Here is a 50,259-nt window from a genome sequence, read left to right on the forward strand (position 1 = left end):
ACCGCACACTCGATCCGTGCATGACCGCTCGCGAATGCCTCAGCAAATCGGCTGGCGACAAGGTCAACGCGATTCGTTTGTACCGAATGGAAACCGGTTGTGACCTCGAACAAGCACGCATCGCGATCGAATCCAATATGGTAATGGGATGGTAGTGGACCCCGCCGAGTCCTCACCGATTCCATCACTTCCAGATTGAGATTCCATGATGAATGCAGCGTCGCCTCCTAACCCATGGCTGTGGTTTGCGTGGTTGATGCTTGTTCCGTTGCTGGTCGGCTGCGATGGCTGTCGTCAAACCGAAGAAACCGATCTGAAGGAAGAAGTCGCGGAGCAAAAGCTGCCGCCGTTCACCATCAGCTCCGCCAAAGCGTTCCCGGCCACACGTGCGGATGCGGGAACCAAAGGTGCCACGGACGGAACCATCAAACCAGGACACTGGTTCGCCGCGGGAGTTGCACTGAAAAGCAATCGCGAAGACGAACGCGGTGCGATCATCACCGACACGAAAATCGTTCGTCCGGCCAATGTGATGAACGACGAAGTCGAACGTTCCGAATTGGAGGCCAAGATTGCGAACGCATCGGCGAGAACGGTTGGCAAATCCTTCCGAGTTCGACGGCCAGCGGTTCTGCCAAAGGGCCAACGCCGCGAGTTAGAAACCCGAGCGTTGGCGTCGGAGGCGGGCGGCAGATTGATCGAAGGCCTCGAGTTTGATGGCGATTTTGTCTCTTCGCGAACCGGCGCCGCCGTGCCGCTCCGGCCGAGCAAGTTCGCGGCGCTCCAACCACAATCGTTTTTCTTTGTCGTTCTCACCGAACGATCCGAGCGCTTCACGCGATTGCAAACCGCGGACTGGGTCGAACCACTGAGGGCCAACAACGAGTTTTATCGACCAAGAGAAAACTACCGCATCGTCATCCCGCCGACAAAAGGCGTCCTGCCACTGTCCGAAACCATGCTGGATTGGACCTCCACCGCAGTGCTGTTTTGGGACGACCTGACCTCATCAGCACTGACGCCCGGTCAGCGGAACGCGATCGTTGATTGGTTGCATTTTGGAGGCACGCTGATCGTCAATGGACCATCGGGAACGGACGCGATTGATGACCCAAGATTGAAAGCTTTGCTGCCAATCGAAGCCGACGGGAACAAGGAACTCAACGGCGACAACGCCATCGCGTTTCTGAAATCACACCGGGTCAAAACCGACGAATCCATTCCTGCGATCGAAGCGAGATTGTCGGGCGACAACAGCACGGTCTCCGTGGCCGGCCAACCCGCCGCCGAATCGACTTCATTGGGCGAAGGCGACTTGGTCTACCAGCGACGAATTGGCCGCGGACGGATCGTGCAAAGCCGCGTGGACCTGCTGAGCGAATGGATGACGGCTTGGAAATCCTACGACAGCTTCTTCAACGGCGCCGTTCTGGCTCGACCGCCACGTGTATGCGAGAAACTCGAAGCGTTTCGTGTGTCCGCGCCGCAGTCTTTCCTAAGAGAAGATGAAATCGACACCGTCTCAGAAGAAGAGATGGCGGCGATCATCAATCAACCAACGGTGCAGCAACGCCTGGTGGGAATGACAATCGAAGATGCCCCTCCCACGATCAACTCCGGCTTCCGCCTTTTCGCTCGAGACATGCGACTGGGCAAGCTTCCAAGCCAGAGCGACGCCCAAGACGAACCGGACAGTGATGAAGCGTCGGTCGGATCCGGGCGTCAAAAACCGTCCAGAACGCTCCAGATTGCTTCTGCCAAAGACTACCGAAACCGTCTGGACCAGGAGGTGCTGCAACATCCAGTCAGCGGTGTTGGCGGCTGGAAAGACGACAGCGCACTGTTGATGTCCTTTCGGAACTCGTTGCAAGATCGCATTGGAGTCACGATTCCCGATTCGTCGCTGGTTGTGAAGAGCTTGCTGATCTACTTGATCGTTCTCATCCCGCTCAACTACGCCGTGTTCCGGTGGATGGGACGTCTGGAATGGGCTTGGCTGGCGATGATTCCGATCGCGTTGGTGGGAGCGTTCATGGTCGCCCGAGCGGCTCAGCTTGACATGGGTTTTGCCCGAAGCCGCAACGAGCTGGCGTTTTTAGAGATCCCACGCGACCATGATCGCGGACACCTGACCCGCACGATCGCGTTGTACAACTCGCTCGCCAGCAACTATTCGATCCAGTTCGAGAATCCCGACGCCGCGATCACGATGCTCGCATCTCGGCGAACCGACTCTCGCAACGAAGCCATGTTCGGCTCCGATGGACTGACACTTCAACTTGGTTTTGACGCAGGTCCGCGTCTCGACGGAATCGCGGTTGGCAGTAACTCCTACGGTTCCGTTCACGTCGAGCAAATGGTCCCGGTCGGCGGCCAACTCTCGTTGTCCCAAGACGGCAGCACGCTCAGCAATAATTCCAATTTGGAACTAACGGACGTATACGTCATCCGACAACCAGCCGGATCAAGCGAAACTTCGATGACCGAAATCGCGGTGCTCGGCAGTGTCGCTCCCGGGGAAAATCCAAAGGTGTCGTATCAGCCCGCGGACCAAGTGCGAGTCCCCGGCGACGTCGATTCGGGCGTGCGGCTTTGCATGCAAAGAATCCTGGCCAGCACTTACATCGAACCCGGCACAACACGGTTGCTGGGGCGACTTGCCAAGGTCCCACTCGATCAAGCGGACGCGGACGAGAGTCCAGCATGGGGCGGCTTGGAAATCCAACCGGTCTGCAGCCAAGTGGAGGCGGACACGATCGTGTTGGCACACTTGGAATACCCGGCCGTGCCCGCGGCTCAACCCGACGAAAACTTGATGGACGACTTCCGCAGTCGAACCAACACGCTGGAAGAAGAGAGGGCGAAGAAAGCAAAAGAGAAGAAAGCAGAAGAATCGAGGAAGAAACGCGAAGAAGAATCCGCGGGCACTGCCGTCACCGAAGAATCCGACACCACGAAGGAAACGCCATGATCACCTTGGAAGGCTTTGGCAAAGACTATGGTGAGTTCACCGCGGTCGAATCGATCGATTTGCAAATCGACGCAGGAGAAACGTTTGGTTTCATCGGCCCAAACGGTGCTGGCAAAAGCACCACGATTCGCTTCCTCGCCACGTTGTTGCGAGCCACCCGCGGACGCGGTGAGGTTGCCGGATGCGACGTGATGAATGACCCGATGGGTGTTCGCCGCGCGATCGGCTACATGCCCGATAACTTTGGCGTCTACGACGGAATGCGGGTTTGGGAGTTCTTGGACTTCTTCGCCGTTGCGTACGGCATCGCTCGATCGCAGCGTGGCCCCATCATCGACAACGTGCTCGAACTGCTGGACCTGGGTCACAAACGAGACGACTTCGTCAACGGCTTGTCGCGCGGGATGAAGCAACGGTTGTGCCTCGCCAAAACTTTGGTGCACGATCCACCGGTGCTGATTCTGGATGAACCCGCCAGCGGATTGGATCCGCGAGCACGTGTGGAAGTCAAAGCGTTGCTGAAAGAGCTACGCAGGATGGGCAAGACCATCCTGATCAGCAGCCACATTCTGACGGAGCTCGCCGATTGCTGCACATCGATCGGCATCATCGAACGCGGCCAACTGTTGATGAGCGGCCCGATTGATCAGGTGTATCGCAAGATCCGGCGCAACCGCACGGTCGAAATCGCATTCACCGAGAACGCCGAAGCCGGCATCTCGATCCTTCGCAGCAGCCCCGCTCTTCGCGACCTGGAAATGCGTCCCGATCGAGTGATCGCGGAACTGGAAACCGATGACGCGGGTTTGTCGACGTTGCTCAATCACTTGATTGCGCAGGGCGTTCAAATGCGATCGTTCTACGACCGCGATCCGACGCTGGAAGACGTCTTCATGAGCGTCACCGAGGGACTGGTCTCGTAGGCCTGGTTTTCACCGGCCGCTTTCAACGTCTAGTGCTGCTCACAACACGAAAACTGCCACCGGCACTCGGCTAGCTCGAGCCGTTGGCACCTGACTCAATTCAGCCGATCACTCTTCCGGAGCTTCTCGACGGAAGACAGCGACGATGTCATCGACCGGCACGACAAACAACTGGTTGTCGTGTTCCAAGTCCACCGGGATCGCATTCTTCGGGTGAAATAGAATTTTGTCGTACTGACGCAGCGGCAACTCTTCATCGTTTTCGACCACGGCACTGATCGTTACGATCCGGCCCGTGATGGTCGGAATCTCGGCTGCGTCAGGCAGAGCGATTCCGCCACGCGTTTCTCGCTTGGGTTCGTCCTTGCGAACCAAAACGCGATCGCCGATCGGTTCGACGTATTCGAATACTTTCGGCGCGGTTTTCTTTTTAGCCATGTCTTGTTTCTTTGGTGCACATTCAGATGAAGCGTCCGGGGGGACTCAAAGAATCCCCAGGACACCCCGCGAAACGTCGCAAAGATGTCCGAGTCGGGTGGGAACAATCGAAAAGGGCCCTAGTGACCGTCCACTTTTGAGAAAATCATTTTGCCAGCGTTGGTTTGCAGCGTGCTGGTCACACGCACGTCGATCTCTTGCCCGATTTTGTGACGACCTCCTTCGACGACGACCATCGTGCCATCGTCGAGATAGCCGATGCCTTGTTCGGGGCCTTCGCCGGGTTTGATGATTCGCAATCGGAACGATTCATCTGGCAAGAAGACTGGCCGCAACGAGTTGCTGATCTCGTTGAGATTGATCACCGGAACACCTTGGACCTTGGCAACCTTGTTCAGGTTGTAATCGCCGGTGACGACTTTGCCTTCCAAGTGCTTGGCCAACAACACCAACTTCAGGTCGACCGTTTGGCCAGCCAATTCAGGCAGCTCACGGTCGAAGATCTGCAAGTCAACGTTCTCGTCCGCACGCAGCCGGTTCAGCACGTCCAAACCACGGCGGCCTCGCGTGCGACGCAATTTGTCACTGCTATCAGCGATCGCTTGCAGTTCGCTCAGGGCAAACCGCGGCATGATCAATTGGTTGTCGAAAACTCCCGTCGCGACCAAGTCCGCGATCCGGCCATCGATGACGACGCTGGTGTCCAGAACCAAGGGCTTGAACCCTTTGACTTCACGAACAAATTCTACGTACGGAATGAGGAAGCGGAAGTCATCTTTGGTTTGCAGCAACACCGACGTGCAGACATAACACAGCACCAAACCGACGACCAATTGGAAGACCCGCAGATTGCTGGTCATCTCGATCAGCGGTGCCGCCGCAATCGTCAGAATGAAAGTCAGCAGGACCCCGATCAGCACCCCGAAATACACCGACGTGATTGTGTCGATCCGTTTCCGCGGCACGTAGATGTCCAGCACCACGATCGCCACAGCCAGCCCCATGATGGCGACAAACGTCAACCACGGAACCGCCTCTGACCCGCCGCTAGGCAGGGAGGTGTTGATGATCGCTGAAACGCCTCCGGCGCACAGCAAAAAGATGAATCGCAGGACAATCAGTGCCATGGTGGGTGCAGCGTTGGTCAAAACGCCGCTTCAGCAAATACGGGGATGAAAAGAGGGAGGCTCCAGTGTAGATGGTACCGCTGGAACGCCCAGGGGGTTCGCCTGTGCAGGAGAACCCTAGGTTAACGGTTGCCACAAATCGATTGAGTGGGTCCACGGGAGACAAATTGTCCGACCGGAACCAGGGAACTCGTGCTCTCCCGACGGATCAGAAGCGTGCTCAGCACTGATTTGCTCACCAATCCGACAACGGCCCATTCTTGGACTGCCGCAGGACGGAAAACTGCTGGTCGCAGAACCGGTCCGTCATTCCCGCCAAGTACTCGCCCACCACCCGGGCTTTCGGCCGGTGCTCAAGTCGACGCCGGAACCGCATGGGCAACCGATCGGGGTTCTCATGCAGAGCCTCAAACAGCGTCCGAACACGATTCGCGGCTGCTTCCCGGACGGGCATCAACCGATCGTGCCGGTAGACGGCCTCGAACAAAAAGCTCTCTAACTCGGCTCGTTCCGACGCCATCGTCTGCGAATGCCCGACTCGAATCCCAGCCTGACAGGCAGCATCGGCCGACAAACCGTCCGCGTCCTGCAGCCGCTCGATCGATATATGAAGCAAGTCGCCGACCTGCAAATCGATCAGCTCGTGAACCAACAATTGACGCAGCGGCCCGATTGGCAACTCGCCCGCTTTTTCACGAACGCGTTCCAACGTCCGGCGGATGATCGCCAGCTCTGACAAAGCGTCGATCGACAGCAATCCCATCTGCAATGCGTCATCGATATCGTGAGCGTCGTAGGCGATCGAATCTGCCGCGTCGACAATTTGGACTTCCAGCAACGGAGCATGACCAACAGCGGCTTCGGCCTTGTGTGCCCGGGTGTCTTGGCCGGCCAAAGTCTCCTGCGACAGGTTCAAACCGGGAAACGCGTGGTATCGCTGTTCGAGTTCTTGAACGATCGTCAGAGCAAATTGGTTGTGCGAGAAACCTCCGACCGATTGCATGCACTCCGAGAGAACGTCCTCTCCGCAGTGACCAAAGGGCGGATGCCCGATGTCGTGCATCAACGCGAGAGCCTCGGTGAGGTCTTCGTTGAGCCGGAGGACTCGGGCCAGCGTCCGGGCGACGGAGGCGACTTCAAACGTGTGAGTCAATCGAGTCCGGTGATACGTGCCCATCTCGCCGGTGAACACTTGCATCTTCCCTGAAAGCCGCCGAAACGCACTGCTGTGCAAGATCCGGTCTCGGTCGCGACCGTAGGGGCCGCGGTAAGCATGAGGCTGCTCGGGGTGCACTCGTCCCGCCGTGTCAGAGCTGTGCATGGCGTAGGACGCCAGCAGCAAGTGTTCGCGATCGGCATAACGGCGAAGATCGATCATCGGACCGGCTAGAGACATGAGTCGTCGTTCCATCAATGCCGACCGACGTCGGCGTTTTTATTTTGTCAGCGAATGATATCAGTGGTCAGTAGAAAGCGGATTCTCCGGCGACACCTCCACCATCAGATGGCAAGCCATGGCAGATTCCGTCTCTACCCTCCTAACATGCAGCACGATTCGCGCCGCGACGATACTTTGCGCCGCATTAACGCGGCGAATCTCAAATCCGTCCCCATCCAAACGGTGAAGAAGCGGACTCGAACTGGCCATCCTCAGCCGCCCGGCAGCCATTTTGCGACACAATGGCTTAAGACGGGTGGGCTGACGCCAGTTCAGCGTAGCTTTCAAGGCGTCATTCTCCCATAGCATCTGAAGCTGCCGACCTACTCACAACGAGCGACCTGGGCACGGCTGTTTTAAACCGCGTCATTTTGCACCGTTTCTTGCCTTCAAACGGCTTTCCACCCGAATTCAGAGGCGAATTGTCCACAAAAATAACATTAGTCCTTCCTCCCCGGTGGACGGGGTAAGATGCGCCCAACGAATCGGTTGCTGATTCGAAAGATCGGAATAGACTGAGCCCGCCGAATCGGTGCGGTCCCTACAAACGGTTCTCGCGTCTTTTTCCGACCAATCACTATGATCGGCCTTCCATCCACCTTGATTGACAGCATGACTGACCCAGTAATCGGCTCCGATTCGCCCGTCCCCGCCGCTTCGGCGACCACCACCGCCCCGATCACCAACCGATTCCGCCCGGCCAAAGTCATCATGGCCCTCCCGGCGTACAACGAAGAGCAATCGTTGCCGGAATTGCTGGAACGAATTGGCGAAGCATTCGCGGACAGCGGACTGCCCTACGAAGTCGTCATCGTCGACGATGGCAGCAAAGACGACACGGCGAAAATCGCTTCGCAAATGTCGTTTCAAATGCCCATCCACTTGGTGCGGCACGAAGTCAACCAAGGACTCGGCGTCACCATCCGGGACGGCTTGAAAGAGGCGGTCGACCGCGCCGGCGAACGCGACATCATTGTTACGATGGATGCCGACAACACGCATCCACCAGGATTGATCAACCGAATGGTGCAGTCGGTCCACGAAGGATGCGACTGCGTGATCGCGTCTCGTTTCCAAAACGGTGCCCGAGTCGTTGGTGTGCCGATCGAGCGTCACTTCCTCAGCATCGGGGCTCGCATGTTGTTCACGGTATTGTTCCCAACACGTGGCGTTCGCGATTACACGTCGGGCTATCGAGCCTATCGTGCATCAGCGCTGCGAGACGCCTTTGATCATTACGGTGACGACTTCGTTGGTGAGACCGGCTTCTCGTGCATGGCCGACATCTTGCTGAAGCTTCGCAAACAAGGTTGCGTGTTCGGCGAATCGCCACTGCGTCTGCGTTACGACCAAAAGGGCGGCGACAGCAAAATGCAAGTCTTCAAAACCATCTGGTTGACACTGAAGATGCTCGGTCGCCACCGAGTCAAAGGAGCTTGATTGATGTCGGTTGCCACCTCGCCTGATTCGACATCCAACGCCAAGTCCTTCGACACCAACTCTGACACCGCAGCTGATGGAACTCCCAGTAGCAACTGGTTGGTCATCGGTGGTGGTGTCATGGGATTGCAGGTTGCTCGCGACCTGATCGATCGCGGTCAAAAAGTCACGATCGCCGAAGCCGCACCCACCTTTGGTGGATTGACCAGTGCATGGAACTTGGGCGATGTGGTTTGGGACCGCTTCTATCACGTCACGCTGCTAAGCGACACCAAACTGCGAGACCTACTGACCGATCTCGGTTTGGAATCGCAAATGGATTGGGTCGAAACCAAAACGGGTTTCTACTCCGGTGGACAACTGATCTCGATGAGCAACACGGCGGAATTCCTGAAGTTTCCGCCGCTGAACCTGATCCAGAAACTTCGTCTCGGCGGAACGATTTTCTACGCCTCAAAGATCAAAAACTGGCGACGCCTCGAAAAGCTATCCGTCGAAAAATGGTTGCGACGTTGGTCCGGCAAAGGCGTCTTTGAAAAGATCTGGCAACCACTCCTGCAAGCCAAACTCGGCGAAGCCTACAAGCAAACATCCGCCGCGTTCATCTGGGCCCACACCGCTCGGATGTACAAAGCCCGACGCAGCGGGATGAAGACCGAAATGTTTGGCTATGTGCCCGGCGGCTACGCGACCATTCTGGATAAGTGGGTTGGATGGCTGAAAGATCGCGGGGCTCGAACGCTCACGTCGTCTCCGGCACGCCAAGTCCGCAAGCTCGAAAGCGGTGAGTTCGAAGTCGATTTCGGCGATGGACGAATCGAGAAGTTCGACAACGTTGTTTCCACCATCGCGTCGCCCGTGATCGCCGACACGGTTCCGCAACTTTCCGAGGAAGAAAAGAAACGACATCGCGGCATCCGCTACCTCGGCGTGGTTTGTGCTTCGATGCTGATGAAAAAACCAATCAGCGAATACTACGTGACGAACATCACCGACACATGGGTTCCGCTGACCGCTGTGATCGAGATGTCAACGATCGTGAACCCAGACAAACAGCTCGGCGGCAACCACTTGGTCTATTTGCCAAAGTACCTGCCGGATGATCACGAGGGCCTGAACGAATCCGACGAAGACTACAAAGAGAAATGCTTGTCGACGCTTGAGAAGATGTACGACCATTTCTCCCGCGATCAAGTTCTCGATTTTAAAATCGCTCGCGCGAAATACGTCGCCGCACTTGCGACGATCGATTACTCGACACGATTGCCTGACATTGTGACCAGCGTCCCTGGCTTCTACGCTTTGAACTCCGCTCACATCGTCAAAGGCAATCTGAACGTCAACGAGACGATCACGCTGGGCGAAGAAAAGTTCACCGAAGAAGTCTGGCCCGACTACCAACGACGTGTTGTGAAGTAGTGGCTCAAACGCTTCGGCTATCAACCGACGCCATGCCACCACTCAACGCTTTGTGCCCATGATCGATGCCGCCGCCGAACCGCGATTGCTCGGCGTGTTGCTCGCCGGTGGTCTCTCATCGCGAATGGGAACCCCCAAAGGCTTGTTGCCCCATCCAAACGGTGGCACCTACCTCGACCACAGTCTGCAACGCCTGCAATCCGTCTGCGGCAAACACATCGCGGTCAGCCTCGCGGCCGATGAAATGGACGCCGCGTCTGCATTGCCATCGGATATCTTGCCCGCGGAGATCACCCGACTGCGTGATGCGCGTCCGAATCTTGGACCGGCGATGGGCGTGCACGTGTCGCTGCAACACGCCGCCTCGAATGGATACCTGGGCTGCCTGTTCACCCCGGTGGATTTGCCCGACTTGTTGGCCGATGATTTGGCGAGCCTGATCCAAACCTGGCGTGAACAGCCCACGAAGATTTTACTCGCCCGGCAAAGCGATCCCGAGCGTTTGCAACCTTTGGTCGGAATCTATCCCGTCAGCGATCTGGATCGAATCCAAAGCGTGGTCGAATCAACACATCGCAGCCTGTATCGGTTCCTACAATCAACCGACCATCGAACCTTCGATCTACCGGCATCACGCCTTCGCAACGTCAACACACCCGCGGATCGAGACCCATCCTTCGACCGCAATCAACCCTCTGAATGAACGCCCATGAACGCCGCCCCCAATTTCGCGTTCGACTCACCCGAAGAAGCCATTGATGCACTCGCCCGGCGACTCGGGACAACCGGCATCCAGCAAGTCGAACTCAGCGAGTCACACGATCCAACGCGATCGCTTCACCGTCGAGTTCTCGCCTCACCGATTGTTGCCGACCGCGACAGCCCCGCGGCGGACGTGTCGGCAATGGATGGATACGCGATTCGTGAATCGGACTTGCTGAAAGAAGGGCCGATCGAAGTGACCGGCGAAAGCGTCCCGGGTTCACCTCCACCGCCCGAGTCCGACACCGGCGTCATTCGAATTTTCACCGGCGCAATCATTCCGGATGGCTGCGATCGGGTGATCCAGCGAGAACACACCGATGAAACCACAGCGGGCTCGCCGCCCGATTCCAGTTCGCTCGGCCAAATCCAGTGGACAGACAAAGCCAAGTCGATCCCATCGGGAGCCAACATTCGACGCCAGGGAGAAAACCTTTCGGCGGGCTCGATCGCGATCAAGGCAGGCTTGGAATTGACCTCCCCTCGGCTCGCTGCGTTGACCAACTTTGGCATTCAACAAGTCGACCTCCACGCTCCCGTTCGCGTCGCGGTGTTGACGACCGGAGACGAATTGGCATCCGCCACAAACTCGGATCAATCGCCATTGCCGCCTTGGAAGATTCGAAACAGCAACGCGTCGGCGTTGCTCGGTTTGTTGGCCAATCAACCCTGGGTTGATTGTGCACCTCCGATGCACGCGATCGACGAACCCGCCGCACTCCTGCCCGCAGTCCAACATGCGATCGAGCATCACGACGTGGTGCTAATGACCGGCGGAGTTTCGATGGGCGACTACGACTACGTGCCTCGAATCTTGCAAGAAGCCGGTGCAGAGATCGTCTTTCACAAACTTCCGCTGCGACCTGGCAAACCGATCTTGGGCGCCGTTCACCAAAGTGAATCCAAATCGACGCTGATCCTCGGATTGCCCGGTAACCCAGTCAGCGCGACGATGGGAGCCCGACGATTCGCGATGCCACTGATTCGCAAATTGGCCGGCATGACAAACTGGGAGGAGCTACCTCCGCTGGTGATGCTCGAAGAGGTCAGCGAGAAGACACTGCCGCTGCATTGGCTGCGCGGCGTCCGCATGACACAGCCTGGTCTGGCGGCATTGGTGATCGGCAAGGGTTCGGGCGATGTCGCCACACTCGCCGCAACAGACGGCTTCATCGAGATGCCGCCTCATGCAAATCATGCTGGGCCGTGGCCTTATTTCGCGTGGTGATTGATCCCGCCATTGTTGATGTTGCAAAAGAAAAACGCCCGAGCATCGGAATGCTCGAGCGTTTTCGAATGCAATCTTGGAAACAAAAATCAGGCGAACTGATAACCTTCTTCGCCGTGGTCTGAAATGTCCAAACCACGCTGTTCGCTTTCGGCTGGGACTCGCAATCCGATGAAGACGTCGATCAGCTTCAGCAGGATCAGACTTCCCACTCCGGCGAACACGTATGTGACCAACACGGCCACGATCTGACCGATGACCAAGGTGAAGTCACCGCCTGATTCGATCAAACCGATTGGCACGCCGTCGCTGACGTCCCATGCCGCGCGAGTCGCGAAAACACCGGTCAAGATTGCACCGAGCGTTCCGCCGACTCCGTGGACACCAAACGCGTCCAACGCATCGTCGTAACGAAGTTTGTGCTTCAAAGTCGAGCAGGCCCAATAACAAACACCGCCCGCCATCGCTCCCATGATCAAAGCTGGCATGGGCTGAACAAATCCGGCGGCGGGAGTGATGCAAACCAATCCGGCAACCGCACCACTGCTGGCGCCCAGAACGGTTGGCTTGCCGAGGACCAGCCACTCGAGCGTCACCCAGGCGACCGCTCCGGCGGCAGCCGAAAAGTGAGTCACGGCGAAAGCACTGGCAGTCAAATCATCCGACGCAAGTTCACTGCCGGCGTTGAAGCCAAACCAACCCACCCACAACATCGCGGCACCAAGTGCCGTGTAGGTCAGGTTGTGCGGTTGCAAAGGTTCGCGTGGGTAACCCATCCGAGGACCGATCAACAACGCCGCGACCAAAGCCGAGATCCCGCTGCTGATGTGAACAACCGTTCCGCCCGCGAAGTCGAGTGCTCCTCCGGCCAAGGCTTTGTCACCAGCGAAGTACGAAAGTGGTCCTTCGTCCCAAACCCAGTGTGTCAGCGGGCAGTAGATGAATGTTCCCCACAAAATCGAGAAAACCACCATCGCGCTGAACTTCATCCGTTCCGCGAAAGCACCGCAGATCAGAGCGGGCGTGATGATGAAGAACATGCCTTGGAACAACATGTGAGTCATTCGCGTCATCGCACCTTCCATTGGCGTGATGGCTTTGCCCAAGTCATCGTCCCAATATCGTTGCACGCCTTCCATGAACACGTAGTCAAAGTTGCCGAACCAGCCACCGGATCCGCCGAACGCGAACGAGTAACCGTAAAGTGCCCAAAGCACAGTCATCATTCCCATCAGGAAGATGCACTGCATCATCACGCTGAGAACGTTTTTGCGACGGACCAAACCGCCGTAGAACATCGCCAAACCTGGTGCGGTCATGAACAACACCAAAGCACAACAAACCAGCATCCAACCGTTGTGTCCGGCCAGCAGAGCCTCATCAACTCCAGCTTGCAGGCTTTCCAAAGTCGGAGCCGCCGGCTCCTCGGCTGCTTCGGTTTCCTCCGCCGGGGCAGCTTCCTCCGCCGAAGCCGACGGTTCGGCCGGTGATGTCTCAGTGGCCGAGGTTTCTGCGACCTCGTCCTGAGCCATCACGCTGGCAACCGGCAGGCCAGCCAGGGGCACACCGAGAATGCACGTGAGCAAACAAACGACAACCAACACGCGTGACAACATTCCGGGCAGGCTCCAGTGAAAAGTCGATGGGGATGATGGTGGATGAGACGCCATTTGCGAATCATCCCAACCAGAGAGGACAACCGCGACTTCTCGCTACGATGGGTTCGCTCCCCCGGGGAAACGGACGGTAATCGAAGCGACTGACGCGTGTGTTCTTCACGATTTCCGGTAGAATACGATGACGGCCGAACCCGGGACACCCTGCCCATCGCTTCAAAGGTGTCATCCTGCTCGTAACCACGCCCTTTCGCGGCCTTCCCACCCATCATGTGGCCTCATGCGTTCCGTTTCTTTGATTCACCAAAGCACGAAAATTGCTGGCTTTGTGCTGTTTTTCGCCCTCGCTCCGGTCTCCCACGCCGACACGCCCGAGGAAATTGCCGCTCAAATTGAAAGCTTGTCCAGCGATTCATATTTGCGACGAGAGAACGCCACCGAAGCACTTTTGAAGGCCGGCCCCGCCGCAATCGAGCCCCTGGTCAAAGTGCTTGAACGCGGCGACCTGGAAACGACCCAACGCGCGATCGGCATCCTGCAATCGATCGCCATGGATCGGCCGATCATCGAAGGAGAATCCGGGAAGCCAAAACTAGCCCGTGTGGCCCCCAACGAACCGAACGCTTGGGAGACGCTGCTGTCGCTGTCGACAATGGGTGGCAGTCGTGGTGAAAGAGCCTCCATGGCGGTCGAAGAAATCACCCAAGTCCGACGTGCTCAGACAATTCAAACGTTGTCTCTGCAAAGTGCCGTGATCGGCGTCAAAGAATTTGTCTACGGCGCGACGACCACTCTGCAACGCGTTGTCGAAATCAACGACGCGTACCAAGGCGATGATTCGCTTTTGGAGCTACTGCGTTGGATCGATCGGGTCGAGTTTGCTCGTATCGAAGGTCCCGCCATTCGCAAGGGAGTCGTGAAAGGCGTGACCCAGATGCCCGATCTCAAAACGCTGTCGCTGCTCTATGGCGACATCGACATGGAAACGATGAAGGTCATTGGCGACCTTGATTCCATCGATCACCTGGAATTCCGCTACGTCCCACTGAACGACGAACTGCTCGATGCCATCGCGAAACTTCCGATTCGCATTTCACTGACGCTCAACGGCACCGATCTCTCATCCAAACAAGTTGACGCGCTGCGGCAAACGTTGCCAGGCTTGAACATCGAATTCAAACGCGGCGGCTTTCTGGGTGTACGTTGCAACGACTCGTTGAACGAATGCATCATTCAAAGTGTCGTCGAAGATAGCGGAGCCGAACTCGCGGGACTACAGCGCGACGATGTGATCGTTCGAGCCAACGGCGAACCGGTTCGCAGATTCGCGGACCTGCAAGCTGTGATCAACACGCGAGACCCAGGGCAAAACATTCACATTGTTTACCGGCGACTCAACCGCGAGTATGAAACCGATGCAAAACTTGGCAAACTGACCGAACCCAACTAGCTCTCAGCCTGCATCGGTTCACGCTCGCAACTCCTCTCGCATTCACGCTAACACCATCGACACCGAAGCTCCGCAGATCGATTCCGGCAATTGGCAAGATTCCAACTGGCGTTCTCGAGTGCGCAAGCGACTGCTGACTTGGTTCTCGGACAACGCTCGTGATCTTCCCTGGCGACGCGATCACTCGCCGTACCGGGTTTGGATCAGCGAGATCATGTGCCAGCAAACTCAGGTGGCCACGGTTCTGCCGTACTTCGAACGCTTCCTCAGCACCTATCCAACGATTCGCGATTTGGCGGATGCTGACGAAAGCCAACTGATGCGAATGTGGGAAGGGCTGGGTTATTACCGCCGCGCCCGATCGCTGCACGCCGCAGCGAAGAAGATGGTGGAAGAACACGACGGCGAGTTCCCGGAATCCTTTGACGACGTGTTGGCATTGCCAGGCATCGGCCGCTACACCGCGGGAGCGATCCAGTCGATTTCTCGCAACCAAGCGTTTCCGATTTTGGAAGGCAATACGCAACGAGTCTTCAGCCGTTGGATCGGCTTGACCGTTCCGCCAACCGAAAAGGTCGCTCAAGCCCGACTGTGGGAATTGTCCGACAAAATGCTGCCACGCCGAAAGTCAGACGATCGTTCCAACGGCCCGGCGGGATTCAACCAAGCCGCGATGGAACTGGGCGCTCTGATCTGTTCTCCTCGCTCGCCAAAGTGCGGTGAGTGCCCGGTGGCGACAATCTGCCACGCCAACCAAATGGGGCTGCAGGACGAAATCCCGGGCAAAATCAGCAAGGTCCAATACGAGTCTCGAACCGAAATCGCCGTCGTGATTTCTCGCGACGATCGGTACCTCGTGCGAACAATTCCCGAAGGAGTTCGGTTCGCCGGAATGATCGATTTTCCTCGCGCCGGTCCGCCGGAAGCCGATGACGTGGTGGGAATGGAATCGTGGCTGGCAGGCCAACTGGGCGGCGATGTGAAACTCGGGATGCGTTTAAAAACCATTAAACACGCGGTCACTCGCTACCGAATGACCTTGCACGTTCACCTTGGCGAGTGGAACGTGAACAGCGACCGCGTCGCAGAGGACGGACCGATGCCGGACTCCTGGCAATGGGCAACGGTCGATGAGTTGGCGGACATGCCAATGAGTGTGACCGGGCGAAGAATCGTCCGCCTACTCGACCGTCCGCAGCGTTCGCTTTTCTCCGAACTCTGAGCCGACTCGACGACACTCGGGTTCAAAACGAATCGCCTCGTTTTGAGTCGCGAATCGTGCTAGAGATGCTAAACTGTGAGTCCTGCCTCGAGGCAAGAAACCAAAGCGTTTCGCAATGCCTTGGCATCGGTTTTCCTTCTGCCAATGCGAGCGGAGAGAACGAGCCGGATTCGTCCGCCCGATGCTTCGTTTCAACAACGCCTTCCTAAACACTTTGAATTTCATCATGACCATTCATCGCTTTTTGATGTGTGCCGCGGCGACTTTGGTTGCCGCCGGCCCCACCGTTTTCGCCGCAGAAACCGTTTCGCTCGGTGACCCAACACTCACCGCTGGAATCCCCGGCGACGGCCCTCTGACGCTGGAACAAGCCCAGCGTTTTCTGGCCAACGCCGACAATCACACGGAACTGAACGTTGAACTTCCCAAGGGGCTCGACGCCGCCTCGGGCAACATTCATATCCCTGAGGACAACCCGATCACGCGAGCCAAAATCGAATTGGGACGCCAGTTGTACTTCGACCCTCGTTTATCGGCCGACGGCACGATCTCGTGCGCGACTTGTCACGCACCTGAAACCGGCTGGGGTGCTCCCACTCAATTCGGCGAAGGCATCCGAGGCCAAACCGGCAACCGAAACTCACCGGTCTCGTTCAATCGCATTCTCAGCAAACATCAATTCCATGATGGCCGCGCTGCGTCGTTAGAAGAGCAGGCTGTTGGACCGATCGCCAACCCCATCGAAATGGGCAACACCCACGAAGTCTGCGTGAAAACGCTCGCCGACAACCCCGTCTACAAGGCCCAATTCGACAAGATCTTTGAAGACGGCGTGACGATCGACAACGTTGGCAAAGCACTTGCCACGTTTGAACGAGCGATCGTGACCGGGCCAGCTCCTTACGATTACTACGCTCCTTTGTCGGCGTTTGAGAAAACGTTTGCCGAGGATTTGGAATACCTCGAAGAAGAACCCGCCCTCGCCGAGCAATACGCCAAGCTAAAAGAAGAAGCCGCCAAAAACCCAATGTCCGAATCATCGATTCGCGGCATGGAACTGACATTCGGCAAAGCCAACTGCACCGCTTGCCATGCGGGCGCGAACTTCACCGATGAACAATTTCATAACATCGGTGTGGGCATGGCTTCAGAGAATCCTGACTTGGGTCGTTTCGAAGTGACCAAGGAAGAAAAGGATCGCGGCGCATTCAAAACGCCCACAATGCGAAACGTCGCCGACACGGGGCCTTACATGCACGACGGCAGCCAAGCGACTTTGGAAGAAGTCATCGAGTGGTACAACAAAGGCGGGCACCCAAACCCGTACTTGAGCGACAAGATGAAACCATTGAACTTGACTGAACAAGAAAAAGCAGACCTAGTCGAGTTCATGCGACAGGGACTGCAAAGCGACTTCCCCGTCATCGAAGTCGGACGCTTGCCAGCCGAAAGCTGATCCGCCGGTCAACCTGTAGCTCGGTGGTCCCCCCACAGAGAACGAGGTCGTGCCGTTTTGAAGTGCCGAGCTCGGAAGGTTGAAATCACCCTCCTGAACGCAGTTGGGGAGGGTCGGAATGCGAGCGTTCAGCGAGAATTCCGGGGAGGGTAGTGCGCGTCTTTTCCCATGCTCGGCCCTCACCCCCGCGTACGCCTGAACGGCGTCGCTCTCCCCAAACTTCGTTTCGAAGGAGGTACGCCGTGTGTAAATCCGCCGAAAGGCGGCACCTAAAAACTACACAACCTCGAACCACGGCGGAGGACCGCCGTGCTACAGTTCCGCACGCCTCGCTTTGTTCCAAAGCATTGGCTTGGTTGCCAGGTGATAACCTGGCCTACTTCGCGGCGCGACTCATCGCGTTCACATGAGCTCTTCGGCAGGTTTATTTCGTCGACGTGCGACGCCGGTGTCGACCGCGGCTTTCGCGACCGCCTGAGCAACGACTTTCGCTACGCGCCGGTCAAACACGCTGGGGATCACATAATCATCCAGCAGATCTGACTCGGGAATCGTTGCCGCGATCGCTTCCGCGGCGGCCAACTTCATCTCGTTGTTGATCGTCGTCGCTCGGACGTCCAACACCCCTCGGAACAAACCGGGAAAGCACAACACGTTGTTGATCTGGTTTGGAAAATCACTCCGTCCCGTCGCCATGATGCGGACGTGAGGAGCCGCTTTGGCCGGCAAGATTTCTGGATCCGGGTTGGCCAACGCAAACACGATCGGATCGGCGGCCATCGCGGCGACATCTTCCGTCTGCAGCACATTGGGTGCTGACACACCGATGAACACGTCGGCTCCTTGAATCACTTCGGAAAGCTTACCTGACGCACCACGCGGATTGGTGTTGTCAGCGATCCACTGCTTCGATGCATCCGGCTGACTGGGTTCGCCCGCATGAATGGCTCCGTCGCGATCGCACACCACGATGTCCTTCGCCCCCGAGATCAAAAGCAACTTCACAATCGCGGTTCCCGCCGCACCGGCACCGTTGACCACAACCCGAATACCGGAAAGTGTTTTGCCAACGCGAAGCAGACTGTTCTTGAGTCCCGCCAACACCACGATCGCGGTGCCGTGTTGATCGTCGTGAAAGACCGGAATCTCAAGCTCTTTGTCCAACCGTTCTTCGATCTCGATGCAACGTGGTGCCGAGATGTCTTCCAAGTTGATTCCACCAAACGTCGGTGCGAGCTGACGAACGGTTTCGATGATCGCCTCGGTGTCCTGCGTATCCAAGCAAATCGGGAACGCGTCGACGTTCGCGAATTCTTTGAACAGCATTGCTTTTCCTTCCATCACCGGCATGGCGGCGCGAGGCCCGATGTTCCCCAATCCCAAAACAGCGGAACCATCACTGACCACTGCAACGGTGTTTTGCCGGATGGTCAGAGCGAACGATGAATCAGGATCTTCCGCAATTGCATTGCAAACTCGAGCAACGCCAGGCGTGTAGGCCATCGACAAATCGTCACGCGTTTTGATGGGCATCTTCGGCAGGACTTCGATCTTGCCGCCCAAGTGCATCAGGAACACACGGTCGGAGGTGTGCACCACCTCCACTTCTTCTACGGTGCGTAGATGCTCGACGATCCGCTTGCCGTGGTCGACATCGCGAGCGTTGACCGTGAAGTCACGCGAGATTTTGCCGCCGCGAATGTTGACGATGTCGACGGCTCCGATCGCCCCATCCGCCTCGCCGATCGCGGTGGTGATCTTGCCCATCGCACCCGGCGAATCGGAATAACGCAAACGGATCGTGATGGCGTACGACGGACTGTGCTGGTTCATCTTGGCGAGTCACCCTTCATGGCTGGGGTGTCGGCGGTCGGGTCAACAAGCGAACCTTGTACCACGTCGCCGCAATCACGTCATTGCCAGACGATTTCTGCCGCGTCTCTTCACGCCGCTCAAGTTTCGTAGCTGATTTTGCCGTGACGTTGCGAGCGGCTGATTTTGTCCATGCTATAGAGCCCCGCGAGAACAAACTCGACGCACGAGGCTCGCATCGCTTCGTTTTCGCTCGCATTGACCTCAAACGCTCGGTCCCAAGCCGGCGGAACATGCTGCAAACGCTCAGCGTACTCGCTGCTCGGCAACATCGTTCCGACTTCCACGCGAACGCCGCCACGGAAGATCTCCGCGATTTCGGCCAGCCCGTGTTCTTCGATGTATTCACCAAACACAGTCTGAATGGCTTCCGCGATCACCGAATCGATCACTTGTTTCTCGGACATCTGATGCGTGCCCATCAGATCCAATTCCAACTTGCCGAGGCTGCTGGCATACAGATGCCCGAGGTCACTGATCCGAGGAACGGCGGGACTTTCACCGTGCACGATGCCGCGCTGCCGAGCCGATGCGACGATCGTCCGGAAATTCGCCAGCGAGAAACGCGCGGACACGCCCGACGCCTGATCGATGTACTTGCTTTGGCGAGCTTGATGGGTGATTTCCTCGATGATCTGGTACATGAACAATGGCACATGCACCGGGTAAGGACCGCCCAAATCATCACCAACCTCTTGCTGCAGGATTTCGATTCCCTGCGTCCGTTCAGCTGGATAGTGAGTTTGCACGATCGTCCCGATCCGGTCCTTCAGCTGAGGAATGACTTTGCCGGACCGGTTGTAGGTCGACGGGTTGGCCGAAAACAAAATCATCACGTCGAGCTCAAACCGAATTGGATAGCCACGAATCTGTACGTCGCGTTCTTCCAAGATATTGAACAAACCGACTTGGACCAAATCATCCAGCTCGGGCAATTCATTCATCGCGAAAATGCCGCGGTGCATTCGCGGAATCAAGCCAAACGAGAGTGCTTCCTCGGCGCTCATGCTGACTCCGCCGGTCAGTTTCGCTGGATCGATTTCGCCGATGATGTCGGCGAATTTGGTCCCGGGAGACAACCGTTCCGCATACCGTTCACTGCGATGCCACCACCCGAGCTGGATGTCTTCGGGCGAATGCTCGGCAACCAAACGCTTGCCCAATGACGAAATCGGGTTCAGCGGGTCCTCGTGAACGGGAAGATCGGGGTGATCGATGTAAGGAATCCACGGGTCGAGAAATTGGACCAACTGCCGCATGATTCGGCTTTTCGCTTGTCCTTTTTCACCCATGAACAACATGTCGTGACCAGCCAACAAAGCCAGACTGATTTCCGGAATGACCGTGTCTTCGTATCCCACGATGCCCGGAAACAACTCTTCGCGGTCGGCCAGCATCCGCGAAAAGTTGTCGCGGATTTCTTGTTTGACCGTTTTGGACTTCCATCCGCTCTCGATCAATTGCTGCAAATTGCGGGCTTCGGGGGCATCCATCGTCGTTTTCGCGGGACTTGGCACAGGGCTGGTCACGTGTGGGCTCTGGGAAAAGAGGCGTCGGTGCAGGGAAGCATCTCGCTGCGATGCATCCTATCTGATTCAATCGTATGCAACCGGGGAGGCCCTTGGTTCGGACATCTCTGCCGAATCGGAGACTCTTTCCGAATTGGTGCAATCCAACGTGGAAGCGAACCCGATATGGCAAAAGGCCATGGAAAGCGGGAGTTTTGGGGCCAGGACGCGTTGACGAAACCCTCACCGGGTGCTTATCTTTCGCGGTTTGAAATTCGTCCACTCCACCCATTCTAAGATCGCCCGTTCGCGGGCTTGTCTGCCATGGCCGTCCCAAAACGCAAGCACTCCAATAGCCGTACCGGCAAACGCCGCGCCCACGATCACTTGAAAAAGCGTCAAGTGACGTACTGCCCGCAGTGCAGCACCGCCGTGCCGACTCACGTCGTATGCCCGAAATGCGGTTATTACCAAGGTCGCACAGTCGTTGAATCGACTGACCAGTAGTTCCAACCGCCACAGCATTCTGAACTGAGAACGACCTGCCGTGAGTCTTGACGCAGCGAAACCAGCGATCCTGTTTCCCGGCCAAGGTGCTCAGACGCCCGGCATGGGAACTTGGTTGTGCGCGAATTACCCCATTGCCAACGACCTATTTGACGAAGCCGCCGATGTCCTGGGATACGATCTGAAATCCCTTTGTGCAGACGGCCCCGCTGAAAAACTGAACGAAACCGTTCACAGTCAACCAGCTTTGTTCGTTGTCGGAGTGGCGGCCGCTCGGGTTCACGATGACCTGAATCCGGAACTTGCCAAAAAGATCGTGGCCGCCGCGGGTCTCAGTTTGGGTGAGTACACCGCCGTTTGCTACGCCGGTGGAGTCTCCTTTGCCGATGGCTTGAAACTGGTTCAAAAGCGAGGCGAAGCCATGCAGGCTTGTGCTGATGCAACCGAATCGGGCATGGCAAGCGTGCTGGGGCTGGACCTTGAGAAACTGACGTCGGTTTGCGAAGAGTGCCGCAGCGGGGACGAAATCCTGCAACCGGCCAACCTTCTGTGCCCAGGCAACATCGCCGTGTCAGGACATCGATCCGCTCTGGAACGACTCGAGCCGGCGGCTTCCGCTGCCGGTGCGATGAAGGTCGTGCCACTCAGCGTCGCCGGCGCTTTTCACACTCCCATCATGGATGGCGCAGTGGAACAACTCACACGGGCTCTAGAAGAGGTCGAGTTGTCGGACACGCGAATTCCGGTGTACAGCAACGTCGACGCGAAACCACACACCTCCGCTGATGAAATTCGCCAGTTGCTGGCACGTCAAGTCGTCAACCCAGTCCGCTGGGACGACTCCATCAACGCGATGCTCGGCGACGGAGTGGATGGTTTCCTGGAAGCAGGAACCGGTCGCGTGTTGCGAGGAACGATCAAACGGATCGCTCGCAAAACACCCACGGACGGTTTCGGCGACCAACCCTGATTCACCGAAGTCCACACCAAACAGCTACGAAGCGGAATTCAAATACGACGGCCTTGGTAGGCCGTCGTACAACCGCCGATGAACGCATCTGAACGTCCTCGCTCGGAAACGGGCCAGTAAAACATTCGCGTTCTTGCCCCACTTTCTCCCCAAACTCCCAACCCCACAGACTTGCCCCCATGGATCTCTCCCTGTCGGTTGATTTGAAAGATCAGGTTGCCATCGTCACCGGTGCCAGCCAAGGCCTCGGACGCGCTGTCGCCGTCGCACTGGGACAAAACGGAGCCCATGTGGTCTGCGTCGCTCGCAATGCAGAGAAGCTGGCCGCCACCGTCGCTGAAATCGAAGCAGCCGGTGGTAAAGGCGAAGCCCTGCCTTGCGACGTCACCGATCGCAAAGCTGCCGCCGAAGCCATAGAGGGAACTCACAAAAAACACGGTCGCCTGGACATCCTGGTCAACAACGCCGGGATCACTCGCGACAAACTGATGCGAGGCATGTCCGACGAGGAATGGGATTCCGTCATCGCCACCAACCTGACCAGTTGCTTCGTGTGCTGCCGCTCGGCCGCCGGAGTGATGCGTCGCAGCAAGTACGGACGAATCATCAACATGGCCAGCATCTCGGGCCTGATCGGCAACCCCGGTCAAGCCAACTACTCGGCCAGTAAAGCGGGCATGATTGGAATGACGCGAACGATGAGCAAAGAGCTCGTCTCACGGGGCGTGACCGTCAACGCGGTTGCTCCAGGCTTTATCGCCAGCGAAATGACGGCGGAACTCGGCGAAGTCGTCTTGGAAGAAGTCAAGAAACGAATCCCTGCCAAGCGAGTTGGACAACCCGAGGACGTCGCCGCGGCGGTATTGTTCTTGGCCAGTCGCGATGCCAGCTACATTTCAGGGCAAACCATCGTCGTTGACGGTGGAATGGTCGGCTAACGGCATATTGACGCGTTTTAGCTGCGTCCCCTATGTTCTGCCACGAGCGGCTATGGAGTGCCGCCTCGGTTGTGCCCTGCCCCACAGATCTGCACTTTCCCTTTTCGAATTAACTGACATTTAATCGGAGTTACGCCCATGGCGTCTATCGAAGAACGCGTGGTCGACATTGTTTCTGAACAGCTCGGCGTTGATAAAGACAAAATCACCCGCGAAACATCGTTCGTCAACGACCTCGGTGCCGACTCGCTCGACACTGTTGAATTGGTGATGGAGCTCGAAGAAGAGTTCGACATCAGCATTCCAGATGACTCCGCCGAAAAGATCCAAAAGGTCGGCGAAGCAATCGATTTCATCGAAAAGGAAAAAGGCGAAGACGCCTAGTTTTCGGTGAGCCTGTTTGTTGGACGAATTCACTTCGACCAACAGCAGCGTGAATACGATGGAACGCCTCGCGGGATCTTTCTTGCAAGATCCGTGAGGGGCTCCCAACCGATGGCGGCGAAGCCGGACGCGGTTTTGCCCATTGTGAAAATCCAGCTGTGTGTGCTCCAGCCATTCGTGCTTGTGCCCATGCGTTTGTTCCGATCGCCGGATCCTTGTCTGCCCTCATTCAAACGAGCGGCCTGATACGACGTCAAATCGTCCGTCACCCGGCAATGTTTCGCCAATCGCAATCATCCGCAACGCAGACTGCATCGCCGCCATTTCACTCTGTCAATTCGTTATATTGACAAGGTGCTGGCGGCGTTTTTTGTTATGTTGCCTTCCGCGTGTGCCGCGGTCCCTTCTCTCAACACTCAACCACGTTAATTCGTCACCACGCTCATGACGGACGCTTCTTCAACGCCTTCTTACGATCCTTCCATGTCACGACGTGTCGTGATCACCGGTTTGGGTGCCGTCACACCTTTAGGCTGCGACGTCGAAACTCTTTGGTCAGCCTTGTTGGCCGGAAAGTCCGGGATCCATGAACTGTCCATTATGGACACGTCGAAATACAAGGTTCACTTTGGCGGTGACATCCCTGACTTCAATGTCGCAGATCATGTCGAACCAAAAGAAGCCAAGCGTCTGGATCGATTCACTCAATTCGCTGTTCACGCTGGAGCTCAAGCGGTCCAGGATTCGGGTATCGACTGGGAGAAAACTGATTGCACTCGTTGTGGTGTGATCTTGGGTTCGGGCATCGGCGGCCTCAACGAAATCGAAGAACAAATCGAGCGCATGCTCAACAAGGGCCCCGACCGAGTCAGCCCGTTCACCGTCCCAAAGATGATGGTCAATGCCGCCGGCGGAAACATCTCCATTCGATACGGACTGAAAGGCCCGAACTACGCGGTCGCGACCGCCTGTGCGAGTGCAACCAACGCGATGGGCGATGCTCTACGCAGCATTCGTGGTGGCGAAACCGATGTCGTGATCACCGGCGGCACCGAAGCCGCAATCACGCGAATGGGATTGGCCGCTTTCCAAAATATGAAGGCTCTTTCGACTCGCAACGACGATCCTCAAAGAGCCAGTCGTCCATTCGATTCCGATCGCGATGGATTTGTTCTGGCCGAGGGTGCCGGACTGCTAGTCTTCGAAGAACTCGAACACGCGAAGGCTCGCGGCGCGAAAATCTACGCGGAAGTCCTCGGCTATGGGACAACCAGCGACGCAGGCCATATCACAGCTCCCGATCCAGAAGGATTGGGTGCCGCCGCCGCCATGCGAGCGGCGATCCAAGACAGTGGCCGCGCGGCCTCTGAAATTGATTATATTAATGCTCACGGGACGAGCACACCTTTGGGTGATAAAGCAGAAACTCGCGCGATCCATACCGTTTTAGGGGACCATGCCCAAAACGTTGCAATCAGCAGCACCAAAAGCGCTCTAGGACACTCCTTGGGTGCGAGTGGCGGGATCGAAGCGGTCATTCTGTGCCAAACGATTCAAAATAACGTGATTGCCCCAACAATTAATCTCGATACACCAGATCCAAGTTGCGATCTTGACTACGTTCCCAACCAACCTAGGGAACAAAAAGTCGACTTGGCAATGAGCAACAGCTTCGGATTTGGCGGTCACAACGCGTGCGTTCTCTTTGGACGGTTCTCTCATGACGGCTCTTGATAATCCGAACTCCGATTTGTTCGACCCCAATGCATCGTCGCAAGAAGACGCTGGTCCTGAACCAGTCGTTTACTTGGTGGATGACCAACAAGCCGAATTGGACTTGCTGCAACGCTGGTGCTCTCAAGAAGGCTTGAAAACAGAAACCTTCAATCAAGCCGAAGACCTACTCAAGCTTTTGCACGCCGACTCACACGGTTGTGTCGTCGCTGACTTGCGAATGCCACGCCTGAGCGGTTTGGAATTGCAAGCCGAAATGTCGCGTCGCGAGCTGACCATTCCGGTCATCTTGGTCACCGGCCACGGCGATGCTGAAAACTGCCGAGCTGCATTCCAGCAAGGCGTGTTCGATTTCATCGAAAAGGGTTTCCGTCACGAGGAAATCTTGCATGCGATCAACAGTGCGATCCGCAAGCATCGTCGCGATCGCTTCCGTCACCAAGTCCGCAAAGAAGCCCTGGACTTGCTGCGAAAGATTTCGCCTCGCGAAACAGAAGTCATGTTGCTTCTCGCGGGCGGATCGCCCCTGAAGGGCATCGCTCAAGAGCTCAGCATCAGCGTTCAGACCGCATCGAAGCACCGCGGCAGCATCTTCACCAAGCTCAACATCGATAACGAAGTCGACTTGTACAAAATGCTGTTGGCTGCCGAAGTCAACTTGGACGTCGGTCCCGCTGCGTTGATCCCACCAGCACCTTAATCAACTCGTGAAAAAATTCGCGTGGTGAAAGTCTTCGTCTTACACCAATGATGCGTCGATCTTTTCTCGACTTAGCTCACCTGCATCGAGACCTCGCTCACTTTCGCCGGCTCATTCAGCCGGCGATTTTGCTTTGCTAACCGCTGGCAAAATTCGCATCGTTCCGCGGACTCCCGGTCTCGCGGTTTGGTCGGGATTGCGAAGCGTGGCCCACATCCGGACCTGCGCATTTACCGGATGAACTTCGAGCGACACAAACGTCACCTCGCCGCCTAGCACGATGCTTTGATCTTTACCATCAATCGACTGCGTCCATTCAAATTCGACAGGACGCCCCTTCAGCTCGCTTCCGTGCACGCGTCCGTCGACAAATCCGCTCACTCGGATCGGGTCCAAAGAAACAACACGCAGCAATGGTGCGCCGGCTTCGACCCACTCGCCCACCGAGACCATTGTTTCGGCCACACTGCCTTCGACCGGTGAATCAACGCGGTACTCAGACAACCTGAACTTGGCCATTTCCACCAACGATAGTTTCTCGTCCGCTTGGGCCTCCGCGACTTCCAACTCCTTGCGAGCCTGTTCAATCGACAACCCCGCTTGGTCGATCACCAACTGCAATCGATCAATTTCTGTCGCAGTCACGCTGTTCTGATAGCGTTTGTTCGCGTCGATGCTTTGCTCCAACTCACGCATCCGAACCTCGCGTGTCCGCTCGGCATATCGCTGATCAACATCGCTGGTCGATCGCAATTCAGCCGCCTTCGCGGCCGATTCGGCTGCCGCCAGTTCTGCCTTCGCCCGCCGATCGTCCAACTGAACGAGCACATCGCTTTTGGAAATTCCCTGTCCCTCGGTCACCGCTACCGACATGACTCGTCCGGCAATCGGTGCTGCCAATGTGATATCGGTGACCAAAACCGTTTGGGCATTTTCGATCACGATCGCATTCGAATCATCGGCAGATAAGACGGATGGTCCACCGACCGTCATCGCGACCGTTACTGCAGCCAACGCCGCCGGAGTTGCGGCCATCCAGCGAAGCGTAAACGCATCAGCGAGACGATGGAACAGATTCGAAATTTTGAGTTCGGTGCCAGAAACGAGCATCAGCAACTCTCCGACGAGGCATGTTGAGTGAATCAAACCAATCATCAGTCTAATTCAATCGCCGTCGACTGCCGCCCGCTTTCGAAACGGGCTACTGATCAGGCAGAAATGCCAAACCGGGTCGGGATTTGTTACGATGCTCGCCGTCGGCTCATCATCTCGTCCAACACCATGCGACCGACCGACGAAACAAAGAAACTCATTCGTTCTCCTTGGAACCGCCCCCGGAAACTGTCGTGCAACAAGTCAAACTCTTCAAAGGTGTGGATTCCGAATTGCCCGAACTCGAGCGGCAAATCAATCGTTGGATCCGCAAAAGCGGTGCTCGTGTCCTTTCCATCAATGGCAACCTGGCGCCGGCGCCTGCCGCCGGCAGCGGCCCGATGAATTCGTTCGCCGCCGGAGATGTCCTGATCATCGTGCACGTCGAAATTGACACGCCTCAGGGTTAATCAGGGTTCCAAACCGAAATCGCGAATGGTCGTCAGCGTTTTCAGCTCGAGACCTTTCTGTGCGAATGCCTCGGCACCTCCCGCCAAGCGGTCGATGATCGCGAGCACGTACTGGACTTCCAGTCCGAATGCTTCGACCGCTTCCACGGCTTTCAATGCACTGCCGCCGCTGGTGATCACGTCTTCTACGATCACAACTTTTTGGCCGGGTGTGACAGGACCTTCGACCTGTTGCCCCATACCGTGCCCCTTGGGTTCCTTGCGAACCATAAAGCCTTTCAGATCCACGTCATCGCCACCGGCCAAAGTCACGATCGATGCGGTGATTGGATCGGCACCAATCGCCATTCCACCAACGGCCGCGGGCATGACACCAGATTCCTTTGCGTTCGCCAACACTACGTCCAGCATCGCTCGCCCAATCAAACCGGCACCCTTGGGGTGCAAAGTGACGCGGCGGCAGTCCAGGTAGTAGTTCGCTTTTTTGCCGCTTGCCAGCGTGAACTCACCACGCTGGAGTGCTTCGGTTTCCATCAAGGCGATCAACGGGGCAAGGTCACGATTGGCCGAGTCAGACGACATCCAAGTATTCTCCAGCGAGGAAGTGAGCGGTTCAATCGGAACGAATACCACAATCGCTTCGATTCAGACACCCGCCCCAACCTATCCCAGCGGTCCAACCCGACAGCCGTTCGATTCACGATACCAATCGGGGCCTTGCATGGCGCCAGCACCGGCTAAAATACCCACTCCTCTCAACCCGCATATTCTCTCGCCAGCGTGCTCCATGCCTTCCTCTGTTTTTCGCGGCTCCCTTCGTTTCGTCTTCGCGATCGCCTTCGCGGGTGCATCGGCTTGCGTGAACCAGGCTCTCGTGACCGCGGATGAAACGACTCAGTGGCTACAATTGATCGAGCAATCCAAGTCCGAGTTGGATGCGAATCGACTGCCATCGCAAGAACAAACCGAAGCCGATGTGGTGGCGGCGATGAACGCGGCGGACGCTTTTTTTCAGCGAGTGACAGATCCTTCCAACCACGATGCCTGGATGAGATTTCTGGACTTCGCCCCGCTTCAATCCGCGATCGAAGGCAATGAGTCCGTCGCGAAACGAGGCAACGCTGCGGTCGAGCTTTCTCAACGCCTCAGCGGCCCCGAGGAAGGCCTCGAGCTTTCACGATTGGTCGCACTGCGTGAGTCACTCGACCGCTACTTAGCTGCACTCCGCTATGGCAATCCCGAACGCGGGCTCGCCGTGATCGAGCGGCAACTTGAAACACTTGCCGGCATCCTTTCGTCTGAAGAAAACGCTGACGAACAAACCGAATCCATGCCGCGAACGCTGGCCGATTTGTTCGGCGAAGAAGTCGCCCAAATCGAATCGATCGTCGAAACTCTGGCCGCAGCCAACCAAGCCAGCGATTTGGTTGCTCGCATCACCGGACGTTACTCATCACCCAATCTGCGTGCCTTCGTCGACGGTCGCGTGATCAGTGACGCCATCACCCGTCCGGTCAACAATCCTGAACGAGTCAATGATTGCTTGCTCGGCACCCGCATCATTGGCGACGCCCGAGTCGTCGGAAACGTTACTGGTTCGTTGCTACCGTCCGAGGGAAACATCCGTTTGCTCATTCGACTCGACGGACAATTTTCGACATCAACGAAAGGCTACAACGGGCCGGTCACTCTACGATCATCCGGCTTCGGTCAAGTCTACGCGGCTCGACAATTGGTCATCACCGAAAAGCGAGTCTTTGCTGGCGAGCCAATCGCAACAGCCAGCCTTTCGACGCAGATCAATCAAATCAATCACCCGCTCAAACTCGTTCGCAAAATCGCTTCGAAGAAAGCGGCCGAGATGAAACCGCAAGCCGAAGCGATCTCTCGCAGAAAGCTACAAGATCGCTTGCTCGAAGGCTTTCGCCAACAAACCGATAAAGAGGCGTCACGCACGTTCCCAGACCTCGATGCGAAGATGAGCCCATGGTTGCGTCGACTGGACCTCCCCGCACCGACTCGCACGATCGGATCAACCACCGATACAGTGCATGTGCGAGCGACCATGCGGCGACCGTTCGGGTTGTCTGCCCCGGGTGAAGGCCCATCTCTGTCGATGGTTCGAACCGCGACCTCATCGGGAACCTACCCCGGTGGCTACAGCGCCGCGATCCAGGTGCACGAAAGTATCCTGAACAACACCGTGATGAAGTTGTTGGCCGGAGAAACATTCACGCCAGAAAAACTGCGCGACCTCACCAGCTCGTTCGGCATCCCTTCGGACAAAGACGCGTCCGCGGAAACGGATGTGACCGACGACGAACCAGCAGAATCTTTCGAAGTCGACTTCTCCGGGTTCCGTCCGGTCTACTTCGAAGCTCGCGACCAAACCCTTCGAATCGGGTTGCGTGGCGATCGCTTTGCTCAAGGTGACCGGGAACTGGATCGCCGATTGGAAGTTTCCGCGGTGTATCGTCCCGCGATCACCGAAGACGGACGCATGATCCTGATTCGCGACGAAGACATCGATTTGAAATTCCCTGGTGGCCGTCGCTTGACGCTTTCACAAACCGCCATCAAAGCCAACATCGAAGAAGGCTTTGACAAGCTGTTCCCGATGACGCTTCTTCATCGCGAATGGACGCTTCCATCAACGCTGCAGCTACCTACACTCGCGGGCCGCTCCGCCAAGGTCATCGGCATCGACGCCCAAGACGGCTGGCTCACCCTCGTCGTCCGCTAGTCCACCCACGATGGTCACCCAAGACCGTCGCCGAACAACACCCGTACGATAGTCACCCAAGACCGTCGCCCAACTGCCCACAGAACAGTCGGAATGAGAATTGCGTAAGCTGCAGGGATACCTCCTTCCCAAGCCAACGCAATGAATCCTACCGAAATCCAAGCCATCGACCCCGTCTGCGGCATGTCGGTGGACCCTGCCAAGTCTCTCTCCAGTCGTCACGACGGCCGAACCTTCTACTTTTGCTGTGCTGGCTGCCAGAAGAAGTTTGAAGCTGACCCCGATGGTGTTCTGGAATCTCGAAAGACAAAAAACGCTGATTCCAAATCGTCGGACTGCTGCGGAACCAAACCATCTTGCTGCGGTGGCGGTTCACACGGCAAGTCGCAAACCAGCACGACCGACGATCCCGAAGCCGTCTACACCTGTCCAATGCACCTGGAGATCGAACAGATCGGCCCGGGAGACTGCCCGATCTGCGGGATGGATTTGGAACCCAAGTTCGTTGATCCGACGTCTTCGGGGGACGAAGCCCAGTACAACGATATGAAACGCCGGTTCTGGATCGGCGTCGCACTTTCGGTTCCGCTGTTAATCCTGTCGATGGGGCCTATGATCGGCCTTCCCATCAATCGCTGGATCTCGCCCAGCATCAACGGCTGGCTGCAATTCGCACTCGCGACTCCCGTCGTGTTCTGGTGCGGATGGCCCCTTCTGGTCCGCGGTGCCAAATCGTTCCGATCTTGGAACCTCAACATGTTCTCCTTGATCGCGTTGGGATCATTGGCCGCGTTCGGATTCAGCACCCTCGCGATTCTGCTTCCCGACTGGATCCCCGCTGCTTTCTACGAAGCCGACCGACCACCGCTGTACTTCGAAGCGGCCGCGGTGATCATCACGTTGGTGCTGCTCGGCCAAGTCCTCGAACTGCGAGCTCGCCAACAAACCGGCGGTGCGATCCGCGAACTGATGCAGCTCACACCTGACACCGCCCATCGAATCGATGGGGACGACGAACGAGATGTCTCCCTCGACGAAATTCAATCGGGCGACCGCTTGCGAATTCGACCAGGCGAGAAGATCCCCGTCGACGGCGAAGTCACCAGCGGATCCTCGCGGGTTGACGAATCAATGCTGACGGGCGAACCAGTCCCGGTTGAAAAGAACGAAGGCGACACGCTCACCGGAGGAACGCTCAATCAATCGGGTTCGCTGGAGATGACAGCCACACAAGTGGGCAGCGACACGGTCCTGCACCGGATCGTGCAAATGGTCGCCGACGCTCAACGCAGCCAAGCCCCAATTCAAAAACTCGTCGATCAAGTGGCCCAGTACTTTGTGCCAGCCGTCATCCTCAGTTCCATTCTCGCGTTCATCGCGTGGTCAATCCTTGGCCCCGAACCTTCGCTGGCCTACGCCTTCGTATCCGCGATCGCCGTTTTGATTATCGCCTGCCCGTGTGCACTGGGGCTAGCAACTCCCATGTCAGTCATGGTGGGCGTGGGACGGGGTGCCAAAGAAGGCGTCTTGATTCGCGATGCGGAAATCCTGGAGATCATGGAAAAGGTCGATACTGTCGTCGTCGACAAAACGGGAACCCTCACCAAGGGGCGTCCCACGGTCACCGCAATCGAATCGCAAGGCGACTGGAGCGAATCCGATGTCTTGTCGATTGCCGCCGCGGTCGAACAATCCAGCGAACATCCGCTCGGCCGAGCGATCGTCGAATACACAGACTCCGTCGACACTCAAAAACGTGTCGCAAAGGATTTTCAAAGCACAACCGGGAAAGGCGTGGTTGCTCAGGTCGATGGCAAACAGGTTGCGATCGGCAACCCCAATTGGTTGTCCGATCTGAATGTGGCGGGCTTGGACGCTGTGCACGATCAAGCGGAACAGTACCAAGCGGACGCAGCCACGGTGGTTTACGTCGCTATCGATCGCTCGCTCGCCGCAATCATTGCCATCAAAGATCCGATCAAGCCGAGCACGCCCGATGCGATCAAAGCCCTGCACTCACTGGGTCTGCAAGTCATGATGCTGACCGGCGACGCTCGATCCACCGCCGAGGCCGTGGCGCAACAACTTGGGATCGATGACTTCCGAGCGAACGTGTCACCGGAAGCCAAACACGACTTCGTTCAGCAACTCAAGCAAGAGGGCAAAACGGTTGCGATGTGTGGTGACGGCATCAACGACGCACCGGCCCTGGCCGCATCCAATGTCGGAATCGCAATGGGCACCGGAACCAGCGTCGCGATGGAGTCGGCTGGAGTGACATTGGTCGGCGGTGACTTGCGAGGCGTGGTCGCCGCGAAACAGCTCAGCCAAAAGACGATGCGAAACATCCGCCAAAACCTATTTTTCGCGTTCGCGTACAACGCCTTGGGAATCCCCATCGCGGCCGGTCTGCTGTATCCATTCTTTGGAATCTTGCTCAGCCCCATGATCGCCGCCGCCGCGATGAGCTTCAGCAGCGTCTCCGTCATCGGCAACGCCCTTCGACTCCGCACCATCCAGCTGAACGCACCGAACTAAATTGATGACGATCCTTGGACTCACGTTCGGAGTGGGATACGCGGCGGTTCGCGTCTGACTCTGTTAGCGGCAGGGCGCAAGCCCTCCGGTTCCGCACGCAACCACCAAACCGACGTCGGACTCACATTGCTGACTCATAACGAGTTCGCACTCGAACCGCCTACGTCCTGAGCTTCCGACGCGTACGTTGTCGCAGCCGCAAGCGAATCCTCATCAAACAAATATCTCACACTTCCCTTCCGCGTCCACCAGCGATCACGCACGCATTCTTCAGCGACACCCAACTGACGCTCACGTTCTTTCATCCGCCGCTTGCCCCATGACTTCAATTGATCTCGAACCTTCTCACCGTCGTAGTTCGGTGCCGTCACAACAACATGACAATGGTTGGTTCGACAATTGACAGCGTGCAAATACCAACACCGCTTTTTGCAATGTTCGCGAACGACGGATTCGATCATTGTTCGCTGCTCTGGTAACAAAATGACTGCCGATTCGATCATCTGGCCACGACACCAATTCGCGAGCCGAGGTTGCGGCACCTGGTCCCCGCGATGCCACTTGGTCCAGCCGCGATCATCGCCTGGCATCCAGGTTCCATAGCACGTCCAAGTCAAAAAGAATGCAATTGGGTCGTCTTGCAACCTCAAACTCCTCGTGAAATGAGCGGTTCAGTTCGGACACGTTGCTCACTCTTCGGTGCTACCGGAGCAAGCCGTACGGTGCCGCTTGTATTCTACCTGGTAAACAGATAACTCATTTCCTTCCCGGATCGCCTAGTACGTCAACTGAAAATGCGAAGACCGGCACCGGGCGGCTTGCGCCACTCCGCTAACAAAATCTCGCTCCCGTCAAGTCTTCGGTCAACCAAATCCCCACCCTCGTTAGCGGCAGGGCGCGAGCCCTCCGGTCCCACACGGCAATCCAGCAAGCACCGTCACCGCGACAAGATTCGCCGCCGGAGTTCCGTCACCTCGTTCCTTGATCCGGCCTACGAGACTCGCGCAAACCATTTGTGTTTCGGCACGACCCCAGATCCTCTCCTTGAAGCCAGCGCGCTGTCACCATGGAAGCGGACTCGATATTGCACGCAATGAAACTGGCGACGGCATTGTCCCACGTTTCGTCAATTGACCAGTCTTCCAGATCGACCGAGATGTCACCCCCTAAGTCAGTGTCAATCCACACGTGCCGATTTGGGAACTCAAGGCTTTGAAACGATATTGTTGTGAGACCACACTCCGCACGATTCGTCTCTCTCAAGCCGACCTCACCGATCAACGCGGACCGAAGTTCGAGCGTTGGTTTGGATTTTGGAATCAACATAGTCCCTCCAATTTCCTCTGCCCTATTGCCAGGATCTAAAGCTTCTTCTCCACCACGCTATCGATCTTGTCCTGCATGCTTTGCTCGCGATCGGTACGCGTTCCGACTTTGATGTTGGTCGTGATGCGTGGAGCACCGATCGCGTGCACACGTTCGTGGCAAACCTTGATCGCCGCGAACACTTCGTCCCACTCACCTTCGATGTTCGTGCCATACGCGTGAAGTTGGTGTTCCAAGCCAGCTTCTTCCAATACTTTCTGGCACTCGGCAACGTACTTACCCACCGAAACTCCCACGCCCATCGGGACGACACATAAATCGACAATGACTTTCATCTCAGTTGAATCCCTCACTCTTTGGCTCGTTCGGTTGATTGCCCTTTGAGTTTACGCGGTCGTGACTTCAACGGCACCGCCCATCGACATACGACCTGTAATTCAAGCCTGGAACGAACAACCAGATTCGCCTGCGTTCTCGCAAATTCGACGCGATACCCCAGAAAAGATCGGACTTTCGAGAACCACCCGATTTCGCTACCGTCGGATCGAAATATGAAAGCAAAGTACATTTCCGGCGGTCGTGTCGGAGGAATGCAGGATGCAAGACCGGAGCGTGAAAGTGGAAATGAAGACTTGGTTGCCAGTGTGCCTGTTGGGCATGCTGATCGTCGTTCCCGCGTGCCGCTCCACGGCACCATCCGCCCCGCCGATCGTATCTGAACCAACGATCCCCGATTTCCCAGAAGCCCAGCCGCCGAAACCAAACTTTGTTTCGTTTGTCGACCGGCCTGAATTACAAGCTGGCACGGGCCCCATGGACTCGGACGCGTCCCTGGAGTTCACCGAAACCAGCTCCGGTCTGAAATATCGGATCCTTCGAAAATCGGACGGCAAAAAACCGACTGCCTTTGACACCGTTTCGGTCCACTACCGAGGCTGGCTCAACAACGGCAAAGTCTTCGACAATTCCTATGACCGCGGTGAAGCAACCACCTTTCCCCTGGACGGCGTCATCGCTGGATGGACGGAAGGGATGCAACTCATCGGCGAAGGCGGGATGATCGAACTGTGGGTGCCATCCTATCTTGGATACGGCGAACGTGGCTCGCCTGGATCCATCCCCGCCCACGCGATTCTGCACTTCATCGTCGAACTCGAAAGCGTGAAGTAGACGCCCGCTCGGATCGGTCTACGAAGCTTCAACCTCAGCTTCAGCGTTCGTGCCGAAGAAGTTGTTCAGGCCGAAGAAATTCGCCGACCTCATTCGCTGGCACCGGCGACCGGAATGAACTGCACCGCATCCGCGATGACGTAGCCATCTGAATCGTCGTTTCTGATCTCGACGACCGCGGATGCATCGCATTCAAACTCACCTAGTTTCGCTCGACCACCGGATTTTGAATCGCGTTGATTCACGCGAATCTCGTGCTGCTTTCCCGATGCGTCCGTGACTGCCACCAACGTGTTGCTGGCGCGGTTGGGGTGCACCGGCCACATCAAGTTCACCTGGTAGCGTCCCGGTCGTTTCAATTTGGCTTGATAGACCACAACGCATTCGCCTTTGCTGGCGTCACTATCGTGCAAGTAATTCATCCCGACGCGTTGCCCCGATGAGTTGCTGACCATCCAAGCACCTTCCGTCTTGGCTTGAGAGTTGTCGACGACGATGCCATCAAGTGTTTTCGGATCAATCCCAGGTTTAGCTTCTGGGCCGGTGTATGCCAGCACTTGTTTGTCTTCCAGCAAACGATTCGCCAATCGTTCATAGTCAACATTTTGAACCGCGACTTGGTCGTCGATCGCAATCGCCGCCGCGGTGGCGGTTGTTTGACCAAGCACCATGAACACGGGTTCCATCCGGATCGAACCAAACGCGATGTGCGTGGCCGATAAACAAACCGGCACCAACAAATTGGAAACCTCACGCCGCTTAGGAACCAACGAACGATAACTGATTCCGTATGGCGGAAAACCACCGACCTGAACATCGCCTTCGTTTCGCACGTGTCCGTTTTCGTCGACGTAACGTTGCTGGTTGTGCGAATCCATTGTGTACGCCGCCAATCCGATCGAGTCTTCGACCGGCACCCCCTGGCAGTTCTTCTGTGTCATCACATACTCACCGACCATCCGTCGCGCTTCGCGAATGTAGAGTTGGTCTTGCCAGCCATTGCCCTCAACAAATTCGTCCTTGCACATTCCCCAACGCGAAACTTGCCTGCGAACGTTTTCGGGAACGCGAGGGTGATTGGCCAACGTCCACATCAAACCTTGTTGATACAAGAGATGTTCCGCGACGATCTTTTCACGCTCTTCGTAGCTGGCTTCCGGATAGTCGTAGTTTTGGCCGATGAAGTCCGTTGAGAAGCCCAATCGATTGTTCGTGTCGGTCTTGCGGTTGGGCATGGAAGAATTGATCCACGGAGCCGCGTCTTCACCCGCTTCGTAGTTGCGAAGCATCAACTCGTACCACAGCGGCTGATATCCATCCGGTTTTTCGAACGGGATTCGATTCTGAGGATGATCGGTCAAGCACATCCGAAAGCAGTAGGCCTGCACCCGGTGGTCAGCACCGCCTTCTTCACCCGGTCCTTCTGGATCGATGTGCGGAAGCAACCCGCTGCTGGCATCGCCGGGAACGACATACGGATCAATGCCTTTTCGAAGCTGGTGATGAATCGCCATCTTGGTCTGCACACCATTGAGCGTTTCGCCGTATTGCGAGTTCGCCTCTCGTCCCACTGTGTAGCTGACACCCGCGGCGGCCATCAGGTCGCCTTCGTAAGTCGCGTCGATAAACATGCGGGCCCGATAGGTTTCACCCGACTCCATTCGAATCGCGATGATCCGAGCCGGCAGGCTACGAGTCATCATCACTGCGGACCGATCGAGACGTTTGCCGTAGTCGACTCGGATGCCGTCTCGTTCAATCCAATCTTCGTAGATCGACAACGCCGCGCTGGGTTCAAACGTCCACATCGCAGCTTCCCCCGCCGCGGTTTTCGATTGACCTCCGCCACGATACTCATACGATCGTTGAAACTTCCATGCCGCGGGTTCTTGGTAGTATTCCGCGACGTCTTCGTAGAACTCGCGAGCGATCCCTCCAATGGCCGCCTTGTTCCCGATGTCGGTTTGCCCCAATCCGCCCGTGGTCAGACCACCGATACGTTGACTGGGTTCGATCACGATCACCGTCTTGCCCATCCGATGAGCCTGAACCGCAGCGGCGATTCCGGCCGAGGTGCCGCCGTAGACAACCAGGTCCACTGGTTCGGGATCCGCCGCTCTGGTTGGCACCGACCAAACGGCCATTACCAGCACCAATGAAAAAACGATGTTCGCTCGTGTTGTCCGACTCATGCAAACGTCCTGGGAGAAATTGTGATCAAGTGAAAATCAAGGCAGTCAATTCAGCGATTCAACTCGTTGCGAGTGAAGCAGTGTTCTTCCACGACTTCACCACCAATCAGATGTTCTTGGATGATGCGTTCGAGCACCTCCGGAGTGCAGTCGCGATACCAAACGCCATCGGGATAGACAACCGCGATCGGGCCGGCCGCACAAACCTGCAAACAGTTGGCTTTGGTGCGAATGACACTGGCGTCAGTCCCAACCAGACCAAGTTCTTTGAGCCGTCGCTTGAGGTAGTTCCACGACTCCAAACTGGCTTCCTTGTCGCAGCACTTGGGCTTGGTCTGATCCGCACACAAAAACAGATGTCGTTTCGCGGTATGGATACCGAGCTTGCCCGCGATCGCTCGCAAGGATTCAGGGTCGCTTGGATTGATGGCTTCTTTCGATTTGGAGTTTGATTCAGAGGTCATGGGGTCTCCTTGACTGACGTCGTTTCTGGTTCGGGCCGTGGTTCCCAAGCGTCATAGTGTTTCGCGGATTGCCCTGACCAATACGGCGAAGATCCCCACAACGGAACCGTTGTCAGCATGGATTCCCACGCTCCCAGTTCGCCATACAGTTCGCGAAAGCGGTCGGGGTTCTGTGCCGACAAGTCATGGCTTTCGGAGACGTCGGTGGAAACCTCAAACAACTCAGCCGGGCGATGCGAGGGACGTAGAAGCTTGTCAGTACCATCCAAGATCGCTGCTTGACCTTGCAATCGCCAATACAATCGCCGACTGGGCGGTTCGCTGCCATCAACCAAATGAGGCGTCATTTCAATTCCGTCGTGTGTGCCAGCCAAACGGTTCATGCGTTTGCGATTGGACGCGTCTTCGTGAGACATGGGTTCAGCAAGTGCCAACGGCTGAGCGCCAGCCGCGGAACAAAACGTCGGCAGCAAGTCCAGCGAACTGATCACGCCGTCGTAGCGTTTGCCAGCTGGAAACTTGGCCGGCCAAGTCCAAATCATGGGCACGCGAATCCCGCCTTCTCGCATGGATCCTTTCACACCTCGAAGTGGCCCATTCCAACTGCCGTTGTTGGTCGCACCGCCGTTGTCGGAAAAGAAAACCAACAACGTGTTTTTCCACTGCCCGGTTTCTTCCAAGTGCTTGCGAATTCGACCGACGCCGCGATCAAGCGCGAACATCATCGCCGCGTAGGTCCGGCGTTTCTTGTTTTGAATGTTTGCGAAGCGAGCCAAGTCGGCTTCCGTGGCGTGCATCGGCGTGTGCGGCGCGTTGTACGAGTAAAACACAAACCAGGGCTGATCCGGTTTCGCGGCTTCGTGCTGATCGATGAATCGCAAACCTTCGTCGGTGAAGAAGTCCGTCAGGTATTCGTTGGAAAAATCTTCCACACGTTGCCCGTTCCGTTCGATGACGTGATTCATCGTCGTCGGAAAGTAGTGATGACTGCCGGTAAGCATCCCACAGAAGTGATCGAAGCCTCGACGATTGGGATGATGCATCTCGCCCATCCCCAAGTGCCACTTGCCAATCAAAGCGGTCGCATAACCGGCCGCGCCGAGATGGTCGCCCAGCGTTTTCTCGCTGACCGGCAATCCCAACAACTCGGGCCGAGTCGCGTAGCGTTCGTCCGATGCATTCAGGTTGCCTTCGTAGCCAAACCGCCGAGGATCACGGCCGGTCAGCAACCCTGCTCTTGAAGGCGAACACACCGCACTGGCCACGTAGGCCTGCGAGCACAACACGCCGGACTCGGCCAATCGATCCAGGTTTGGCGTTTGTAAAGTTTGGCTGCCCATGCATCCCATGTCACCGTAGCCCATATCGTCGGCCAGGATCACCACAATGTTTGGCGGGGCCGATTCAGCGGCACGCGAAGCTTTGGTGGCGAAGAAAACAGTCAGTGACAGGAAAACGAGGCGAGAAACCGCGGCAAGGTTGGGCGCTGGCATGTTGGCTGGGGCGGGGTTCGATCTGGAAGGCGGGACTGAGGGGAGGCACAGTGTATTTGACACCAGGGCATCCACCCAAGATGCTAGCGACTCTAGCGACCAAGAAGACAAAAAACATCTCTCCCCGTCGCTTCACAGGTGTTCATCCTTCAATAGCGACACCGTGTTCCCGCCGCGTTTCGACGCACCTTCCCCACCATCCAACGCAATGTCCAAGCCATCCTTCCTCGCAAAGGCTGTCGCTGTCTTTGGTTGTCTCATTGCATCAAGCTCGCCATTCGCGGTGGCCGACGACGAGGATAGCCCGAACATCTTGTTCATTCTGGCGGATGACTTGGCGTGGTCGGACCTTGGCTGCTACGGGCACCCGTGGCATGACACACCTCATTTGGATCGGTTGGCATCCGAGGGTGCTCGCTTCACTCAAGCGTATTCGCCCGCCCCCATTTGTTCCGCCTCACGGGCATCGATTCTGACCGGCAAGACACCCGCTCGACTGCAGTTCGAATTTGTCACCAAGAACGAACCGGGACGGCAGAAGATCGACTTCCCAACGCCGATGTCAGCACCTCCGTTGACACTGAACCTACCGCTCAAAGAGCGAACCATCGCTGAGTGCTTGAAAGACGAGGGTTATCAAACCGCGTTCTTTGGCAAGTGGCATGTCAGCTCTCACCATGAACGTTATTTGGGATGGAGCCCCACACACGGCCCGGTGAAGCAAGGGTTCGAGATCGCCGAGGAAGACTACGGAGCGCATCCTTACGATTGGCAACATTCACCCATCGAAACGATCACCGAGGTTGGAAAATTCGCGTCTGATTCCATGGTTCAGCGTGTCGGCGACTTTCTTCGACAGGAACACGACCGTCCGTACTTCGCGATGGCGTCTTCGTTTTATGTCCACACGCCAGTCCGAACGCCGTGCCAATGGCTGCGAGAAAAGTATGATGCTCGGGTTCCCTCCGATTCGAAGAAGCGAAAGAACCGGATCGAATACGCCGCCTTCTTGGAAACGTTCGACCATCACGTTGGCCAAATCCTTGATTCACTGGAGGAATCCGGACAAGCCGATCGGACCATCGTGGTTTTCTGTTCCGACAACGGTGGTCATCCGGAGTACACCGCCAACGCACCGCTGCGAGGTTCCAAATGGAACCTGTACGAAGGTGGCATTCGTGTGCCGATGATCGTTCGCTGGCCGGATGTTGTCCAACCACAAACTGAAATTAAACGTCCGGTGATCGGGTACGACTTGCTACCCACAATGGTCGACTGGGCGGGCGGTAATCCACCGAAGTGTGATGGAGAAAGCTTTGCTGACTCGTTGCGTGGCAAGTCCACGTCGACCGGCGAACCACGTCCCCTGATTTGGCATTTTCCGTACTACCATCCCGAGAAAGGGTTTGCCAAAGCACCGGACTCGATCGGCATCGATGATTTTGCTACCAGCCGGACTCGCCCGCAGTCAGCAATTCGACGTGGCCGGTACAAGCTGTTGCAATTCGCGGAGGACAATCGAGTGGAGCTCTACGATCTTTCCAGCGACATCGGCGAACAGAAGGATTTATCTACCCAGCAAGCGGAGCTCACATCGCAGTTGCGACGTGAATTGCAGCGGACACTGCAACAACACAACGCCCGCTTCCCAATCACCAAGTGATGCTCACGGTTTTGTTTCAAGAACCGATTGATGATCAAGCACGACGGCAGACGCCGGTTCTGCAGATCAAATGGACCAAAGCGTTTGCTTACTCTTAACCTCCCGATTTAAGTCAGTCTCCGAGGTCCTAGTGGTCTATCACAGCTGAAAGTTTGGGTTGATCGTAGTGGACGAGGCCACGAGGCCTTGGATTTGACGCCAGTTCAGGACTCGTGGCCTCGTCCACTACCCTACAAACAAGTCGTGACAGACCACTAAAACATTTAGAATGCACCTGAGCTTTAGATCAACATCGGTCTCTACTACCGTGGGTACAGCGTCAGCGATGAGTTTCGTCTGAACTCATGGACCAGCGTTCTGCTGACAGACAACTGGTCAGTCTCGCTCCGCGGTGAGCATCTTTGGCGTACCGATTACGAAGGATCCGACTCTTCAGCCGACAATTTGGTGATCTCAACCAACGTCGAAGAATTCCGAGGCGGTTACTGGTACAACCTCGGAATCGGCACCCAGTTGATGGCTCACGAGCACTACCTCAACTTTGAAATCGTTCCCACCATCGCACAAGACCTCGACGGCATCCAACTCGAAACGGACTACTCCGTCATCGCGAGTTGGTCCAAGGCTTGGTGAGCGAACGAAGTACTATCGCTCCTCAACTGGTTGGCTTCCGACCGAGGAACAAGTAATACGGTGCCTTGATGAGCGGCATGTAGGGAACGCTTCCCAACCGCTCGTCGCAACGTTCGGTCTCGAATTGGCGGCTGAGCATCGCAAGATGATCGCTGGACAAGTAGACATTGTCCGACGCAAACCAAAGCGACCAAAATGTCCGCCGCAGCCAACCATGTTGGCGACTCGTTGCCGCGGCATGTTTGCGTGAGACGTGAAAGTCGGTCACGGCGATGATTCCGCCCGGCTTGAGGATTCGCCGAGCAATCAAAACGCTCTCGAACCAATCCGGAATCATCGTCAACGAATACGAATACGTGACGACGTCCACGCTATTTTCAGGCAGTTCAAACTTGGTCGCATCCGCATGATGCAGCGTCACATTTTTGAGTTCACGCTCCTCAATCCGCTCCGAGGCGACCTTCAAAAGTGATTGCGAAAGGTCGACTAGGTGAACCTCGGAAAGGGCCTTCGACTGTTCTTCCACGGAGAACAAGTTGTGTCCGGTACCCGCACCGAAATCGACCCAAACACCGTCCTCAGGGAAGTCCACCCACGACATTAATTCTGACCGCCCGTGCAGAAGCCTCGCACGAAACGAATCATAGTGCGACGCCTGGCCTTCGTAAAAACTTTCCAATCGCTCGCCGTGAGTGTCACCGCGAACGGGACGGACCAACAAGTGCCAAAGGACTTTGAGATCGTCAAAACGGGAAGTGGGTTTGATGGCCTCACTCATGCTGCGACTCCAGCGGACGCGGGCGTCGTGCTGACTTCACCGGAGGGGCGTCCGAATAAATCAGCGATGTAGAAGCTGCCATAGGTGTGAACCCGGTCGCGAGCGTGCAGGGATGTCGCCAATTCCTCATGGTAATGAAGCAGATCGCCCAATTGAACTTGGCTGCCTTCATGCTGCAACATCAAAGGATTGACAAAGTCGACCGCCAACGCCGCACTTCGCCACAAAACGCGAGCGTCGGAGGTGGCACGATTCAGAATGCTTTGCCACTCCGATGCCAACAACTCGGGATAGCGGTCGTACAACCAATCCATGTGATCAAGCAACACAAATCGCGAGATGGGCTGATTATGGCCGGTCAAGAAGCCTTCGACCGTGTTGGTGTGCGTGTGAACGCGATCGACCAAACCACCTTTCAGCGTTTCAAAGTTCGCCTCTTTGAGATATTCCGGGCAGCACTCAGGCGTGTAGCTCCCCGTCAGGTAGACTCGCCAAAAGTAGTTGTCACGAAGCGGCAGCGTTTTAAACACCGCTTCGATCCGGTCTTGGATAAATCCACCGATACCACCGGGATAGCATTGATCGAGCTGGTTGCGTTGACTGCGGGGGACACCGAGCATCGCCAGCGTTGTGTCACGACGCAACGCCCAACGAAGCGGTTTGCTCCAGAGCAACCGATTGATGTCGCGTTCCTGATAGATCTCTCGCTGTTGATCCACCGATTCCGCTTGCAGCAACTCCGAGATCGCTTCCTTCAAACCGGCGGGACGTTTCAGGTAGCCGTTGACCAACCAAGCGAACAATCCCGATGTGCCGCGAAAGTAAAAACTCTTCCGACGAGACGTTCCATCAAAGAAGTCCAAACGTCGGTCCCAAATCGCACGTGCGTCCGGCGTCAACGAACCACGAACATGATTGTGGTAGAGCGATTGCCAATCGGAATGGTAACCGCGACCAAACACGTCGAAGAAGTCTTGGAATTTCAGCGTGCGAATGGAGGCGCACTTCAGTTCCAACAACGCGTTTTGCAGCGGGTTCATGTCCACCGCGTGAACGGACTTGGGGGCCTGCAGTGCATAGTCCAACGCATTGCAACCGGCGGAGGTGATCACCAGAACAGAATCGTCCGATCCCAGCGAAAGAGCTTGCCGGTCAATCCGAGGATCTTCCCAACAAGTGTTGTAGACCAGGTTCTTTTGGTGAACGACTTTGAAGCACTTGTTGCCGAGCCAATTTGCGACCATGCGGAGTTGTCTTTCGATTGATTGAGAAATACTGAGTGATTCAATGCGTCAAGCGGCGTAACCGTGCGATGCCGTTTCGCCGTTGACCGAAACGAGTTCGTTTGCTTCGACGTCGGCCGTTTCGCTGTCATCGAAACACCGACGAATGGCTTCTTTATGTGCAGGCAGGCGGAGGAACAAATCCTCGTCGTAGCGTCGGACCAAGTGCAGTTGACCATCGTGGCGTTCCACCAGCCCGGTGCAGTTCTCGACCCAATCGCCCGTGTTGCAGTACCACATCGAATCGCTGCTCACGATGTCAGGCGTGTGGATGTGACCGCAGATGACTCCATTGCATTCGCGTTGTTTCGCGTGATCCAGAATGCGACTTTCGAAATCGCTGACGAAGCGAATCCAACGCTTGACTCGGTCTTTGAGAACCGAGCAAACCCCATAGGGATTGCGATCGCTCGGCTGCCATGCTCGATGGAACAAACGGTTCATGCTCAAGCACGCGTCATAGACCGCTGTCGTTCCCTTGGACAACCAAGGAACGTTGCTCTCGACGCAATCGAAAAGATCACCGTGCGTGATCAGGAACTTCCAGCCCGCTTCGGTCTCCAAAACGAACTCATTGCCGACTTCAAATCGTGGCAACGTCGCCAAACACCCTGCCCGAAAAGCCGGGTTGCGTAGGAATGCGTCATGGTTGCCGGCGACGTAATGAATCTTTGTGCCGCGTCGAGCCAGGCTAATCAGATGAGCAATGATCTCGTCGCAAACACTCGACCAGTGCCAACCCGTGTTGATCTTCCAGCCATCGATGAAGTCCCCAACCAAGTACAACGACTCGGGCTGGAACTCACGCAGAAACACCAGAAACTCTTCGGCACGCGAATGCTTCGATCCGAGATGCACATCGCTTACCAAGAGGGTCCGGACCGACGTCGGGGCGGGCCTCTGCATGCCAGCGTCCTTGGCTTGGAAGGGATGGGAACGTCCGACCACGACTCAAACAGATCCTGCGTTGAGTCACCGGTGTGGAATCCAGCGTTGGTCGACCGTTGCTTGAAATTGATTTCGAGCGAAGAGTATCAACCGAGTGTGACGTTCTTGTTAACGCTCGATGCGGGTTGCAGGAAAGTTCCCAACCAAGACAGAACCCCGTGTTCCTGAATCGAATCGACGTCGCAATCCGGCGCGACAACCGGAACATCATCGCGCATAAAAAGATCGCCCGATGTGAGACACACCGGGCGATCGAATTGCTTTCTTGGCTTCCGAAGTCGCGACCTAGAATCGCATTTGATACTGGAAGTAGAAGAAGTCGGCGTCCAAGTCCTGCACACCGGCGGTGGTGCTGTAGTACTTGCCCGAATTGAAGTGCGAGTAGCCGATCAAAGCACTGTTGCGTGGGTTGAGCGCGATCTGGAACAAGACATCAATTTCGTGCCCGAGTTCACGATCGCCCGCAGCGTTGCCAGGATTGCTTGGATTCATCACGACGTTAAACGGAGTGGTTTTCTCGTCCAACATGAAGTAGTGGTACCAGAGCACCAACTTGACCTTCTCGCCGAAGAACGGCGTGATGAACTGAGCGTTGATGTCATGAATGTTTCGACGCCCAAACAAATCCATGAAGCCCAGATACTTGTGAGCCAACGGGAACATGTGGTCGAAGCCATCGCCACCGCGAAGATCGTCATCTCCACCCGAAGCGTAGTCGTACCAGAACCAAAGCGTTGGTTTCCAATCACTGGTCATCGCGACTTGACGTCCCAAACCACCAGTGAAGAACCCGGCACTGTGGTCGGTCCCATCGCTGTTGGTTCCGAATTGTGTTCCGCCTTCGTACTCGTACAACCAATTCGAGTCAGTCTTGCCAACGATACGGCTACCGATTGTGTGGTAATCGAAATTGGTGGTGTCGTTGTTAAGGCCGAGGTAGTAGTTTTCCCACTGCCCCAACCAAGTGTCTTTGCGGGTCATGTACGCGCCAAAGAACTGAACGTCTTGGTTTGTGGCATCCCACTTGTCTTCGTAGGCAGCGGTGCGTTTCACGGGGTGGGTGTAGAACGCATCGATCGAACCGTCTTTGTTTGCGTAGGTCGCACGCACACCATCAAAGGTACGACGAGTGTTGGCCCAATCCAAAGGCGAGATCAAACGCTGAGCCCCCAACAACAACTCTTGGCGACCACCGCGAACAGACAGGTTGTCCGTCAACTGTGCTTCCAAGAACAAGTTTTGTGCTTCGCCGCGGTTCTCTTCGATTGGACGGTTGTTGAACAACTCCCCGCCCGAGTCCGCGTACAAGTACTCGCCGTAGAACCGAAGATTGTCTGACAAACGCCAGTTGGCAAACATGCGGTAACGAGTCAACCAAAAGTTATCATCGTTGCCGGTGATGCCCAATCCGCGGTGGTTATTTTCGTTGTGATAGCGAACGCGTGCTTCGCCACCCACGTCCAATGTGCCGTTGAACATTCCCTTCAGCGAGTCGCCGAAGAACGATGGGCCGTCGTAGCAAGGGTCATCGAGGTAGCTGAAGTCGTTGGCATAAAAGACGCCTTGATAGGCACCTTTCATCTTTGCCATCGCAGCTTCTTTCTTCTTCTTCGTGCAGCAACCGTTTGCACAGCAGGTGCAGGGTGCGGAGTACGAAGCGTATGGGTCCGAGTACGTGGACGTGTCCACGACTGGTTCCGCGATTGGTGACTGCGAATCAACAATCGAGGAAGCAGCGGGCTCTTCCGTCGAAGAAGTCGGCGAAGGACCAGGTTCCGTGAGAGCCCCCGAGTCCTGTTGAAATACGAGGACCTCGACCGGTTCGAGACCGGAAGTGTCTTGAGCGTGAGCGTGAGTGGAAATGGCTGCTGTTGCGATCGCGATCGCACTGAGCAAGCGGCGTTTCCAGTTGCGTTGGGACATGGCGTTGTGCCTCCTTCATGGAGTGGACTGTGAATTCGAATCATCCGGATCGATTTGGATCGCCTTGTTTCCTTCCGCCTGAGATAAAGGAAGTCCAATGAATCGGAGATGAAACGAACTCAACATCCAAGTCTTCATAGCGACCCGTTTTGGCTATCGGCGCATTCAAAGTGATGCTGAATCCGCAAGTGCAAAGGGTTGCAATATGTGTCCCCACCAACCGCACTCAGACGTTGCAATGATCAAAGTCCCCCAACTCAATCAGCAGCGGATTTGCTTTGCTCGCAACGGTTTGCGGTGACGTTTTCACACGACCACTCCGCGACCATTTGCGGCAAAATGACGGGGTAAGAGAGAGCTTCGCACTCGAAAAGTCTGTTTAAGAATAGGCATTCTCCCCCGTGCTACTGCGGACAGATTCTGGTCCGAAACACGTCTCTAAGCACCTGCCCAATTCGCGTGCAGAGTCGCTTTCGATCTGCTGAAGACTTAAGCAGAGCCGATGCTGCCAATGATTTTTCAATCGGCCGAAGAAGTCGTTTTGCGCATGAATCACTCATTGGGATACCACTAGGTGCCCTTACCCACCACAAACACCGGTAGCGCACTTCGCGCCCCTGCATCCGGCATGACGCTTGCGACTCCTCAAACCTGTATCACTGATGCCACTTTATTGCTCTCGGTTTCAGCACTCTTCTCGTCGGACAGTTTTCCAATGCTTTTTCGCGTTCCCGGCTTCTGCCTCGAATCACAGAGCGTACCGCTCATCTCCACCGAATCAGAAGTCACTTCGCGGAGCGAATCAGCGGGAACGCGCCAAACGGCAAATTCGAAAAAGACCGCCGGATCCGCATGGAAGAAAGCGATCACAGCCACAAACAAATTCGCGTTGCTCGGTTGTATCGCTCTCGCCAGTGTCTTCACCGGTTGTTCTGACTCCGGCGTCTCACTGGAGGATCTCGAAGCCGCCGCAGCAAAGGTTGATATCAGCAAGATTGAAGTCGACGTCGATCCAACCGAGTCCGCCGCAATGTTGGACTTGGAAAAATCGGACCTCACATTCGGCTTCATCAAACTGACCGACTGTGCCCCCTTGGTGATCGCCAAAGAGATGGGCTACTTCGACGACGAAGGTCTCAACGTCACACTCGAAACACAATCGAACTGGAAGATCCTGCTCGACAATGTCATCAACGGGCAACTCGACGGCGCACACATGTTGGCCGGCCAGCCCATCGGTGCAACGATCGGTGTTGGCACCCAGTCGCCAATCGTGACCGCGTACAGCCTGGACTACAACGGCAACGGCATCACGGTCAGCAATGAAGTCTGGGCACAGATGCAGGAGAACGATCCTGACCTAAAGAGCCCCACCCCCAAACATCCCATCAGTGCCGCCAGCCTAAAACCGATCGTTGACGACTACCTGCAAGACGCGGGCGAACCGTTCCCAATGGGCATGGTGTTCCCGGTCAGCACTCACAACTACGAGATCCGTTATTGGTTGGCCGCTTCGGGAATCCACCCGGGCATGTACACCGAGTCTGACATCAAGGGCTTCACCGACGCGCAAGTCAAATTGTCGACGGTTCCACCCCCGCAAATGCCACAGAACTTGGAAGCTGACATCGTCAAAGGTTACTGCGTTGGCGAACCATGGAATCAAAAAGCGGTCGTGACCGGCATCGGTGTTCCCGTCACCACCAACTACGACATCTGGAAGAACAACCCTGAAAAGGTCTTCGGTGTCACCGAAGAATGGGCGGAGAAGCATCCACAAACTCACTTGGCCGTGATCAAGGCTCTGATCCGAGCTGGTAAATGGTTGGATGCAACCGATGACTCCGGCAAACTGGTCAATCGCGAAGAAGCCGTCGAGATCCTCAGCCGCAAAGACTATGTCGGTGCAGAGAAGGAAGTGATCGGCAACTCGATGATGGGCACGTTCGTCTTCCAATCCACCGACGTTCGCGAAATGCCTGACTTCAACGTGTTCTTCAAGCACGAAGCCAGCTACCCGCACTACAGCGATGCGATTTGGTTCCTGACTCAGATGCGACGCTGGGGACAAATCACGGAATCCAAACCAGCCAGCTGGTACGCCGAAACCGCCAAGAAGATCTACAAGCCAGAGATCTATCGCCAGGCTGCTGAGCTGTTGATTAGCGAAGGCAAACTCGATCCGAACGAGATCCCAGCCCCAGACTACGACGGCTACCGCGCCGTCACAACTGAGTTCATCGACGGGAACAAGTACGACGCGAAAGATCCGATTGGCTACATCAACAGCTTTGAAATTGGCAACAAGGACGACGAGTCGTTGGCCAAGAAATAGCCACCCCATTTGGGCTCTCACGAGCCCGCTTTGATTCCCTTTTTGCATTCACCTTTCCACCATTTTTTGGACGTATCCCCTGATGAATTGGCGTGGCAATCTTCTCCGCTTCTGCGACGTGGCCGGACTTCCGATTCTTGAACCGTTTGTTCGACTGGCAGCAGGCGAGGACAAACGGGAACAGTGCATTGGAATCGCGAAATTCATTTTGCTTCCAATCGTGGCGGTCAGCGTGTTTCTGTTGCTCTGGGCCGGAGCCGCATCAACGGTTGTGACGGACAGTGCCAAACTGCCCAGTCCACAAGCGACTTGGGCGGCGGGCAAGCAGCTGATCGCAATGCATTACGACCAACGCGCCGCCGACAAAGCGGCCAAACAAGGAAAGCTGACGGAAGCGGTTCAGCTATTGGCCGAGTCAAACGCCTACACCGCTGCGGCGGCAAAGGAAACCGGTCAAACCAAAACACTTCTTGAGAACAAATCGTTGACGTTGAAGAAGCGAGCTGTCACCGCCGCAAACTTCACGCCCTCGAGCGCCCCAACGTTCATCGATCAAATTTGGACGAGCGTCAAAACGGTGTTCTTCGGTTTCTTCTTGGCGACCATCGTTGCGGTTCCGGTTGGAGTCCTCTGCGGGATGAGTCCATGGTTCAACGCGGCCATGACACCGTTCATTCAGATCTTCAAACCCGTCAGTCCTCTGGCTTGGTTGCCTTTGGCGTTCATCGTCATCATGTGGTACTACGCCGGTTACTCCAGCGGCGAAACGTTTTTCAACAAAGCATTCCTGATCTCAGCATCGACCGTGTGCTTGTGTTCACTTTGGCCCACGTTGGTCAACACAACGCTCGGTGTTGCCAGTGTCGACAAAGACTTCATCAACGTTGCCGACGTGCTTCGGCTGTCTTGGTGGCAACGTCTGACCAAGATCATCTTGCCGGCCAGTTTGCCACTGATGTTTGCGGGAATGCGGATCAGTCTGGGCGTTGGCTGGATGGTTTTGATCGCCGCCGACATGCTCGCTCAAAACCCCGGACTGGGAAAGTTTGTGTGGGACGAATTTCAAAACGGTAGCGAACTCACTTACGCCCGCATCGCCTTCAGC

At 56.2% G+C, this 50,259-nt stretch carries 41 protein-coding genes; 24 read left to right on the forward strand and 17 right to left on the reverse strand.

Going from position 1 to position 50,259, the window contains the following annotated elements:
• The 3 genes from RE6C_RS33365 to RE6C_RS27840 all read left to right on the forward strand — a co-directional run.
• On the forward strand, positions 1–155 hold a 155-nt coding region (locus RE6C_RS33365; RefSeq protein WP_039963672.1), incomplete at its 5' end, for a DUF6793 family protein.
• 50 nt (positions 156–205) lie between these two features.
• Positions 206–2,971, forward strand: coding sequence for a hypothetical protein (locus RE6C_RS27835; protein ID WP_008662132.1), 2,766 nt, complete (start codon positions 206–208; stop codon positions 2,969–2,971).
• The gene (locus tag RE6C_RS27840; protein ID WP_007330018.1) at positions 2,968–3,894 is read left to right on the forward strand and encodes an ABC transporter ATP-binding protein; all 927 of its coding nucleotides are present in this window, start codon (positions 2,968–2,970) and stop codon (positions 3,892–3,894) included. The genes RE6C_RS27835 and RE6C_RS27840 overlap by 4 nt, the downstream gene beginning before the upstream one ends.
• 108 nt (positions 3,895–4,002) lie before the next feature.
• Here the strand turns inward: RE6C_RS27840 and RE6C_RS27845 are convergent, their stop codons facing one another.
• The 3 genes from RE6C_RS27845 to dgt form a co-directional block, all read right to left on the reverse strand.
• On the reverse strand, positions 4,003–4,332 hold the full coding sequence (locus tag RE6C_RS27845) for a co-chaperone GroES (RefSeq protein ID WP_007330019.1): 330 nt from the start codon (positions 4,330–4,332) through the stop codon (positions 4,003–4,005).
• Positions 4,333–4,451: 119 nt separating this feature from the next.
• Positions 4,452–5,459 (reverse strand): PIN/TRAM domain-containing protein, encoded by a 1,008-nt coding sequence (locus RE6C_RS27850; protein WP_008662135.1) that lies wholly within the window; start codon positions 5,457–5,459, stop codon positions 4,452–4,454.
• Positions 5,460–5,694: 235 nt separating this feature from the next.
• Positions 5,695–6,837 carry a dGTP triphosphohydrolase gene (dgt, locus tag RE6C_RS27855; protein ID WP_008662137.1) on the reverse strand — a complete coding sequence of 381 codons (1,143 nt, stop codon included), beginning with the start codon at positions 6,835–6,837 and terminating at the stop codon, positions 5,695–5,697.
• A gap of 672 nt (positions 6,838–7,509) precedes the next feature.
• Here dgt and RE6C_RS27865 point away from each other — a divergent pair.
• From RE6C_RS27865 to RE6C_RS27880, 4 genes are read left to right on the forward strand one after another with little or no spacing between them, the layout of a single operon-like run.
• The gene (locus RE6C_RS27865) at positions 7,510–8,337 is read left to right on the forward strand and encodes a glycosyltransferase (protein WP_236618579.1); all 828 of its coding nucleotides are present in this window, start codon (positions 7,510–7,512) and stop codon (positions 8,335–8,337) included.
• A 3-nt stretch (positions 8,338–8,340) separates the two neighbouring features.
• The gene (locus RE6C_RS27870; protein ID WP_008662140.1) at positions 8,341–9,756 is read left to right on the forward strand and encodes an NAD(P)/FAD-dependent oxidoreductase; all 1,416 of its coding nucleotides are present in this window, start codon (positions 8,341–8,343) and stop codon (positions 9,754–9,756) included.
• Positions 9,757–9,814: 58 nt separating this feature from the next.
• Entirely contained in the window at positions 9,815–10,459 is a 645-nt protein-coding gene (locus RE6C_RS27875) for an NTP transferase domain-containing protein (protein WP_008662141.1), read from the forward strand.
• A 6-nt stretch (positions 10,460–10,465) separates the two neighbouring features.
• The gene (locus RE6C_RS27880; RefSeq protein WP_008662143.1) at positions 10,466–11,746 is read left to right on the forward strand and encodes a molybdopterin molybdotransferase MoeA; all 1,281 of its coding nucleotides are present in this window, start codon (positions 10,466–10,468) and stop codon (positions 11,744–11,746) included.
• Positions 11,747–11,835: 89 nt separating this feature from the next.
• Here RE6C_RS27880 and RE6C_RS27885 read toward each other — a convergent pair whose 3' ends face one another.
• Positions 11,836–13,362: an ammonium transporter gene (locus RE6C_RS27885; protein ID WP_008662145.1), complete on the reverse strand. Its 1,527-nt coding sequence runs from the start codon at positions 13,360–13,362 to the stop codon at positions 11,836–11,838.
• A 280-nt stretch (positions 13,363–13,642) separates the two neighbouring features.
• On the opposite strand from RE6C_RS27885, the gene RE6C_RS27890 reads away from it, so the two are divergent.
• The 3 genes from RE6C_RS27890 to RE6C_RS27900 all read left to right on the forward strand — a co-directional run bounded on the left by RE6C_RS27890 (position 13,643) and on the right by RE6C_RS27900 (position 17,490).
• On the forward strand, positions 13,643–14,812 hold the full coding sequence (locus RE6C_RS27890) for a PDZ domain-containing protein (protein ID WP_008662147.1): 1,170 nt from the start codon (positions 13,643–13,645) through the stop codon (positions 14,810–14,812).
• A 118-nt stretch (positions 14,813–14,930) separates the two neighbouring features.
• Complete coding sequence (mutY, locus tag RE6C_RS27895; RefSeq protein WP_008662149.1) at positions 14,931–16,034, forward strand: A/G-specific adenine glycosylase; 1,104 nt, start codon at positions 14,931–14,933, stop codon at positions 16,032–16,034.
• 181 nt (positions 16,035–16,215) lie between these two features.
• Positions 16,216–17,490: a cytochrome-c peroxidase gene (locus tag RE6C_RS27900; RefSeq protein WP_039963673.1), complete on the forward strand. Its 1,275-nt coding sequence runs from the start codon at positions 16,216–16,218 to the stop codon at positions 17,488–17,490.
• Positions 17,491–17,892: 402 nt separating this feature from the next.
• Here the strand turns inward: RE6C_RS27900 and RE6C_RS27905 are convergent, their stop codons facing one another.
• Complete coding sequence (locus tag RE6C_RS27905; protein WP_008662153.1) at positions 17,893–19,323, reverse strand: malic enzyme-like NAD(P)-binding protein; 1,431 nt, start codon at positions 19,321–19,323, stop codon at positions 17,893–17,895.
• Positions 19,324–19,442: 119 nt separating this feature from the next.
• A complete protein-coding gene (locus tag RE6C_RS27910; RefSeq protein ID WP_173401846.1) occupies positions 19,443–20,855 on the reverse strand; it encodes a magnesium chelatase ATPase subunit I in 1,413 nt (470 codons plus the stop codon).
• 339 nt (positions 20,856–21,194) lie between these two features.
• On the opposite strand from RE6C_RS27910, the gene rpmF reads away from it, so the two are divergent.
• The 6 genes from rpmF to RE6C_RS27950 all read left to right on the forward strand — a co-directional run bounded on the left by rpmF (position 21,195) and on the right by RE6C_RS27950 (position 26,103).
• A complete protein-coding gene (rpmF, locus tag RE6C_RS31135) occupies positions 21,195–21,377 on the forward strand; it encodes a 50S ribosomal protein L32 (protein ID WP_007331836.1) in 183 nt (60 codons plus the stop codon).
• Positions 21,378–21,417: 40 nt separating this feature from the next.
• Entirely contained in the window at positions 21,418–22,347 is a 930-nt protein-coding gene (gene fabD, locus RE6C_RS27920; RefSeq protein WP_008662157.1) for an ACP S-malonyltransferase, read from the forward strand.
• 179 nt (positions 22,348–22,526) lie between these two features.
• Complete coding sequence (gene fabG / locus RE6C_RS27930) at positions 22,527–23,285, forward strand: 3-oxoacyl-[acyl-carrier-protein] reductase (RefSeq protein WP_007324898.1); 759 nt, start codon at positions 22,527–22,529, stop codon at positions 23,283–23,285.
• A gap of 138 nt (positions 23,286–23,423) precedes the next feature.
• Entirely contained in the window at positions 23,424–23,669 is a 246-nt protein-coding gene (locus RE6C_RS27935; RefSeq protein WP_007324899.1) for an acyl carrier protein, read from the forward strand.
• 444 nt (positions 23,670–24,113) lie between these two features.
• Positions 24,114–25,403 (forward strand): beta-ketoacyl-ACP synthase II, encoded by a 1,290-nt coding sequence (fabF, locus tag RE6C_RS27945; RefSeq protein WP_008662163.1) that lies wholly within the window; start codon positions 24,114–24,116, stop codon positions 25,401–25,403.
• Positions 25,390–26,103 (forward strand): response regulator transcription factor, encoded by a 714-nt coding sequence (locus RE6C_RS27950; RefSeq protein ID WP_008662165.1) that lies wholly within the window; start codon positions 25,390–25,392, stop codon positions 26,101–26,103. Before fabF ends, RE6C_RS27950 begins: the two co-directional genes overlap by 14 nt.
• Positions 26,104–26,214: 111 nt before the next feature.
• Here RE6C_RS27950 and RE6C_RS27955 read toward each other — a convergent pair whose 3' ends face one another.
• Positions 26,215–27,258, reverse strand: a complete 1,044-nt coding sequence (locus tag RE6C_RS27955) for an efflux RND transporter periplasmic adaptor subunit (RefSeq protein WP_008662166.1) — start codon at positions 27,256–27,258, stop codon at positions 26,215–26,217.
• 191 nt (positions 27,259–27,449) lie between these two features.
• Between RE6C_RS27955 and RE6C_RS27960 the strand changes: the two genes are divergently transcribed.
• The gene (locus tag RE6C_RS27960; protein WP_007324903.1) at positions 27,450–27,665 is read left to right on the forward strand and encodes a hypothetical protein; all 216 of its coding nucleotides are present in this window, start codon (positions 27,450–27,452) and stop codon (positions 27,663–27,665) included.
• Here the strand turns inward: RE6C_RS27960 and pyrE are convergent, their stop codons facing one another.
• Positions 27,666–28,247 (reverse strand): orotate phosphoribosyltransferase, encoded by a 582-nt coding sequence (gene pyrE, locus RE6C_RS27965; protein WP_236618581.1) that lies wholly within the window; start codon positions 28,245–28,247, stop codon positions 27,666–27,668. It lies immediately after the preceding gene.
• 205 nt (positions 28,248–28,452) lie between these two features.
• On the opposite strand from pyrE, the gene RE6C_RS27970 reads away from it, so the two are divergent.
• Complete coding sequence (locus RE6C_RS27970) at positions 28,453–30,408, forward strand: hypothetical protein (RefSeq protein WP_008662169.1); 1,956 nt, start codon at positions 28,453–28,455, stop codon at positions 30,406–30,408.
• Positions 30,409–30,549: 141 nt separating this feature from the next.
• Positions 30,550–32,946 carry a heavy metal translocating P-type ATPase gene (locus RE6C_RS27975; RefSeq protein WP_008662170.1) on the forward strand — a complete coding sequence of 799 codons (2,397 nt, stop codon included), beginning with the start codon at positions 30,550–30,552 and terminating at the stop codon, positions 32,944–32,946.
• Positions 32,947–33,080: 134 nt separating this feature from the next.
• On the opposite strand, the gene RE6C_RS27980 is transcribed toward RE6C_RS27975, so the two are convergent.
• Both RE6C_RS27980 and RE6C_RS27990 read right to left on the reverse strand, forming a co-directional pair.
• Positions 33,081–33,590: a transposase gene (locus RE6C_RS27980; RefSeq protein WP_008662171.1), complete on the reverse strand. Its 510-nt coding sequence runs from the start codon at positions 33,588–33,590 to the stop codon at positions 33,081–33,083.
• A gap of 717 nt (positions 33,591–34,307) precedes the next feature.
• Positions 34,308–34,607 (reverse strand): MTH1187 family thiamine-binding protein, encoded by a 300-nt coding sequence (locus RE6C_RS27990; RefSeq protein WP_008662174.1) that lies wholly within the window; start codon positions 34,605–34,607, stop codon positions 34,308–34,310.
• Between the two features lie 283 nt (positions 34,608–34,890).
• Here RE6C_RS27990 and RE6C_RS28000 point away from each other — a divergent pair, with 283 nt between their 5' ends.
• Positions 34,891–35,442 (forward strand): FKBP-type peptidyl-prolyl cis-trans isomerase, encoded by a 552-nt coding sequence (locus RE6C_RS28000; RefSeq protein WP_039963693.1) that lies wholly within the window; start codon positions 34,891–34,893, stop codon positions 35,440–35,442.
• Positions 35,443–35,531: 89 nt separating this feature from the next.
• Here RE6C_RS28000 and RE6C_RS28005 read toward each other — a convergent pair whose 3' ends face one another.
• From RE6C_RS28005 to RE6C_RS28015, 3 genes are read right to left on the reverse strand one after another with little or no spacing between them, the layout of a single operon-like run.
• Complete coding sequence (locus RE6C_RS28005; RefSeq protein WP_008662177.1) at positions 35,532–37,634, reverse strand: FAD-dependent oxidoreductase; 2,103 nt, start codon at positions 37,632–37,634, stop codon at positions 35,532–35,534.
• A gap of 50 nt (positions 37,635–37,684) precedes the next feature.
• On the reverse strand, positions 37,685–38,098 hold the full coding sequence (locus RE6C_RS28010) for a (2Fe-2S) ferredoxin domain-containing protein (protein ID WP_008662179.1): 414 nt from the start codon (positions 38,096–38,098) through the stop codon (positions 37,685–37,687).
• Entirely contained in the window at positions 38,095–39,591 is a 1,497-nt protein-coding gene (locus tag RE6C_RS28015) for a sulfatase-like hydrolase/transferase (protein WP_008662181.1), read from the reverse strand. Before RE6C_RS28015 ends, RE6C_RS28010 begins: the two co-directional genes overlap by 4 nt.
• 208 nt (positions 39,592–39,799) lie before the next feature.
• Here RE6C_RS28015 and RE6C_RS28020 point away from each other — a divergent pair, with 208 nt between their 5' ends.
• Complete coding sequence (locus tag RE6C_RS28020) at positions 39,800–41,254, forward strand: sulfatase (RefSeq protein WP_039963683.1); 1,455 nt, start codon at positions 39,800–39,802, stop codon at positions 41,252–41,254.
• A 447-nt stretch (positions 41,255–41,701) separates the two neighbouring features.
• Positions 41,702–41,887 (forward strand): hypothetical protein, encoded by a 186-nt coding sequence (locus RE6C_RS33180; protein ID WP_008662185.1) that lies wholly within the window; start codon positions 41,702–41,704, stop codon positions 41,885–41,887.
• 22 nt (positions 41,888–41,909) lie between these two features.
• On the opposite strand, the gene RE6C_RS28030 is transcribed toward RE6C_RS33180, so the two are convergent.
• The 4 genes from RE6C_RS28030 to RE6C_RS28045 all read right to left on the reverse strand — a co-directional run bounded on the left by RE6C_RS28030 (position 41,910) and on the right by RE6C_RS28045 (position 46,819).
• Complete coding sequence (locus RE6C_RS28030) at positions 41,910–42,665, reverse strand: class I SAM-dependent methyltransferase (RefSeq protein WP_008662186.1); 756 nt, start codon at positions 42,663–42,665, stop codon at positions 41,910–41,912.
• Positions 42,662–43,909 (reverse strand): BtaA family protein, encoded by a 1,248-nt coding sequence (locus RE6C_RS28035; protein ID WP_008662187.1) that lies wholly within the window; start codon positions 43,907–43,909, stop codon positions 42,662–42,664. The genes RE6C_RS28030 and RE6C_RS28035 overlap by 4 nt, the downstream gene beginning before the upstream one ends.
• Positions 43,910–43,957: 48 nt before the next feature.
• A complete protein-coding gene (locus RE6C_RS28040) occupies positions 43,958–44,854 on the reverse strand; it encodes a UDP-2,3-diacylglucosamine diphosphatase (protein ID WP_081605777.1) in 897 nt (298 codons plus the stop codon).
• 327 nt (positions 44,855–45,181) lie between these two features.
• The gene (locus tag RE6C_RS28045; protein WP_008662192.1) at positions 45,182–46,819 is read right to left on the reverse strand and encodes an alginate export family protein; all 1,638 of its coding nucleotides are present in this window, start codon (positions 46,817–46,819) and stop codon (positions 45,182–45,184) included.
• Positions 46,820–47,534: 715 nt separating this feature from the next.
• On the opposite strand from RE6C_RS28045, the gene RE6C_RS28050 reads away from it, so the two are divergent.
• Together RE6C_RS28050 and RE6C_RS28055 are read left to right on the forward strand one after the other, a co-directional pair.
• The gene (locus RE6C_RS28050) at positions 47,535–49,154 is read left to right on the forward strand and encodes a CmpA/NrtA family ABC transporter substrate-binding protein (RefSeq protein WP_039963684.1); all 1,620 of its coding nucleotides are present in this window, start codon (positions 47,535–47,537) and stop codon (positions 49,152–49,154) included.
• A gap of 82 nt (positions 49,155–49,236) precedes the next feature.
• Positions 49,237–50,259 (forward strand): ABC transporter permease (locus tag RE6C_RS28055; RefSeq protein WP_008662198.1); only part of this gene is annotated, 1,023 nt, incomplete at its 3' end.

The sequence above is a fragment of the Rhodopirellula europaea 6C genome (genome assembly GCF_000338295.1).
GTDB lineage: Bacteria > Planctomycetota > Planctomycetia > Pirellulales > Pirellulaceae > Rhodopirellula > Rhodopirellula europaea.

Coding starts and splice junctions, on each gene's coding strand:
- RE6C_RS27835 (WP_008662132.1), top strand. CDS start 206: ATGATGAATGCAGCGTCGCCTCCTAACCCATGGCTGTGGTTTGCGTGG.
- RE6C_RS27840 (WP_007330018.1), top strand. CDS start 2,968: ATGATCACCTTGGAAGGCTTTGGCAAAGACTATGGTGAGTTCACCGCG.
- RE6C_RS27845 (WP_007330019.1), bottom strand. CDS start 4,332: ATGGCTAAAAAGAAAACCGCGCCGAAAGTATTCGAATACGTCGAACCG.
- RE6C_RS27850 (WP_008662135.1), bottom strand. CDS start 5,459: ATGGCACTGATTGTCCTGCGATTCATCTTTTTGCTGTGCGCCGGAGGC.
- dgt (WP_008662137.1), bottom strand. CDS start 6,837: ATGATCGATCTTCGCCGTTATGCCGATCGCGAACACTTGCTGCTGGCG.
- RE6C_RS27865 (WP_236618579.1), top strand. CDS start 7,510: ATGACTGACCCAGTAATCGGCTCCGATTCGCCCGTCCCCGCCGCTTCG.
- RE6C_RS27870 (WP_008662140.1), top strand. CDS start 8,341: ATGTCGGTTGCCACCTCGCCTGATTCGACATCCAACGCCAAGTCCTTC.
- RE6C_RS27875 (WP_008662141.1), top strand. CDS start 9,815: ATGATCGATGCCGCCGCCGAACCGCGATTGCTCGGCGTGTTGCTCGCC.
- RE6C_RS27880 (WP_008662143.1), top strand. CDS start 10,466: ATGAACGCCGCCCCCAATTTCGCGTTCGACTCACCCGAAGAAGCCATT.
- RE6C_RS27885 (WP_008662145.1), bottom strand. CDS start 13,362: ATGTTGTCACGCGTGTTGGTTGTCGTTTGTTTGCTCACGTGCATTCTC.
- RE6C_RS27890 (WP_008662147.1), top strand. CDS start 13,643: ATGCGTTCCGTTTCTTTGATTCACCAAAGCACGAAAATTGCTGGCTTT.
- RE6C_RS27900 (WP_039963673.1), top strand. CDS start 16,216: ATGCTTCGTTTCAACAACGCCTTCCTAAACACTTTGAATTTCATCATG.
- RE6C_RS27905 (WP_008662153.1), bottom strand. CDS start 19,323: ATGAACCAGCACAGTCCGTCGTACGCCATCACGATCCGTTTGCGTTAT.
- RE6C_RS27910 (WP_173401846.1), bottom strand. CDS start 20,855: ATGGATGCCCCCGAAGCCCGCAATTTGCAGCAATTGATCGAGAGCGGA.
- rpmF (WP_007331836.1), top strand. CDS start 21,195: ATGGCCGTCCCAAAACGCAAGCACTCCAATAGCCGTACCGGCAAACGC.
- fabG (WP_007324898.1), top strand. CDS start 22,527: ATGGATCTCTCCCTGTCGGTTGATTTGAAAGATCAGGTTGCCATCGTC.
- RE6C_RS27935 (WP_007324899.1), top strand. CDS start 23,424: ATGGCGTCTATCGAAGAACGCGTGGTCGACATTGTTTCTGAACAGCTC.
- fabF (WP_008662163.1), top strand. CDS start 24,114: ATGACGGACGCTTCTTCAACGCCTTCTTACGATCCTTCCATGTCACGA.
- RE6C_RS27950 (WP_008662165.1), top strand. CDS start 25,390: ATGACGGCTCTTGATAATCCGAACTCCGATTTGTTCGACCCCAATGCA.
- RE6C_RS27955 (WP_008662166.1), bottom strand. CDS start 27,258: ATGATTGGTTTGATTCACTCAACATGCCTCGTCGGAGAGTTGCTGATG.
- pyrE (WP_236618581.1), bottom strand. CDS start 28,247: ATGTCGTCTGACTCGGCCAATCGTGACCTTGCCCCGTTGATCGCCTTG.
- RE6C_RS27970 (WP_008662169.1), top strand. CDS start 28,453: ATGCCTTCCTCTGTTTTTCGCGGCTCCCTTCGTTTCGTCTTCGCGATC.
- RE6C_RS27975 (WP_008662170.1), top strand. CDS start 30,550: ATGAATCCTACCGAAATCCAAGCCATCGACCCCGTCTGCGGCATGTCG.
- RE6C_RS27990 (WP_008662174.1), bottom strand. CDS start 34,607: ATGAAAGTCATTGTCGATTTATGTGTCGTCCCGATGGGCGTGGGAGTT.
- RE6C_RS28005 (WP_008662177.1), bottom strand. CDS start 37,634: ATGAGTCGGACAACACGAGCGAACATCGTTTTTTCATTGGTGCTGGTA.
- RE6C_RS28010 (WP_008662179.1), bottom strand. CDS start 38,098: ATGACCTCTGAATCAAACTCCAAATCGAAAGAAGCCATCAATCCAAGC.
- RE6C_RS28015 (WP_008662181.1), bottom strand. CDS start 39,591: ATGCCAGCGCCCAACCTTGCCGCGGTTTCTCGCCTCGTTTTCCTGTCA.
- RE6C_RS28020 (WP_039963683.1), top strand. CDS start 39,800: ATGTCCAAGCCATCCTTCCTCGCAAAGGCTGTCGCTGTCTTTGGTTGT.
- RE6C_RS28030 (WP_008662186.1), bottom strand. CDS start 42,665: ATGAGTGAGGCCATCAAACCCACTTCCCGTTTTGACGATCTCAAAGTC.
- RE6C_RS28035 (WP_008662187.1), bottom strand. CDS start 43,909: ATGGTCGCAAATTGGCTCGGCAACAAGTGCTTCAAAGTCGTTCACCAA.
- RE6C_RS28040 (WP_081605777.1), bottom strand. CDS start 44,854: ATGCAGAGGCCCGCCCCGACGTCGGTCCGGACCCTCTTGGTAAGCGAT.
- RE6C_RS28045 (WP_008662192.1), bottom strand. CDS start 46,819: ATGTCCCAACGCAACTGGAAACGCCGCTTGCTCAGTGCGATCGCGATC.
- RE6C_RS28050 (WP_039963684.1), top strand. CDS start 47,535: ATGCTTTTTCGCGTTCCCGGCTTCTGCCTCGAATCACAGAGCGTACCG.